At 61.6% G+C, this 53864-nt stretch carries 64 protein-coding genes, 4 tRNA genes and 1 pseudogene (2 of these 69 running past the window's edge); 40 read left to right on the forward strand and 29 right to left on the reverse strand.

Annotated features, from left to right (window positions below; translation table 11 throughout):
• Together A0U93_RS10085 and fliP are read left to right on the forward strand one after the other, a co-directional pair.
• Positions 1–104 carry the 3' end of a flagellar biosynthetic protein FliO gene (locus tag A0U93_RS10085; protein ID WP_147150844.1) on the forward strand. 163 nt of this gene lie to the left of the window's left edge, so 104 of the gene's 267 nt are visible here — the last part of the coding sequence; its start codon lies beyond the left edge, outside the window; the stop codon is at positions 102–104.
• Positions 101–835 carry a flagellar type III secretion system pore protein FliP gene (gene fliP / locus A0U93_RS10090; protein ID WP_077807230.1) on the forward strand — a complete coding sequence of 245 codons (735 nt, stop codon included), beginning with the start codon at positions 101–103 and terminating at the stop codon, positions 833–835. Before A0U93_RS10085 ends, fliP begins: the two co-directional genes overlap by 4 nt.
• Here the strand turns inward: fliP and A0U93_RS10095 are convergent.
• A complete protein-coding gene (locus A0U93_RS10095) occupies positions 832–2205 on the reverse strand; it encodes a gamma-glutamyltransferase (protein ID WP_077807231.1) in 1374 nt (457 codons plus the stop codon). The two genes, fliP and A0U93_RS10095, sit on opposite strands and share 4 nt — an antisense overlap.
• A gap of 294 nt (positions 2206–2499) precedes the next feature.
• Between A0U93_RS10095 and A0U93_RS10100 the strand changes: the two genes are divergently transcribed.
• Positions 2500–3270 carry a DsbA family protein gene (locus tag A0U93_RS10100; protein ID WP_077808457.1) on the forward strand — a complete coding sequence of 257 codons (771 nt, stop codon included), beginning with the start codon at positions 2500–2502 and terminating at the stop codon, positions 3268–3270.
• Positions 3271–3294: 24 nt separating this feature from the next.
• Here A0U93_RS10100 and A0U93_RS10105 read toward each other — a convergent pair whose 3' ends face one another.
• The 4 genes from A0U93_RS10105 to A0U93_RS10120 form a co-directional block, all read right to left on the reverse strand.
• Positions 3295–4815: a glycosyltransferase family 2 protein gene (locus A0U93_RS10105; protein ID WP_077807232.1), complete on the reverse strand. Its 1521-nt coding sequence runs from the start codon at positions 4813–4815 to the stop codon at positions 3295–3297.
• A gap of 139 nt (positions 4816–4954) precedes the next feature.
• Positions 4955–5740 carry a class I SAM-dependent methyltransferase gene (locus A0U93_RS10110; protein ID WP_147150873.1) on the reverse strand — a complete coding sequence of 262 codons (786 nt, stop codon included), beginning with the start codon at positions 5738–5740 and terminating at the stop codon, positions 4955–4957.
• Between the two features lie 46 nt (positions 5741–5786).
• Complete coding sequence (locus A0U93_RS10115; protein WP_169852743.1) at positions 5787–6215, reverse strand: DUF4174 domain-containing protein; 429 nt, start codon at positions 6213–6215, stop codon at positions 5787–5789.
• A 97-nt stretch (positions 6216–6312) separates the two neighbouring features.
• Positions 6313–7575: an MFS transporter gene (locus tag A0U93_RS10120; RefSeq protein WP_077807234.1), complete on the reverse strand. Its 1263-nt coding sequence runs from the start codon at positions 7573–7575 to the stop codon at positions 6313–6315.
• A 236-nt stretch (positions 7576–7811) separates the two neighbouring features.
• Here A0U93_RS10120 and A0U93_RS10125 point away from each other — a divergent pair, with 236 nt between their 5' ends.
• The 3 genes from A0U93_RS10125 (at position 7812) to A0U93_RS10140 (ending at position 13145) form a co-directional block, all read left to right on the forward strand.
• Positions 7812–8738 carry an EAL domain-containing protein gene (locus tag A0U93_RS10125; protein ID WP_245825186.1) on the forward strand — a complete coding sequence of 309 codons (927 nt, stop codon included), beginning with the start codon at positions 7812–7814 and terminating at the stop codon, positions 8736–8738.
• A 286-nt stretch (positions 8739–9024) separates the two neighbouring features.
• Positions 9025–10245: a 5-aminolevulinate synthase gene (gene hemA, locus A0U93_RS10135; RefSeq protein WP_077807237.1), complete on the forward strand. Its 1221-nt coding sequence runs from the start codon at positions 9025–9027 to the stop codon at positions 10243–10245.
• 224 nt (positions 10246–10469) lie between these two features.
• A complete protein-coding gene (locus tag A0U93_RS10140; RefSeq protein WP_077807238.1) occupies positions 10470–13145 on the forward strand; it encodes a mechanosensitive ion channel domain-containing protein in 2676 nt (891 codons plus the stop codon).
• A 31-nt stretch (positions 13146–13176) separates the two neighbouring features.
• Here the strand turns inward: A0U93_RS10140 and A0U93_RS10145 are convergent, their stop codons facing one another.
• From A0U93_RS10145 to A0U93_RS10155, 3 genes are read right to left on the reverse strand one after another with little or no spacing between them, the layout of a single operon-like run.
• Positions 13177–13356 carry a Trm112 family protein gene (locus tag A0U93_RS10145; RefSeq protein WP_077807239.1) on the reverse strand — a complete coding sequence of 60 codons (180 nt, stop codon included), beginning with the start codon at positions 13354–13356 and terminating at the stop codon, positions 13177–13179.
• 1 nt (position 13357) lies between these two features.
• Positions 13358–14065 carry an LON peptidase substrate-binding domain-containing protein gene (locus A0U93_RS10150; protein WP_077807240.1) on the reverse strand — a complete coding sequence of 236 codons (708 nt, stop codon included), beginning with the start codon at positions 14063–14065 and terminating at the stop codon, positions 13358–13360.
• On the reverse strand, positions 14062–15039 hold the full coding sequence (locus tag A0U93_RS10155) for a tetratricopeptide repeat protein (protein ID WP_077807241.1): 978 nt from the start codon (positions 15037–15039) through the stop codon (positions 14062–14064). Before A0U93_RS10155 ends, A0U93_RS10150 begins: the two co-directional genes overlap by 4 nt.
• Positions 15040–15229: 190 nt before the next feature.
• On the opposite strand from A0U93_RS10155, the gene A0U93_RS10160 reads away from it, so the two are divergent.
• Positions 15230–15304 (forward strand) — tRNA-Gly (locus tag A0U93_RS10160).
• A 355-nt stretch (positions 15305–15659) separates the two neighbouring features.
• On the opposite strand, the pseudogene A0U93_RS10165 reads toward A0U93_RS10160, so the two are convergent.
• Positions 15660–16187 (reverse strand): annotated as a pseudogene (locus tag A0U93_RS10165) (transposase).
• 228 nt (positions 16188–16415) lie between these two features.
• On the opposite strand from A0U93_RS10165, the gene A0U93_RS10170 reads away from it, so the two are divergent.
• From A0U93_RS10170 to A0U93_RS10185, 4 genes are read left to right on the forward strand one after another with little or no spacing between them, the layout of a single operon-like run.
• Positions 16416–18602 carry a TonB-dependent siderophore receptor gene (locus tag A0U93_RS10170; protein ID WP_077807242.1) on the forward strand — a complete coding sequence of 729 codons (2187 nt, stop codon included), beginning with the start codon at positions 16416–16418 and terminating at the stop codon, positions 18600–18602.
• Positions 18586–18888 (forward strand): hypothetical protein, encoded by a 303-nt coding sequence (locus tag A0U93_RS10175; RefSeq protein WP_077807243.1) that lies wholly within the window; start codon positions 18586–18588, stop codon positions 18886–18888. Before A0U93_RS10170 ends, A0U93_RS10175 begins: the two co-directional genes overlap by 17 nt.
• A complete protein-coding gene (locus A0U93_RS10180) occupies positions 18885–20348 on the forward strand; it encodes a PepSY-associated TM helix domain-containing protein (RefSeq protein ID WP_077807244.1) in 1464 nt (487 codons plus the stop codon). The genes A0U93_RS10175 and A0U93_RS10180 overlap by 4 nt, the downstream gene beginning before the upstream one ends.
• Positions 20345–20695, forward strand: coding sequence for a hypothetical protein (locus A0U93_RS10185; RefSeq protein ID WP_077807245.1), 351 nt, complete (start codon positions 20345–20347; stop codon positions 20693–20695). The genes A0U93_RS10180 and A0U93_RS10185 overlap by 4 nt, the downstream gene beginning before the upstream one ends.
• A 599-nt stretch (positions 20696–21294) precedes the next feature.
• Here A0U93_RS10185 and A0U93_RS10190 read toward each other — a convergent pair.
• Positions 21295–21933, reverse strand: coding sequence for a TetR/AcrR family transcriptional regulator (locus tag A0U93_RS10190; RefSeq protein WP_077808459.1), 639 nt, complete (start codon positions 21931–21933; stop codon positions 21295–21297).
• A gap of 58 nt (positions 21934–21991) precedes the next feature.
• Between A0U93_RS10190 and A0U93_RS10195 the strand changes: the two genes are divergently transcribed.
• Positions 21992–23497, forward strand: a complete 1506-nt coding sequence (locus A0U93_RS10195) for an FAD-dependent monooxygenase (RefSeq protein WP_077808460.1) — start codon at positions 21992–21994, stop codon at positions 23495–23497.
• On the opposite strand, the gene A0U93_RS10200 is transcribed toward A0U93_RS10195, so the two are convergent.
• Positions 23494–25146 carry an alginate export family protein gene (locus A0U93_RS10200; RefSeq protein ID WP_077807246.1) on the reverse strand — a complete coding sequence of 551 codons (1653 nt, stop codon included), beginning with the start codon at positions 25144–25146 and terminating at the stop codon, positions 23494–23496. The genes A0U93_RS10195 and A0U93_RS10200 overlap by 4 nt on opposite strands.
• A gap of 93 nt (positions 25147–25239) precedes the next feature.
• On the reverse strand, positions 25240–25839 hold the full coding sequence (locus tag A0U93_RS10205; protein ID WP_077807247.1) for a hypothetical protein: 600 nt from the start codon (positions 25837–25839) through the stop codon (positions 25240–25242).
• A 207-nt stretch (positions 25840–26046) separates the two neighbouring features.
• On the opposite strand from A0U93_RS10205, the gene ispH reads away from it, so the two are divergent.
• From ispH to rnhA, 3 genes are read left to right on the forward strand one after another with little or no spacing between them, the layout of a single operon-like run.
• Positions 26047–27057: a 4-hydroxy-3-methylbut-2-enyl diphosphate reductase gene (ispH, locus tag A0U93_RS10210; protein ID WP_077807248.1), complete on the forward strand. Its 1011-nt coding sequence runs from the start codon at positions 26047–26049 to the stop codon at positions 27055–27057.
• A 33-nt stretch (positions 27058–27090) separates the two neighbouring features.
• A complete protein-coding gene (locus tag A0U93_RS10215; protein ID WP_077807249.1) occupies positions 27091–28053 on the forward strand; it encodes a homoserine kinase in 963 nt (320 codons plus the stop codon).
• On the forward strand, positions 28046–28498 hold the full coding sequence (gene rnhA / locus A0U93_RS10220; RefSeq protein WP_077807250.1) for a ribonuclease HI: 453 nt from the start codon (positions 28046–28048) through the stop codon (positions 28496–28498). Before A0U93_RS10215 ends, rnhA begins: the two co-directional genes overlap by 8 nt.
• A gap of 2 nt (positions 28499–28500) precedes the next feature.
• On the opposite strand, the gene A0U93_RS10225 is transcribed toward rnhA, so the two are convergent.
• Entirely contained in the window at positions 28501–29535 is a 1035-nt protein-coding gene (locus tag A0U93_RS10225; protein WP_077807251.1) for an ABC transporter substrate-binding protein, read from the reverse strand.
• A 74-nt stretch (positions 29536–29609) separates the two neighbouring features.
• On the opposite strand from A0U93_RS10225, the gene A0U93_RS10230 reads away from it, so the two are divergent.
• Positions 29610–29685, forward strand: a tRNA-Asn gene (locus A0U93_RS10230).
• A gap of 22 nt (positions 29686–29707) precedes the next feature.
• Here A0U93_RS10230 and A0U93_RS10235 read toward each other — a convergent pair.
• On the reverse strand, positions 29708–30961 hold the full coding sequence (locus A0U93_RS10235; protein WP_077808461.1) for an MFS transporter: 1254 nt from the start codon (positions 30959–30961) through the stop codon (positions 29708–29710).
• An 84-nt stretch (positions 30962–31045) separates the two neighbouring features.
• Here A0U93_RS10235 and A0U93_RS10240 point away from each other — a divergent pair, with 84 nt between their 5' ends.
• The 4 genes from A0U93_RS10240 (at position 31046) to A0U93_RS10255 (ending at position 32139) form a co-directional block, all read left to right on the forward strand.
• Positions 31046–31396, forward strand: coding sequence for a tRNA-binding protein (locus tag A0U93_RS10240; protein WP_245824809.1), 351 nt, complete (start codon positions 31046–31048; stop codon positions 31394–31396).
• Entirely contained in the window at positions 31396–31878 is a 483-nt protein-coding gene (gene gpt / locus A0U93_RS10245; protein ID WP_077807252.1) for a xanthine phosphoribosyltransferase, read from the forward strand. Before A0U93_RS10240 ends, gpt begins: the two co-directional genes overlap by 1 nt.
• A 79-nt stretch (positions 31879–31957) precedes the next feature.
• Positions 31958–32034, forward strand: a tRNA-Pro gene (locus tag A0U93_RS10250).
• A 28-nt stretch (positions 32035–32062) separates the two neighbouring features.
• Positions 32063–32139: transfer RNA gene (locus tag A0U93_RS10255), tRNA-Arg, on the forward strand.
• Between the two features lie 82 nt (positions 32140–32221).
• On the opposite strand, the gene A0U93_RS10260 is transcribed toward A0U93_RS10255, so the two are convergent.
• From A0U93_RS10260 to A0U93_RS10315, 13 genes are all read right to left on the reverse strand, one after another.
• Entirely contained in the window at positions 32222–33262 is a 1041-nt protein-coding gene (locus A0U93_RS10260) for a site-specific integrase (RefSeq protein WP_169852744.1), read from the reverse strand.
• Positions 33263–33350: 88 nt separating this feature from the next.
• Positions 33351–33713, reverse strand: a complete 363-nt coding sequence (locus tag A0U93_RS16460) for a DNA-binding protein (protein WP_169852745.1) — start codon at positions 33711–33713, stop codon at positions 33351–33353.
• 36 nt (positions 33714–33749) lie between these two features.
• A complete protein-coding gene (locus A0U93_RS10265; RefSeq protein WP_211274004.1) occupies positions 33750–34223 on the reverse strand; it encodes a hypothetical protein in 474 nt (157 codons plus the stop codon).
• A gap of 244 nt (positions 34224–34467) precedes the next feature.
• Positions 34468–35025, reverse strand: coding sequence for a Lar family restriction alleviation protein (locus A0U93_RS16630; protein ID WP_174807237.1), 558 nt, complete (start codon positions 35023–35025; stop codon positions 34468–34470).
• A complete protein-coding gene (locus A0U93_RS17030) occupies positions 35022–35492 on the reverse strand; it encodes an XF1762 family protein (protein WP_077807255.1) in 471 nt (156 codons plus the stop codon). The genes A0U93_RS16630 and A0U93_RS17030 overlap by 4 nt, the downstream gene beginning before the upstream one ends.
• The gene (locus A0U93_RS10280) at positions 35489–36031 is read right to left on the reverse strand and encodes a hypothetical protein (RefSeq protein WP_147150841.1); all 543 of its coding nucleotides are present in this window, start codon (positions 36029–36031) and stop codon (positions 35489–35491) included. Before A0U93_RS10280 ends, A0U93_RS17030 begins: the two co-directional genes overlap by 4 nt.
• Entirely contained in the window at positions 36028–37521 is a 1494-nt protein-coding gene (locus A0U93_RS10285; protein ID WP_077807257.1) for a DNA cytosine methyltransferase, read from the reverse strand. Before A0U93_RS10285 ends, A0U93_RS10280 begins: the two co-directional genes overlap by 4 nt.
• Positions 37518–38273 (reverse strand): hypothetical protein, encoded by a 756-nt coding sequence (locus A0U93_RS16205; protein ID WP_147150839.1) that lies wholly within the window; start codon positions 38271–38273, stop codon positions 37518–37520. The genes A0U93_RS10285 and A0U93_RS16205 overlap by 4 nt, the downstream gene beginning before the upstream one ends.
• Positions 38270–38491, reverse strand: a complete 222-nt coding sequence (locus tag A0U93_RS16210) for a hypothetical protein (RefSeq protein WP_149026876.1) — start codon at positions 38489–38491, stop codon at positions 38270–38272. Before A0U93_RS16210 ends, A0U93_RS16205 begins: the two co-directional genes overlap by 4 nt.
• 190 nt (positions 38492–38681) lie before the next feature.
• Positions 38682–39083: a hypothetical protein gene (locus tag A0U93_RS10300; protein WP_077807260.1), complete on the reverse strand. Its 402-nt coding sequence runs from the start codon at positions 39081–39083 to the stop codon at positions 38682–38684.
• On the reverse strand, positions 39080–39379 hold the full coding sequence (locus tag A0U93_RS10305) for a hypothetical protein (RefSeq protein ID WP_077807261.1): 300 nt from the start codon (positions 39377–39379) through the stop codon (positions 39080–39082). Before A0U93_RS10305 ends, A0U93_RS10300 begins: the two co-directional genes overlap by 4 nt.
• Complete coding sequence (locus tag A0U93_RS10310) at positions 39379–39762, reverse strand: hypothetical protein (protein WP_077807262.1); 384 nt, start codon at positions 39760–39762, stop codon at positions 39379–39381. Before A0U93_RS10310 ends, A0U93_RS10305 begins: the two co-directional genes overlap by 1 nt.
• 223 nt (positions 39763–39985) lie before the next feature.
• Positions 39986–40318 carry a helix-turn-helix domain-containing protein gene (locus tag A0U93_RS10315; protein WP_147150837.1) on the reverse strand — a complete coding sequence of 111 codons (333 nt, stop codon included), beginning with the start codon at positions 40316–40318 and terminating at the stop codon, positions 39986–39988.
• Between the two features lie 77 nt (positions 40319–40395).
• Here A0U93_RS10315 and A0U93_RS17135 point away from each other — a divergent pair, with 77 nt between their 5' ends.
• Entirely contained in the window at positions 40396–40614 is a 219-nt protein-coding gene (locus tag A0U93_RS17135; RefSeq protein ID WP_077807264.1) for a transcriptional regulator, read from the forward strand.
• A gap of 2 nt (positions 40615–40616) precedes the next feature.
• Here the strand turns inward: A0U93_RS17135 and A0U93_RS10325 are convergent, their stop codons facing one another.
• Positions 40617–40913 carry a hypothetical protein gene (locus tag A0U93_RS10325; RefSeq protein WP_077807265.1) on the reverse strand — a complete coding sequence of 99 codons (297 nt, stop codon included), beginning with the start codon at positions 40911–40913 and terminating at the stop codon, positions 40617–40619.
• Positions 40914–41242: 329 nt separating this feature from the next.
• On the opposite strand from A0U93_RS10325, the gene A0U93_RS10335 reads away from it, so the two are divergent.
• The 12 genes from A0U93_RS10335 (at position 41243) to A0U93_RS10390 (ending at position 47691) form a co-directional block, all read left to right on the forward strand.
• Positions 41243–41644, forward strand: a complete 402-nt coding sequence (locus A0U93_RS10335; protein WP_077807267.1) for a hypothetical protein — start codon at positions 41243–41245, stop codon at positions 41642–41644.
• 2 nt (positions 41645–41646) lie between these two features.
• Positions 41647–41955, forward strand: coding sequence for a GcrA family cell cycle regulator (locus A0U93_RS10340; RefSeq protein ID WP_077807268.1), 309 nt, complete (start codon positions 41647–41649; stop codon positions 41953–41955).
• Positions 41933–42217 carry a hypothetical protein gene (locus tag A0U93_RS10345; RefSeq protein ID WP_245824811.1) on the forward strand — a complete coding sequence of 95 codons (285 nt, stop codon included), beginning with the start codon at positions 41933–41935 and terminating at the stop codon, positions 42215–42217. Before A0U93_RS10340 ends, A0U93_RS10345 begins: the two co-directional genes overlap by 23 nt.
• A complete protein-coding gene (locus A0U93_RS10350; protein WP_077807270.1) occupies positions 42202–42528 on the forward strand; it encodes a hypothetical protein in 327 nt (108 codons plus the stop codon). The genes A0U93_RS10345 and A0U93_RS10350 overlap by 16 nt, the downstream gene beginning before the upstream one ends.
• 41 nt (positions 42529–42569) lie before the next feature.
• Entirely contained in the window at positions 42570–43739 is a 1170-nt protein-coding gene (locus A0U93_RS10355) for a hypothetical protein (protein ID WP_245824813.1), read from the forward strand.
• Positions 43736–43885: a hypothetical protein gene (locus tag A0U93_RS16465; RefSeq protein WP_169852747.1), complete on the forward strand. Its 150-nt coding sequence runs from the start codon at positions 43736–43738 to the stop codon at positions 43883–43885. Before A0U93_RS10355 ends, A0U93_RS16465 begins: the two co-directional genes overlap by 4 nt.
• A gap of 45 nt (positions 43886–43930) precedes the next feature.
• The gene (locus A0U93_RS10360; protein ID WP_174807236.1) at positions 43931–44557 is read left to right on the forward strand and encodes a TRM11 family methyltransferase; all 627 of its coding nucleotides are present in this window, start codon (positions 43931–43933) and stop codon (positions 44555–44557) included.
• Positions 44558–44771: 214 nt separating this feature from the next.
• Positions 44772–45293, forward strand: coding sequence for a hypothetical protein (locus A0U93_RS10370; protein WP_077807273.1), 522 nt, complete (start codon positions 44772–44774; stop codon positions 45291–45293).
• A gap of 110 nt (positions 45294–45403) precedes the next feature.
• Complete coding sequence (locus A0U93_RS10375) at positions 45404–45811, forward strand: hypothetical protein (RefSeq protein WP_245824815.1); 408 nt, start codon at positions 45404–45406, stop codon at positions 45809–45811.
• Positions 45812–45993: 182 nt separating this feature from the next.
• Positions 45994–46845: a tyrosine-type recombinase/integrase gene (locus tag A0U93_RS10380; protein WP_077807274.1), complete on the forward strand. Its 852-nt coding sequence runs from the start codon at positions 45994–45996 to the stop codon at positions 46843–46845.
• Positions 46846–46891: 46 nt separating this feature from the next.
• Entirely contained in the window at positions 46892–47083 is a 192-nt protein-coding gene (locus A0U93_RS10385) for a hypothetical protein (RefSeq protein WP_077807275.1), read from the forward strand.
• On the forward strand, positions 47080–47691 hold the full coding sequence (locus A0U93_RS10390) for a DUF3164 family protein (protein WP_077807276.1): 612 nt from the start codon (positions 47080–47082) through the stop codon (positions 47689–47691). The genes A0U93_RS10385 and A0U93_RS10390 overlap by 4 nt, the downstream gene beginning before the upstream one ends.
• A gap of 15 nt (positions 47692–47706) precedes the next feature.
• Here the strand turns inward: A0U93_RS10390 and A0U93_RS10395 are convergent, their stop codons facing one another.
• Positions 47707–48345 carry an Abi-alpha family protein gene (locus A0U93_RS10395; protein ID WP_147150835.1) on the reverse strand — a complete coding sequence of 213 codons (639 nt, stop codon included), beginning with the start codon at positions 48343–48345 and terminating at the stop codon, positions 47707–47709.
• 197 nt (positions 48346–48542) lie between these two features.
• Between A0U93_RS10395 and A0U93_RS10400 the strand changes: the two genes are divergently transcribed.
• The 7 genes from A0U93_RS10400 to A0U93_RS10430 form a co-directional block, all read left to right on the forward strand.
• Positions 48543–49349, forward strand: coding sequence for a DNA adenine methylase (locus A0U93_RS10400; RefSeq protein WP_077807278.1), 807 nt, complete (start codon positions 48543–48545; stop codon positions 49347–49349).
• A gap of 1 nt (position 49350) precedes the next feature.
• The gene (locus A0U93_RS10405; protein WP_077807279.1) at positions 49351–49959 is read left to right on the forward strand and encodes a hypothetical protein; all 609 of its coding nucleotides are present in this window, start codon (positions 49351–49353) and stop codon (positions 49957–49959) included.
• Between the two features lie 14 nt (positions 49960–49973).
• Positions 49974–50627, forward strand: coding sequence for a hypothetical protein (locus tag A0U93_RS10410; protein WP_077807280.1), 654 nt, complete (start codon positions 49974–49976; stop codon positions 50625–50627).
• A 154-nt stretch (positions 50628–50781) separates the two neighbouring features.
• Positions 50782–51390, forward strand: coding sequence for a hypothetical protein (locus tag A0U93_RS10415; protein ID WP_077807281.1), 609 nt, complete (start codon positions 50782–50784; stop codon positions 51388–51390).
• A complete protein-coding gene (locus A0U93_RS10420; protein ID WP_077807282.1) occupies positions 51371–53377 on the forward strand; it encodes a phage terminase large subunit family protein in 2007 nt (668 codons plus the stop codon). Before A0U93_RS10415 ends, A0U93_RS10420 begins: the two co-directional genes overlap by 20 nt.
• Complete coding sequence (gpW, locus tag A0U93_RS10425; protein ID WP_077807283.1) at positions 53377–53649, forward strand: gpW family head-tail joining protein; 273 nt, start codon at positions 53377–53379, stop codon at positions 53647–53649. The genes A0U93_RS10420 and gpW overlap by 1 nt, the downstream gene beginning before the upstream one ends.
• Positions 53646–53864, forward strand: the 5' end (the start) of a protein-coding gene (locus A0U93_RS10430; protein WP_245824816.1) for a phage portal protein. It continues 1425 nt past the right edge of the window; 219 of the gene's 1644 nt are visible here — the first part of the coding sequence; it begins with the start codon at positions 53646–53648; its stop codon lies beyond the right edge, outside the window. The genes gpW and A0U93_RS10430 overlap by 4 nt, the downstream gene beginning before the upstream one ends.

The following is a 53864-nucleotide window of genomic DNA, read 5'->3' on the forward strand; positions in this document are numbered from 1 at the left end:
GGCTGATGTTGATCGACTGCGATGGCGCACGTGCGCTGGTGCTTATAGGTGGAACGCGCGACATCGTCCTGCCATGGCCCCCTGGCGAGAAGTCATCGCCATGAAACGCCTGATCGTTATTCTGGGCCTGGGGATGATGGTCTGGCCGCATTACGGCTGGGCGCAGTCGCTCAGCCTCGATTTCGGTCAGGGCGGTCCGGGGACGACAAGTCGCCTCGTGCAGCTGACGGCGCTCATCACGCTGCTGTCACTTGCGCCCAGCCTGCTGGTGATGGTCACGGCGTTCACGCGAATCGTCATCGTTCTGTCGTTGCTGCGGAGCGCGCTCGGCACACAAGGCACGCCGCCGAACACGGTTCTGATCGGCCTTTCGCTTTTTCTCACGTTGTTCGTCATGCAGCCTGTTCTCGACCGGTCATGGACGAAGGGGCTGTCGCCGATGATGACGGGACGCATGACGGAAATGGATGGACTGCGCGCCGCAGCCGAGCCGTTTCGGAGCTTCATGGCGGTGCATGCGCGCCGGGAGGATCTGTCGGCCTTCCTGAACATGGCGCATCTGCCGTCCCCGGCGCGAGCCGTCGAGACACCATGGCGCGTCCTGATTCCGGCGTTCATGGTCGGGGAGTTGCGACGGGGTTTCGAGATGGGCTTCCTGCTCTATCTGCCGTTTCTCGTCATCGATCTGGTGGTATCCAGTGTGTTGATGAGTCTGGGCATGATGATGTTACCGCCCAGTACGGTATCCCTGCCGTTCAAGCTGATCTTCTTCGTGCTTGTGGATGGCTGGCAGCTCGTGGCGGGCAGTCTGGTTCGTAGCTTCGGGATGGGCTAGCGGTCATCGCCCGTGGCGAGCCCGGTACCACGTGGATCAGTCTCGCCGATGCATGTGCCGCCGCGACAGACGGCGGCATTCAGGCGACCGCTGCCCTCATGGGGAAGGGCTGCGTCCTGCAACACGGCCTGCGTGCCGGCTCCCAGGGCATCGGCTGCATCGTTCTGGCCGGAACTTGCCAGCGCGCCGCGCAATGTGCCGCGGGATTGCACGATGGCCGCGCCCAGCAGCGGCTGCGGGCCATGCGCCGGGGAGGCGCCGATCACGACGCCCGTTCCCGGGGCCACGCGACCGGTGCCGAACAGATTGCCGTCCGTCAGTGCACAGGCGACGGCGCCGCCCTGACGATCCGTCACCACGAGCGACGTCGACGCTGGCAATGCACCCAACGCGCCGTTGCCGCGTGCGCCCGAATCCAGCGCGGCCTGCGCTGCGGCCACCAGATCCGTACTGTTGCCGCCAGCCGCATGCGCCGCGCGCCAGGCCGCGACGGCGCCCTGCGCCGAACCGCCGTTCCGCACCATGCTGGCGGCACCGTAACCACCATCGGCAGGCGGTGGCAGGAAATAGGCCGTATTGCGACCGGACGTGACCTGTAATGAAGGCACCTGTGCCGGCAGGGCCGTGCGCAGCGCGGCGACATCAAGGGCGCCTCCGGCGGCGGATGCGGATTCGGCATAGATTGCACCCAGGGCGCCATTATACAGATCGCCGACGCCGACATGGCTGATGCGTTCGAGGAAGTTGGCTAGCTGCGGCTGCGACAGGGCGTCGCCATCCTGCAACACGGCGTCTTCGGCGCGCGTAAACGTGTTGCGTGCGGTTTCGTCGGCCAGCAATGCGTTGTGGACGGCTGCCAGATCGGCGCCGAAGGCACGGCTGACGGTGATTCCGTTCCGCGCCAGAGCGATGGCCGGCTGCATCGTATCGGCGAACTCGACGCTACCGTAGCGTAGTTGCATGAGGAAAAGACCGCGGGGCGTCATGGGCACGGCTGCCGGCCGGGCGCCGGCCGGCGCGCTCGACGCAGCGTTTTGCGGCGCGGCAGGCAGGAACAGGAAGGACTGTGGTGCTTCACCGGGGCGCGCGGCGATGCATGCGCCGCCGCCACCCAGGGACGCGCGGGAAGGCAACGTGACGGAAAGGGCCAGGGCGGTGGCGGTTGCGGCGTCGGCTGCGTTGCCGCCATGCGCCAGCACGTCGCGCCCGGTCAGGGCCGCCTGTGGCTCATCCGCGACGACCGTGCCGACATAGCCGGTCAGAACCGTATCGGTATGTTTGCCGCCGCCGAGTACATCGAAACCGGGCGGAAGCACGGCGCATCCGGCCAGTGATCCCGCAGCCAGGCCTGCAAGCGTTCGGACGGCCATTCCGGCAGCGCGCCGATGAAGGCGGCGAGAGCGACTGGGGGCGTCCGTTCGACGTTGCACCACGTGCGGGTTCTCCAATGACCCCTTCGGGCCTCTCGATGTTCCGTGCCGGGACGCCTTCACGACGCCAGGACGGCGAATCCCGAAGCGAATCCGTCCCGAGTACGCATCTAACCGCGTTCCTGTTTGGCGGCAACCGGGCCTTCGCGACTTCGCATGGCTGGCGTGCACTTTGCGTCCGTCCGCTCGATCGCCTATGCACCACGTCATCCGCGACATCCCGGAGCATCGATCATGTCACGTCTCTTCACCGTTCGGCTTGCCGGCACCGTTCTCCTGACCGCACTCTGGGGAGGCAACCTCACAGCGGCCTCGGCGCAGACCAGCGGCAGCTTTTCGCCGGACCAGCGCCGCCAGATCGTGGAGATCATGCGGGATGCCCTCAAGAGCGACCCCACCATCCTGAGCGATGCGATCGTCGCCCTGCGCCAGGGCGCGGAACAGCAGGAGCAGTCCAAGGCGCTCGGTGCCGTGCGCGCGGACAAGGCAGCCTTGCAGACCGCGCCGGCCTATGCCGTGCGCGGCAACACGAATGGCGATCTCACGGTTGTGGAGTTTCTCGATCCACGATGCGGCTATTGCCGTAGCCTCGTTCCGGTGGTGGACAAGCTGCTGGCCGATGATCCCAAGCTGCGTCTGGTCGAGAAGGTCGTTCCGGTGCTGAGCGAAAAGAGCATGCTGGACACGCAGGCGATCTTCGCCGCCGCCCGGCAGGGCGGATATGACAAGATGAAGCGTGCATTGATGCAGGATACGGCAACGCCCAGCGTCGAGCGTATTCGCCAGCTGGCCAGCGCCAACGGACTGGATGCCGACAGGCTGGCGAAGGACATGCACGATCCCGATGTCTCGACGCAGATCAACACGAATCTGGCGCAGGCTCGTGCCATCGGTCTCGATGGCACACCGACATTCGTGTTCGGCACGGATTCCATCGCGCCGGGCGCCATGAGCCTGCAGGACATGCAGGGCAAGATCGCCGCGGCCCGTCGGGCGCGCGGCTGAAGTAAAGCCTTTCCCGCCGCGCGACTACAGGAACGCGAACAGCAACGCGGGAACCAGTGCCTGCACGCGATGCCGGGCGACAGGCGACAGCATGGCCAGCGCGCGCTGCCGGTCGTCGAATGACGGCAGGCTGGCGTGGGCGCCGAGCCAGACACAAAGCTCGGCTTCACTCAGTCCGGCCGGATCGCGTGGCGTCGGCAGATCGATCAGCGACGGCACAGCATCCGGCCCGATGGTGGGCACCAGCGTGAAATGTTCCCAACCGGAACAGACAAGACGGTCGGCGGCCATGTCGCCGGCACCGGCGGGCGGGGCAGCGACGAAGCGGGGCGGCGTGATCGTCATCAGGCCGACATGCTCGTCTGCGGCATTGACGATACGCAGTAACGGGTTGCCGGGTGCGACGCTGTCTCCGGAAAGCCGGACAGGACCTTCGTCGGCCGCGAAGAGCGTGACGAATTGTGGTGTCGAGCCCTGGATCACCCCATAGACCGGCGGCAGATCAGAGGCGTCGCCGTGGCCGGTGGTGACCGTCCGGTCGGGGCTCAGACGCAGGGTCGGGCCGGTCGCGGCCCGGATGCCGACGACACGCACGCCGTCGGGCCATGGCTTGCGCGTGACCTCGGCGGCGTCCCGCGCGTCGTCGCGGTCGGGGAGAGGATCGATGCGCGGGACAGGCGCGTCGTTTGCCGGCGGGCGGCCCATGGCCGCAAGGCGCATGCAGGCGATGTCGAGGCAACGCATGAGGATCGTCTCGAAAAACGGTCGCGCGCGCTCCAGCCCGCGCGTCGCACCATCATCGGCATGATCGTTGTGATCGCGTTCAACACGTTGCTGGGCCCATCGGGCCGGTGTGACCGGCATATCCGCCAGCCGGTCGATCGTGTGTTGCACGCTGCGGCAGCCGTATCGCAGGATACGCCCGTGCCGCCAGTCGGCGGGCATTTCCCGACCGTCCCAGGCGGGGACATCGCCGCTGGCGCTCCGGTAGCGCTCGTCGGGTATGTCAAGACGATGCGCATCGATGGTGCCGGTGGGTAGGGCCGCCGGGCGCACGAAACTTTTGCCGAGACGGTTCTCGCGCACTTCCATGTCGCCACGCCGTGTGAAGGCGGCGGGTGCCATGTCCCGGGGGCGCAAGGCATGGCCGTTGCCGCCGAACAGGCAGCCGCTGAACGCGATCGCCTCGCCATCGGCGAAACAGGGCTGACCGAAGAACGCCCCTGCTGACTCATGCTCGCCGAGATCGAGATATTCATCGGCATCCAGGAAACCGATCCAGTCGACGTCGTTCCGCAGATGATCGACGGCGGCGCGCCAGGCGGCCTGTCGGCGAAGATGGGCATTGGGCAGCGTCATGTCGCTGCGTTGGGCATCGACAGGTCCGACCTGCGCGGCGGCCTGAATGACGTCCCATGTACCGTCCGTCGAATGGTCGTCGAAGACGATCAGTCGGTCGATGCCCAAACCGAGATGCCACGCCACCCAGCCGGCAATATCCGAATATTCGTTACGGACGAAAAGGACGCAGGCAGTCAGGGGCATGACGCAGTGGTTTCCGGCAAGTTTCGATCCGATGGGGCATCATGGAAAACAGACGACCGCCGGGAGAATAGACGCGCCGCCCGGGATGTTCCAGAAGTGCGGCCGGCGACAGCAATCGCCGGCGCAGCGGGATGTCACGTTACGGCTTGCGGAACTTCAGCACGAAATTATCGCCTTCGCCGATCGCCTGATAGCGGGCGCGGTCCTGCTGACCCAGCGCAAGCGTCGGCGGCAGGGTCCAGACACCTTTCGGCCAATGCGTCGTATCCTTCGGATTGGCGTCGATTTCGGATGTTCCCACCAGCTTGAAACCGGCTTTCTCGATCAGGGTGATCGCGTAGTCCTGCCGGACGTAGCCGTCCCTGGCCTGCGGGTCCTGCGGCTGGTCCGGGCGGGCACGGTGATCCTCGACGCCGAAGATGCCGCCGGGTTTGAGCGCCTTGTAGGCGGCGGCAATCATTTCAGGCGCGTCGCCCTGTTTCATCCAGTTGTGCAGATTGCGGAATGTCAGCACCACGTCCGCGCTGTTCGGCGGCGCGATGTCGTCATGCCCCTGAGCCAGCACCGATTTGCGGATGCGGCCGAAATGATCGGGGTCGGCGTTGAATTTGGCCTGCTCATTGGGGCTGAACGTTGCGAATGCGCTCTCGACATGGGTGCCGTCTGGTGCGCCCATCGCAGCGATATACTGGCCATGATCGTGGAGATAGGGCGCGAGGATTTCCGTCCAGTAGCCACTGCCCGGCCAGATCTCGACCACGGTCGAATGAGGTGTGATGCCGAAGAAGCGCAGTTCCGTTTCCGGATGACGGGCGGTATCGCGCTGCGTGAAGGCCGGGGTGCGCCACGATGCGCTGACGGCCTGATGCAGCGCATCATCGGCCAGGGCCAGACCGGGCGAGGCCAGTCCGAGAAGAACCAGCATCGAGGAAGCGAGTGTTCTTTGCATGGGATCGGAGAACTCCAGGGGGTCAGTGTTCGCCGGCGCGGCGCATCGGCATGGCATCGATGATGCCATAGATTTCGTCGAGTGGCGTCGGCTTGCTGCTGCGCCATTTCGTGCCGCCATCCTTGCCGATCACCCGCAGGGCAAACGGCGTGTCACGGGAGACACCATATTCGTTCCGCACCATGGCGGGGCTGATCTGATGCGGCGTCCCGCGCCAGAACTGCGCGGCGCGCTCGCCGATGATGGCGATGACGACCATGTCCCGGTCGGCCAGTCCATCCGGATCGGCCTGCACGAGACGTGCCTGCTCCTTCAGGGCGGCATTCTCCTCACTGGCAAATACGAGGAGGAGGCGATCGTGCCACTGATAATCATGTAACGTGCCGCTGGCACAGCCGCGCGTAACGACGAACAGGATTGCGATGATCGCGACCAGCACCAGACGTTGCATTCCCGAACCTCCTGCCTGGCGAAGAGAATGGGGCATAACGTCTGAACGTTGCGTTAAAGTTCCTTGAACGACGGGGAATTTTTCAGGACGGCGTCGTTCAGGCCGGGTCGGTCTCCATGTGTTCGCCCGGCAGTTCGTCGGGTTCGGCAAGGGCGATGCCGCCGACGACGACGCTGGAAGCGAGCACGAAGCCTTCCGCCGAGATCGGCAGGCTCGGCCCACGGCCGAAGATCGGGATGAGTTGCCCTGCCAGTCCCTGGCCGATCGAACCGATAGCGTAGCCCAGCCCCATGCCGAAACTGCGCGTCTCGGAAGGAAAGCGCTTGGCCAGATAATGCGGCACGAGCGCGAAGATGCCGGAGGCCGCCATGCCCATGACCAGCGCGGATGCCAGCATGACGCCGTAGAGCGTTGCGCTGAGGAAGGGGTAGATTGTGACGATGACCACGGCCAGCGTGCCCAGCATGACGGGCAAATCGCCGAAGCGTCCGGCCATCCAGCCGCAGGCGAGTTTGCCGAGCAGCGAACCGATGCAGAACAATCCGATCGGCCAGAAGACCATGGCGGGGGAGAGATGATGCACGCTGCGCAGGATTGTCGGGTAGAAGCTGTAGATGGCGGCTTTCTGGAATTCGAGGAAGGACATCAGGGCGATGGCCTGAATGGCCGCGAGATCCAGCCGGAAGCGTGCGCGCGGCGGTCGACCTCTTTCGGCCCGCAAGGCCTGGTTTTTGCGCCAGACGGGACTTTCCTGCACGCCCCACCGGACGAAGATGGCCAACAGGGCGGGGGCCAGCCCGATGAAGAACAGCAGCCGCCATGAATAATGCGGCAGCACGACGGCCTGCACGGCGGCGGCGGCAAGGAAGCCCATTTCGTAACCCGCCATCATCAACGCGGAGGCCATGGGGCGGCTTCGTGCCGGCACGGTCTCCATCAGCAGTGCCGCCGAGGCGGTCCATTCGCCACCGAAGCCGATGCCGAACATGAACTGGATGACCATCATCGCCGTCAGGCTCCAGGCCAAGCCGGACAGGCCTGAGAAGATGCCGAACCACAGGACGCCGATCATGAAGGCCAGCCGCCGGCCGTAGCGGTCCGCCAGCCACCCCCAGCCGGTATTGCCGAGCGCGCGACCGAGACTCTGTATGAAGATGACGGTGCCCATGGCACCAAGCGTGCAGCCGAAGCTTTTGGCGATGTCCGGCAGGGTCAGAAGCAGGGCGGTCTGGTCGAAGGCGTCGAGAAACCAGCCCATGAAAGCCGCCAGCGTGATGCGCCAGTAGGGGCGCAGGGCGGTAAGGTCGCTGGCAGACGCGTCGGAACGCGGCGAGGCCGTTTGGCGGGAGTTGTCCGTCATGGTCTCGTCCTTGAGATTTTGGGGAGGTGTTTGAAGAAAGGCGCCTCCGAAGCAGGGCGCGCGCGAAAGCGAACTCAATCAATCGCCTTTCTGCCCGAGAGTTTCGTTTCCCGTCGAGGGTTTTTCTGCGGGAGCAGCCATTGAGGCGTCAAAGTTACGCCGCGTTAGCAAGTTGTTAGCTCATGTCGGGGCATTGTCCGGTCGGCGTCGTCTGAAGGAGATCCGCGTTGGCCGACATGCATCATGCCTCTTCCGATATGTCGGTGCCGGACAGTTCCGAATGGTTGCGGGAAGCCGTTGCGCAGGACGATCCGGAGATTCTGCGGGATTCGTTCGCCACCACGCTGCGCCGCCGCCGTGCACGTCAGCGCCCGAAAGCGCCCGTGTTGCAGTGGGTTCCCCGTTGGCGCTTGCAGGCGGCCCGACCGCCCGTGCTTGTCGGCGGCGAAGCGACGGGTGCCGCCGCATGTCCGACGCTCGTTTCGCAGGCGTCGGCAGGAGCCCGCCGCAGGAGAGCCAGCCGGAACCCTTGGGAACGCGATGCGGAAATCCTGCATCAGGCGTGCCGGGAGGCAGCGGTCTGGGCCGAACCATGGCGCCTGATGGTGACGCCGGGTCATGTGTCTTGGCCCGATGCGGAATTTCTGGAGCGGTTGAATGATGTCGTCGCGACCACCGGCATGGCGCTGGACCGGCTCGATATTGCCGTGCAGGAGGAGACGCTGGCGCGGGACGACCCGCATCTGGTTTACAGTCTGGCGATCCTGCGCGATCGGGGCGTCGGTATCTGGCTGACCCGTTTTGGGCATGAGGTGTCGAGCCTGACCCTCCTGCGCGATTGCGCGGGTAGCGGGTTGCTGAATGGCGTGCGTCTGGATGCGCGGCTGCTGACCCAGGCACCGGCTTATGTGCCGGCTGACGGGGCTGTCGATGCCACAGCCGCGCTGGACAGGACGACGACCGGTTTTTTCGAGGGCGTCCTGTCGGCGGTCCAGGCGCTTGGGTTGAGTGTGCAGTTGACGGACGTCGACGACGAGGCGGCGCTGCGCTTCGCCATGCGCGTTGGGTGCGCCGAGGTATCGGGAACACATTGTGCGTTTCCCGGCAGCGGGGCGATGGCCCCAACGCCCCTGAGGGCGGACCTGCCGCCCCTTGCCGGTTAGCCTCATTCGATCAGAATGCTGTTTTCGAACAATGGGATCTCGGCCTCGAACCTCAAGGACGATATGGGCCTTGGCGTTGCGACAGGAAAGGAAATGATGAATCGGCATCACTCCCGAAGATTCGCGCCGCGCATGCGGTGGTCGCACGATTTGATATCGGTCCGGCCCTTGCTTAAGATAGACCGTTATCGGTTTCGCTGAATGAAATCAGCGTGACCGGAGTTTAACTTGTAATCGACGCGCAAGGCGCTGTTGTGCGGGATATCAGAGCGAGGGACCATTATTCATGACCGGCGCAGCCACGACATATGACGATTATTTCCAGCGTGCGCTGGATGGCCTGAAGGCAGACGGCAGCTATCGGCATTTCGCCGAACTGGAGCGTCAGGCCGGGCGTTTTCCCAAGGCCTATCATCATGGCATGGGCCGCGAGGTCACGGTCTGGTGTTCCAACGACTATCTGGGCATGGGGCAGCACCCGTCGGTCCTGTCCGCCATGCATGCCAGTCTGGATCATAGCGGCGCGGGCGCGGGCGGCACGCGCAACATCTCCGGCACCAATCACGAACATGTCGAACTTGAACGCGAACTGGCCGACCTGCACGGCAAGGAAGCGGCCCTGCTGTTCAATTCCGGCTATCTGTCGAACTGGGCGACGCTCGGCACCATCGCCGCGCGCATGAAGGACTGTGTCGTTCTTTCAGACGCCGCCAATCATGCTTCCATGATCGAGGGCATTCGCCATTCGCGGGCGGAGAAGCAGATTTTCCGGCACAATGACGTTGCGGATCTGGAAGCGCGGTTGAAGGCGCTGCCGCGTGATGTGCCGAAGATCATCGCCTTCGAGTCCGTCTACTCCATGGACGGCGATATCGCCCCGATCGAGGAAATCTGCGATCTGGCCGATCGTTACGGCGCGATGACCTACCTGGATGAGGTTCATGCCGTCGGTCTTTACGGCCATCAGGGCGGCGGCGTTGCGGAGCAGCGTGGGCTCTCGCATCGTCTGTCGGTCATCGAGGGAACCCTCGGCAAGGGGTTTGGTGTTGTCGGCGGTTATATCGCGGGGTCGGCGGCGCTGTGCGATTTCGTGCGGTCGTTCGCATCCGGCTTCATTTTCTCCACGGCATTGCCGCCGATGATCGCAGCGGGAGCGCTGGCCAGCATCCGCCATCTTCGTGGCAGCCAGGATGAGCGCGAGCGGCATCAGGCACGCGTGGCCTATCTGCGCGCCGCCCTGGATCGTGCCGGAATTCCGCATATGGACAATCCGTCGCATATCGTGCCGGTCATGGTCGGTGACGCCACGCGATGCCGGGCGCTGTCCGATCTGCTTCTGTCGCGGTTCGGGCATTATATCCAGCCGATCAACTATCCCACCGTCGCGCGCGGCACCGAGCGGCTGCGCATCACGCCGGGCCCGCTGCACAGCACGGCGGATATCGATGATCTGGTCGCGGCACTTGCCGCGCTCTGGCAAGAGCAGGGGATGGCCGCCGCTGCCTGATCCGGTGCCGCGGTCGCTGATTTTGTCCGCGACCGCCACCGCGTTCACATGAGCGGCGACCGGACGTCCCCACGGACCGGCCCGTTTTCAGGCCACCCCGATGACAGGAGGGGTGGCCTTTTTCACGTCATGACGCCTGTTTTTCGTCCAGCCGCCCTCGTTTTTTCATATCTCGTCTGGCAAGGGATACCCCCCGCCTTCTCCACGTCCTGAAAGGAAACAGCATGCAGGCCGACGCCGGCACGCCGATACGATCGCGTTCGCATCCGTCACGATTCATCGTCGCCCGACTCCTTGGCCTTGTGGCGATTGCCGCCATGGTATCGTTCCAGGTCGGCCCGGCCGCGGCGGAAACCCCGGCAAAAGCCGATGCAACGGCCGCCGCGCCGCGCCTGTCCAACGCACAGGCCCAGCAACTTCTGGGCGTTCTGAAGGACGACACCAGGCGGCAGCAGTTCATCACAACGCTGCAGAATCTGACGGTGGCGCAGGAAGCCGCACCGGCCGGCGCCGCCAAGGCTCCGACGGCGGACCCCAAATCGCTGCGCCCCGACGGGCTGGGCGCCGATCTTGTCGGTGGACTGACCTCCTTCGGTCATTCGGCCGGCCATCAGACGCAGGCGTTGTTTCGCACGGTCGTGGATTTCCGCGAAATCGCGCCCTGGACGCGGCAGATCGAACGTGATCCGCAGGCACAGGCCCGCATCCTTCAGCTTCTGATCCGCGCGGCTATCCTGATCGTCGTGAGTGGCGCGCTGTTCGTGCTGGTGCGTCTGGCACTCCGCAAGCCACGCCGCAAGCTGGAAGAAGCCGCGCGTATTCGCAGCCTGCATGAACTGGTCGATGAACGGCACGATCGGCAGGCGGCGGAAGCGGCTGCCAATCGCGATGCAGCCGCCGAGAGTTCGGCTGAAACCGCGTCGCCCGCCACCGGCGCTGCGCCGCAGGAAAGCCCGGCCCTGCCGCCCGGCACCGACAGCCAGGCGGAAGACGCGCCGGAGAAGGCATCGCGTCGTGTTCCAGTCGGTGACGAGATTGCCGACGATCCGGAGATATCGGAACCGGAAAAGATCGCCCGCAATCAGGCGGAAATCGAGGAAGACCGCGCCGCGCGTGTTCGCCATCAGGGCGCCCTGGCGCGCCTGATGCTGTCGATCCGCCGGCTGCCCTACACTTTTGGCGCGTTTCTGCTCGATCTCATGCCTGTTGCAATGGTGCCTTTGACGGCGCTTGTCGTGGCTGCGGCCGATCCGGGCGCCACGCCGGCGACCGAGACGGCCCTGCGGGATATCGCGTTGGTGGCGATGATCGGCGGTAGCGCCGTCGCGGTGGCGCGCGCGCTTCTGGCCCCGTCGCATCCCTGGCTTCGCCTGTTGATGATTTCCAACTGGGCGGCGGAATACCTGTTCCGATGGACGCGTCTGCTGGTCATCATCGGCGCGACGGGGGCCGCGATCATCGGCCTGCTCGGCGATTGTGCCCTGCCGGATGCCATCACCACGGCGCTGGCGAAAGTTCTCGCGTTGATCCTGCACGTATCGGTTGCTGTGATGATCCTGCGCAGCCGTGCGCATGTCATGGCGCTGTGCCAGCGTGCAACACGCATCGGTTATGCGTCCCACGCGCTTTTGCTGGTCGGGCGCGTCTGGTGGATCGCGGCGTTGTTCTTCGATCTCAGCCTCTGGCTGGTGTGGGCGGCGGAAATCCGCCACGGGTATGCGGCGATCTGGGAAATCTTCCTGCGTAGCGTCGCCGCGCTGGTGATTGTCCGGATTTTGAGCATCGCCACGTATGGCCTGCTGGAGCGCGCCTTCCGGCTCGCGCCGGACTGGGCGGCTCTGACGGACGACACAAAGGGACGCCTGAGCGCCTACTATCCGATCGCGCGGCGTATCCTCGGCGTGCTCACCGTGCTGGTGACCGTGCTGGCGCTGGCGGTTGCCTGGGGTGTGCCCGTGCGGGCGCTGTTCGGTCCCGGCGGGATCGGCAGCCGGGTGGCCTCCTCGACCTTCACGATCCTGGTAGCGCTGACGCTGGCCGCCGTTGTGTGGGAGATCGCGAACCTCGCGATGGAGCGGCATATGAAGCGCGTTGTCGATCTGGAGGACGGCAAGGTCCGGGTCGCACGTATTCGTACGCTTCAACCGATGATGCGGATCATCCTGATGGTCGTGCTGTCTGTCGTCATCGGCCTGACGGTTCTCAGCCAGCTCGGCATCAATACCGGACCGCTGCTGGCGGGGGCATCGATCTTCGGTGTGGCGCTGGGCTTCGGTTCGCAAAAGCTGGTTCAGGATTTCATCAACGGCATCTTCCTGCTGCTGGAAAATGCGCTGACGGTTGGCGATGCCGTAACCCTGAATGGCACTTACGGCATCGTGGAGCGGCTTTCGCTGCGCACGGTGCATGTGCGGGCCAATGACGGGTCGATGAACATCTTCCCGTTCAGTTCACTGGGCCAGATCACCAACTACAATCGCGACTTCGCCCGTGCGATCATCGTGGCCGAAGTCGGCTATGATGTGGATACGGACGACGTGGTGAAGGCGATCAACGACATTACTGCGGAGATGCGCGCCGATCCGGATTTCAAGGATCTGATCATCGACGATTTCCAGATGTGGGGCGTGGACTCGCTCAACGATTCGTCGGTGACGGTGCGCGGCACGCTGCCGACGACGACGGCGGGTCGCTGGCCGGTGCAGCGCCAGTTCTATCGTCGCATGAAGAAATGCTTCGATGCGCGCGGCATCACCATTCCTTTCCCGACGCGAACGCTGGAAATCGACGGACTGGAAAAGCTGGTGAACTACAGGGTGCCGTCAGGCATGGACGCTGCGCCGCCGCCGAAAGAGGCGGCGGAAGTGCAAACCGGCGCGGCCAGCAAACAGGGCGAGTAGCGCGCCCTGCCTGCATCGTCCGGCGTGCCGCTCAGTTGTCGAGCTGGCGCGCCTCTTCCGGCAGCATGACGGGAATGCCGTCACGCACCGGATAGGCAAGATGCGCGCGGGGGCTGATGAGTTCCTGCGCTTCGCGGTCGTATTGCAGCGGCCCTTTGGTGACGGGACAGACAAGCATCGAAAGCAGGCGGGGGTCGAGTTCGGTCGTCATATCATTCCTCATAGTCATCATCGTCATCGGGATCGACGTCTTCTTCCAGAAGGGTGAACAGCACTTCCGCTCGCGCGTCGATCGTGTCGGCTTCCAGCAAGGCCTGTTTTTCGTCGGCGCTGAAAGGCACGAGCATCGGCAGGACGACGAGAAGCGTGTCGTCCTCCATCTGCTCGATGACGGTCCAGCTCGTGCGGAGTTGATGCGCGGCGAAATAGCGCTTGAGCGATTCCATCAGGCGGTCGCGATCGATGGGCGCCGGTTCAAGTTCCGTCAGGTCGGCGGCGTAACCGGAGGCGTCGATGTTGGCGATGCGATAGCCGCGGGGCCCGTCCGACTCGCGCAGGATACGGAAACGCGCAACGCCGCTCAGCGTGATGGCGAAGGTGCCGTCCGCACGTTCGGTGAAAGCCGTGATACGACCGAGGCAGCCGACCTGATAGAGCGGCGGCGCGGGTTCGTCATCGGCTTCATCGCGCGGTTGCACCATGCCGATCAGGCGGTTGCCGGCCAGCGCGTCCTCGATCAGCGCGATGTAACGCGGCTCGAAGACGTTCAGCGGCAGCTTGCCCCAGGGCAGGAGCAGCGCGCCGGAGAGGGGGAAAAGCCCGACCTGCGCCGGAATGTCGGCCAGCGTGGCCTCGTGCAGGCGCGGCAGGCGGCGGGGGATATCGTCCCCGCCAAAGACGTCGCCGGAAGTTTCGCTCATGCGAAAAGCATGGCCGACAGCTTGCGGCGCGCCGGCAGGGTGGCCGGGTCGGCATTACCCCAGGCCTCGAAGAAGCGCAGCAGTTCGGTCTTGGCCGCGCCGTTGTTCCAGTCGCGGTCCGTCCTGATGATGTCGAGCAGCGCCTGCGCCGCTTCCGCACGCTGACCGGCACCGTTCAGCGCGCCGGCCAGCCTGAAGCGAAGCGTATGGTCGCCGGGGCTTGCGGCCAGTTCCGTCCGCAGCCCATCCAGTGCGGCAGCGGCGGCGCGGCCTTCCTGATGCAGGGCCAATGCTGCACGGGCCCCGCTGACTTCCGGGTGATCGGCCAGCTTGGCGGGAACCTGGCTCAGCGCCTCGGCGGCCCCCGCATCGTCGTCCAGCGCGATCAGCGCGCGGATCATGCCGCCCCAGCCATCCGGATTCTCCGGCTCGATCTCCAGAAGGGAGGCGAACAATCCGACCGCTTCCTCGGCACGGTTCTCCTGTAACGCGGTGCGCGCGGCGGCAAGGATGTCGGCGCTGGGCATGGCGCCGCCGGTCAATTTCAGCAGCGCCTCGATGAAGCGCTTCACTTCGCTCTCCGGTTGCGCGCCCTGGATCAGGTCGACGATCTGGCCCTTGTAAAACGCGGCCACCAGCGGGATCGACTGGATCGGCAGGCCGATCTGCGCCAGTTGCCCGGCGAGGGCCTGGTTGGCCTCGATATCCACCTTGACCAGCTTGACGCGTCCGCCAGCCGCCGTGACCACCTTTTCCAGAACAGGCGTGAACTGGCGGCAGGGACCACACCACGGTGCCCAGAAGTCCACCAGGACTGGCAGGTCGCGGCTGGCATCCAGCACTTCCGGCATGAAGCTGCGCTGGTCGGCATCCACGATCATCACACTGCCGGCCTGGGGTGGCGCAGGTGTGTCGCTGATGAAGGAGGAGCCGGGTTGCTGACTGCCGCGCGGCTGTCCGATGAGATGATCCATAAAAAAGCAGTCCTCGTTCGACGTCGATGCAGCCGATGGCCGCTGAATTGCTGTCTAAGATCGGCGCGCGGACGCGATGACGCAAGGTGAATGCGCTGCGTTCCCGATCTTCGTGAAAAAAATCCGCTTTTTCCGCTTCGAGGCTCTTGCGTCCGGAAGCCGACTCCCGTATTCACCCCTCCAACGGAGTGCGGGCGTAGCTCAGGGGTAGAGCACAACCTTGCCAAGGTTGGGGTCGTGGGTTCGAATCCCATCGCCCGCTCCAGATTCTCTCAAGAAAATTGGGCGGTTAGAGCGGTTCTTCGGGGCCGTTTTTTGCTTCCCCGCCCTCGTCAGGCTGACCGGGGAAGCAGGGGGGAAGCAAACGGCGGCGTATTCGCGGCCGCTTCCGGATACTGGCGGCATGGACCGTCTCCCTTATTCAGCGTGTCATGAGCGGAGTGTTTCCGCTGCCATGACGGCTCTTGCAATCGATCGCAATCCGACAGCCGACGCGACACGTTTCACCGAATGCGACGCCCGCAACAGAGTTCTGTCCCTTTCAACTCGGGGGTGGTTTTGCTGAGGCTGTGTCCCGTAGCGTGGTGTAGGAGCACCGATCCTCGACGGGTCCGAGGTTATCAGGCGGCCACGGGGGGCATGCGGATTATGGGATTATGGCTTATGGCGGCCAGTCCTTCCAGCGTCATGTAGCGTCGGCAGACGGCCCACTCGTCGTTCTGTTCGAGCATCAAGGCGCCGACCAGCCGGCTGACCTGGCTTTTGGAGACGCCGCCGGCCCCCATGGCGCGGACGAGGTCATCGACCGATCGCGTGGAAATCCCCTGCACATAGGCTTCCTGGATCACGGCCAGCAACGCCTTTTCCGCTGTCCGGCGCGGCTCGAGGAAGGTCGGGAAATAGCTGCCCTTGCGCAGCTTCGGTATCGCGAGTTCGACCGTCCCTGCCCGCGTGTCCCAGTTCCGGGCGCGATAGCCATTACGCTACGCCGATCGGGATGCCGAACGCACGCCCAATGGCGCACCGGTCCGGGCCTCGACCTCCATTTCCATCATCCGGTCGGCAGCGAACGCCAGCATCTCGCGCACGAAATCACCGTCAGACGCTTGCTCCACAAGCTCCAGCAGCGCCATCTTGTCGTCGGTCATCGTCAGGTCCTTCAGGTTCGTTGTCACATCCGAACCCTACCAAAGACCGGCGATGGCCGCCTCAGCAGCCAAAACTCGCTCCTACACCACGCTACGGGACACAGCCAGGTTCTAATCGCATACGATGGGGAAGCAATAATTACATAACGTAATCTCACTTGCAAATGACTCTCAATAACGATACGAGCCCTGAGCCAACAACGGCATGAGACAACGTTGAGGACGGGTATGCATCGCAGCCGGGTTATTTGTTTGATCCCTTTTTCGCTTATCTTCGGTGGAGAGGCTTTTGCCGCCGATCAGCAGGAAAAGGCCGGGCAGCCGCATCAACGAGGGACATCCGCTGCCAGGCAGAGCCCGGCTCAGGCCGCCACGGTCGAAAGACTGGAAGTGCGTGGGCGGAGACCAGCGACCATTGCGTCCTCGGCTACAAAAAACGATACGCCTCTCATCGAAACCGCCCAGTCGGTTACGGTTGTCACCCGTAACGAAATGGATATTCGAGGGGTACTGAACCTTAATCAGGCTGTACGGTATACGGCTGGTATCACACCAGATCTCCGTGGTGGGGAGGGCTCGCGTTATGATCAGTTCCTGCTGCGCGGATTTATGGTTCCGACCTTCCTCGATGGGCTGAAGCTTCAGGATAGTCCGACCGGATATGCGGTGGCGCAGACCGATACGTCCCGGCTCGATCGGGTAGAGATTCTCAAGGGGCCGGCTTCGGCTCTCTACGGTCAATCCAGCCCCGGCGGCCTCGTTGCGTTATCCAGCAAATTGCCGACGGACCGGCAGTCCTATGGCGGTGTCAACGCGACCGGTGGCATGTTCGATCTCTATCGCGTCGATGCGGATGTCGGGGGGTGGGCGACGAAAGACGGGCTGGTTCGCTATCGCGTCTATGGAACCGTCAATGGTCAGCATACCCAGTTGAGCCGCACGGGAAGCCGACGTTTCAGCATCAGCCCCGCCTTCACATTTGGCGGTGATGGGCCGACGACGTTGACGCTGCTGGGTAATTATCAATACGACCCGGAGAACGGGAGTTACGGCGGTGTTCCTCTGGTTGGTTCATTGAAGCCGGCACCGTTCGGTTATCTGCCGCGGAATTTCTATGATGGCGATGTGCCATATGAGAAGTTCAATCGGCGCCAGGGGGCGATCACCTATATTTTCAATCATCGTTTCAATAACGATTGGGTTTTCACGACGCGAGGACGTTACGATGATGTCAAGACGCAGTATCGAAGCGTCTATAACAGCGGCTATTATATCGATGATGAAACGCTGGCGCGATCAGCGTTCGGCACCAACGAGCATACGCATAACCTGACGTTCGACAGCCAGTTCAAAGGGCATGTCCGAACGGGGCCTTTGCGCCACACGATGATGTTCGGTTTCGATTACATGCAGCAGCGTGCGACAGAATTGGGGTTCTACGGCAGTGCGCCAAGCCTGAACGTCTTCCACCCGGATTATGACATGAACATTCCGGCTGCGAGTCCCTATGTGGACTATCTGACGAACTCCCATCAGATCGGCGTTTACGGGCAGGATGAAATCCGCTGGAAGGGACTGATCCTGACGGGAAGTTTGCGTAACGACTGGTATCGCTCGCATCAGATCGAGCATCTTTCCGGATCGGATACCCGGGAAAACCCAAGCCAGATCACGTGGCGCGCTTCGGGTCTGTATCATTTCGATTTCGGCCTTTCGCCTTATATCAGCTACTCGACCTCCTTTCAGCCCCAATCCGGCATCGTCTCCAACGATGGCGGCGCGACGCTTCGCCAGGCTGACCCGTCGATCGGCAAGCAGCTTGAAGGTGGTGTGAAATATCAGATTCCGGGCACGCCGATCCTGTTGACGGCGGCGGGATTTCATATCGAACAGACCAATGTTCTCGTATCCGGCGTCAATACTGGCTACAGCACTGAAAGTGGCCTGGTCCACTCGGACGGCTTCGAATTCGAGGCGCATGTGGAGGCCTACAAGAACCTGATGATCACCGCGGCGGTGAGCACGCAGAAGGTACGCGACGATTCTACCGGAAAGCCGTTGATCCAGTCGGGCCGGGGGAATGCATCGCTCTTCGCTTTCTACACTGTACCGAAGGGTCGCATGAAGGGCTTCGGCTTCGGGGGTGGCATGCGGTACACCTCGAAATCCTATGGTGGCGAGGCCGATTACGGCAGCGTATGGGTGCCGCAATATGCCGTGTTCGATGCTTCCGTGCGCTATGACCTGACGAACCTGTCTCATACGCTGCGTGGGTGGACGGTCGGCGCAAGCGTGCGCAATCTGTTCGACAGGAACTTCATCGCCAACTGTCTGAGCTATGCATCCTATGGCCAGGAGTTCTGCTACTACGGTGAACGCCGCAATGCGCAGGCCAATATTGGCTATAGCTGGTAAAATCCTCACGGTCGGCCGGGACCATCGCGACCTTATCCTTCGATTGTTGGTCGCGCTTCCCGGTGGTTATTCGCTTGCCGGCCTTGGGGGCGTCTGCCTGAGCCTCTGGTTGCCGCTTTCGCGGGCGGATGACGCCATGGCTGGCATTCTCTTCGGGCTCGTCATCTGGCCGGTCGTGTTTATCGTTTCATTCGGACTGTCCAGCGTGCGGCGCTTGCTGGCAGGGCTTGCCGGAGGTCTGCTGGTGCTCGCTCTCTTGACGATCGAAAGCGGGTGGCGACCATGAAGGAGACATTTCGGGCGTCGATGGCGTGGCTGCATACAGCCCTTGGATTGACCACCGGCTGGGTGCTTTATGCCATTGCGTTGTCCGGCGCGCTGAGTGTTTTTCGACAAGCCATCAATTTATGGGCTCGTCCGGAACTGGGGGCGGCATCCGTGGATGCCGTTCAGGCCGATAGCCTTGCCATCGCGTGGCTTAATCGGCATGCGGCATCGTCGGGCGCGTGGTATCTGGGAAGCGCAACGGCGGACGCGCCTTTCGCGAGCGCCATCTGGTCCGATCCACATGGCAGGTTTCTGCAACGTGTTTTCGATCCGTCAAGCAGCAGTCCGGAAGGTATTCGCGACACGCTGGGCGGCGAATTTTTCTATCGCTTCCATTTCGAGCTTCAGTTGCCCTATCCATGGGGGCGGTTGATTGCGGCGGTCGCGGCACTGGCGATGGTTGCGGGACTGATCACGGGAATCGTCATCCACCGACGGATGTTTGCCGATTTCTTTACGTTCCGGATGCGGCGTGGACAGCGAAGTTGGCTCGATGCCCATAATCTTCTTGGCGTCGCGGCGCTGCCGTTTCATCTGATGATCTCCTTTACAGGCGCCGTCATGCTGGGGTCGTTGCTCCTGCCCTGGAGTACGCAGGCGATCTATCGGCATGACATCGCAAGCTCGTTCACCGATCTGAACCCTGCGTTGTATTCACGGCCGGTTCTGGGTCAGCCGGGGCGGCTTGCACCCATGGCGCCATTGCTGCGGGAGTCGGAACGACGCTTTGAGGGTGCCGGGATTGCGCAGATCTACGTGACCAATCCGGCTGATCGTGCCTCCGTGGTGGCCGTCATCGCCGGTAACGATGGTGTGGTCAGCACGGCAGTGCGAACCCTGATTTTCGATGGCCCGACAGGTCGGCTGATCAGCGAACACGTGGAGAAAAGACCGGTCATTGGCGCTTATGCCCTCCTCTATGGCTTACACGTGGCGCGTTTTGCGCCGTGCCTTGCGCGATGGCTTTATTTCCTGTCCGGTTTGATGTTGGCGGGCGTGATCGGCAGCGGCATGCATCTCTGGGTGATCAAGCGGCTGCGGCGACAATCGCACCTCGGGCATCGAATTGCCGGACGGCTGAATACGGGCGTGCTGGCCGGGGCACCTTTGGGCTTTGCCACGTTTTTTCTGGCCAATCGAATTCTGCCATCCATGATGGCCGGCCGTGCCCGGTATGAGGTCCAGTCGGTTTTCATCGTCTGGGCGATGGCCATTGTTTTCGCATTCCTGCGCCGCCCGGCACGTGCGTGGCCGGAATTGTGGGGCTGCAATGCGTTGGCCTGCATGACCATCGCCCTGCTGGGTGCGCCCTGGCATAAGCCGGTCGCCATTGGCGTCAGTCTGACGGCTCTCGTGCTGGCGGGCGCTTTCGGTTATGCGGCCGGACGATCCGCAGCGCGGAAGGTGTTCGCAATATGATCGGCGTGGGCGTTCTCTGCGGGCAGGGGGGCATGCTGCTGCTTGCCGCAGGTTCGATACGTGGTGGCAGCGTTATCTCCCGTCGCGTGCCATCGGTATTCTTCCGGCGGATGCTGCAATCGGGCGGCGTTGGATTGATGGGGTTGAGCCTTTGGCTTCAGTTGCACAATGCCGCAACGCCTGCCATCTCCCTGCTTGTCTGGATTGGTATCGTCAGTATCGAAATTCTGACGACGGCCTTGGTTCAGACCGGCCTTGACCGTCGCAGGGAATCTCCTCTTGGGGCGCGTGCCTTAAAGCGGGGAGGACAGGAGCGTCTGGGCCTGTTGCATGAGCGGCAACCATAGATCCGGCCGGATGGTATCGACCACGCGAGTGGGATCGGCGAATGAGGCGATCGTACCATGGGCGACATTCCGGGCGACACGCTGGATCGTTGGGCTATCCTGCGTGGGATGAGGATGGACGACCAATGCCTGCGCGCTGCCAAGCGCGGCGAGACGATGTGACAGGGCAGCGATCTCGGCGGGGTGCAACGGTGTCTCGCCGCCAGCTATTTCGTCATGAGCTATCTGGCCTTCAGCGCGCCCGCCTTCGTCGCGGGTTTTGCCGTTCGCGCATGCGGTCTGCGGTCTGCGGTCTGCGGACGACGACCGACGCTTATGTTGCGCTTCTTCTGATGCTGACAGCACTCACGCTGCGCGGTCTGAGCCGGGACAGAGTGATGACCGACGCTTGTTCTGCTCCGTTGCGTTGATCCGGACAGTTGTGGCGTTACAGGGGGCTGGCTTATAGGGCTTTCGGATAGAAAAAGATGCCCTGGCGTAGTTTGCCTTTTCGGGTTGCCAAGGTTGGGGTCGTGGGTTCGAATCCCATCGCCCGCTCCAGAAAATCAATAAGAATCAGTCTTCAACAGACCTGATGGCCAAACGGCTTTTACGCCGTTTCAGGCATAGGGTGTGTTGATCATGGCGGCCATAATGCCGCGGGTTCCCTTGTCGATCAGGTCGAGGAACACGGCTTTCGCTGCCGAGGCATCTTCTCGCTGCCGGAATATCCGATGGGCTTGAACGAACGCCACGCTCCAGGTCGACAGCAGTAGATTCGCGGCCAACAATGTGTCTGCGTCGGTCGGTTCGCGTTGGCTGCATTCGGCGAGCGACGCAGCCACCACTTGTGCGAATTCATCGCGGATTGCCCGCGCCCGCGCCATGAGCGTTTCGCTCGCTTCCACCGTCTCCACGAATTTTCGGCTTCCGGCAAAAAAACGAAGATAGGGTTGGGGACCCTCGACCAGTTCGTGGGCGAACCGTCTCAGCGTCTCGATCGGCGATGTGCCGTCCACGGACTCCCGCAAGGCGGCGCGCAGCATCGCGCGTCCTTCCTCATCGCGGTCGAAGAACATGTCTTCCTTGCGCGGAAAGTGGTTGAACACCGTCATGCGGCCGACGTCGGCTGCCTCTGCGATCTCGTCTACCGTGACATGATCGAAGCCATTCTCGAGAAAGAGCCGCGTGGCGGCATCGGATATAGCCTGTCGCGTGGCCAGGCGCCTGCGCGTGTGGCGATCGGGAATCGTTGACATGAAAAACATTCTAGCACAGGAAAGAACATACTGAGTATATAATAGGACGAAGTCTATGATGGCGGTCGATATTGTGGTCGTGGGTGCCGGGCCGGTCGGGCTGCTGACGGCGATCGAACTGACCCTGGGCGGCGCAAGCGTTCTTGTGCTGGAGCGGCTGGTGACGCCGAGCCGGAATATCAAGGCCCTAGGGATCGGGCCTCTGGCCGTCGAGGCTTTGCAGCGGCGTGGCATGGCAGCAGCCATAGATGCCGAGGAGGAGCGCAATGCCAGCGCGATCAACCGCTTCCTGCGGCAGGACAGAGGCGAATCGCGGATGGCGAAATTCAGCGGTCACTTCGCGTTCCTGCCTATCCGGCGAGAGGTGCAAAGGGAGCCGCAGCGGCGGATGCGTGCCGTCGATCAGCAGGGTCTGGAAGCCATCCTGTCGGATCGGGCGCGTGCACTGGGCATTGAGGTCCGACGTGGATGCGCGGTGACTGGCTACGAGGATCGTGCGGATAGCGTGGCAGTGACATGGACATCGTCAGCCGGCGCGTGCGCGATCCGCTGTGCCTATCTTGTCGGCTGCGATGGCGGACGCAGCACCGTACGCAAGCTGGCGGGTTTTGGTTTTCCCGGCACGCCCCCGACATTGACGATGTATCAGGCCATCGTCGATCTCGACACACCGTCGGCATTGCCGAGCGGCTGGCACCGAACATCGGAGGGCGTGTTCGCCCATGGTCCATTCCCGCGTCGGCTGTTCATGCTGGATTTCAGCGGCCCACCCCAGGACCGTCAGGCGCCGGTGACGCGTGAAGAGATCGAGGCGGTGCTGCGGCGGATCAGCGGAACAGACATTCGCGTTCGTGCGATGGAGGTCGGAAATCGGTGGGCGGACAACACGCGTCTTGCCGAGACATATCGCAAGGGTCGTGTGTTGCTGGCGGGCGATGCGGCGCATGTGCATGCGCCATTTGGCGGGCAGGGATTGAGTCTCGGCCTCGTGGATGCGGCCAATCTCGGCTGGAAGCTTGCTGCGGTCGTGCGCGGTGATCGGCCGGAGAGCCTGCTCGATACCTATACGGCCGAGCGCCGACCGGTTGCCGAGGCCGTCCTGGCCAACACACTGGCCCAGGTTGCGATCATGCGTCCCGATCCGCAATCGGGCGCCATGCGTGATATCATGGCCAAGCTTATGCAGATTGACGACATCGGCAGTCTGATGGGTGAGATGATGAACGGTCTGGCAACGCGGTACGACCTGAATACAGCGCAAGGCGAGGTTGGAAGACTGATCGGCGACAGGCCAGTGCGTGAGGCTGGCCCTGGCGGCACGCTTTACGACATCATGCGGGAAGGCCGCGCCGTTCTTCTGGATGCATCGCGTGAGGGCATGGCATCCCGGCTGGCTGCCCCTTGGGAGCGGAGGGTGATTCGCCTCCCGGATCAGGCCGGTCCGTCGATGTTGATCCGGCCTGACGGCTGCGTAGCCTGGGCAGCATCGGATGACGGTACGGGCGGTCTGGTCGATGCGTTGCATCGTTGGTTCGGAGCGCCCGGGATGCGCGTGTCCGACTAGAAGCGGAACACGAAATTGGACTGATAATAACTGCCGCTTTTCGCGCCCGCCGCCTTCATGGAGTCGGAGGCGATGAAGCGTGCGCCATATTGCGTCCAGGTCAGATGCCGGTTGAGCTGGAGCGTGAGCGAGGCCTGCGGGATGATGCCGATCAGCCCGCCGCCGATATTGCGGAAGGAATAGACTTTGGACGAGCTGTAGACATCGTCATTCGTGCTGTCGCGCCACATGAAGGGTGCCTTGAACTGAAGGCTCAGCCAGTCCAGCGGCGTGGTGCGCAGGACGGGGGAGAGGCTAATGAGGTTGCTGGGCGCGATATAGGTCGTGGTGTCGAGATAGTTGGTCTGTGGGTTGAACGGCGCGATATAGGTGCCGACCGTTCCGTTGGCGGAGCGCGTATCGCCACCGGAATAAAGATCGGTCTGGACGCCGAGGAAGGGGTGCCAGCGCGATTTCGGATTGCGATACCCGACGATGGAATTGACCGCGTAGGCGTCCACAGAACGTGTGGCCCCTGATTTGCTGTTCTCGAATGTGCCGCTCTGATACAGTCCGCCGATCGAGAACTCGAAGGACGGCGAACTGCCGTACCAGCGAAAACCGCCATCCTGGCGTGCCGTACTGCCATTCAGCGTGGATTTGCCAGCGGCGACCGCGGCCAGACTTCCTTCGAGGTGGAAGCCGATCGCGAAAAGATCGAGATAGGTGGCCAGTTTTTCATGGCCGAGCCGAATATCCGGCGGGGCCAGCGTGACATCGAGCCCGTGCAGGCGTGTGCCCCAATCCTCGTTGTCGTGAAACATCTTGTTCTGGTTGATGTTGGTGCCGACGAAATCGTAGAGGTCCACGCGAACGCGTGGCCAGATCGCGTAACCGCGGATGCCGTTCCAGGCCAATGGCACGTTGGGCGTCTCGCGATTATAGAGGATGTAGGAAGGCGCATCGAGGAACTGCTGCCGGCCGAACATCAGCCCGGATTTCGCGCCCAGCAGCGTGGCTGTTCCTTCGACGAAGCCCTGTTGCAGATCGAGGCGCTTGCGATAGGTGGTACCGTAGCCATAACCGGCCCAGCCGCCGGCATCCGCGTTGACCAGTTGTCCGAAAAAGCGCAGATGCGACCCCAGATGCAGATCCGCACCATAGAGGTTGCGAACGCCGAAACGGCCGGAACCGGGACTGCCCTGCGTGCCGAGGCTCGGGTGCTCCTCAAACCAGTTGCGCAGTCGCGTCTCGCCTGAAAACGTGAGCCAGATCGTTTTGCTGTCGTTCAGGGCGATGAATTTAAGCGGGTCGAACGGATCGTTGCGCAACGATCTGTCGCGCAGATAGCGCCAGTCTTCCGCCCAGGGCGCGACGCCATATCGGCCAACCGGGCCGAAACCGGCGGATTCACCATTGCCGCGCGTGAAAACGCCCCAGTCGCCCTGGGTGCCATGCGGCGGGCGGTTCTGCTTGGCGGTCACGCGTCGTGGCTGGCCCACCACACCGGCATGGGGGAAATTCTGGATTTCCGGCCGCGGGGGTGCCTGAACGGTCAACGATTCCGTGCTGACAACCGGCGGCAGGGAGGTCTGCGCGCCGGCTGTCGCCGTGCCGAGGGCAAGCGACGTGGCGGCGAACAAGGCAGAATGCGCAGGCATGATGGACATGGGCTCCAAAATTCCATGTCATCATAGAAACGGAACATTATCTCCGCTACATCGTATTTTTCAAATTTGTCGAAATTATTATGTGCTTTTTTGTTACTGCTCCGAATGTGCGGAGAATGCGGCCGGTGTCAGATGCGTGCGGTTGTAATCGAGTTGCGCATGGGTCAGCTGAAAGCCGATCTCCATGGCGTAATTCGTCTCCTGAATGTTGTCGGACGCCGGAACGTCGATAATGCGCACGGGCGTGCGGACCGTCGTCGTGCTGACGTTCGGTTCGAACTGGATCGGCGTCTCGAAGACCTTCTTGTCGACGATGTGGCCGTCATGCAGCACCGCCACGAAATACGGCAGCGTCACCGTGTCGCCCTTGGCCGCCGGCCCGCGCGCCACGTTCATCGCGACGCTCAACCGCGTGCGGACGATCTTCTTGTGGTTGTCCGTCGGGCCAGCCTCGCAGGCACCGGTCAGGCCGGTCATGCTGGCATGGCTGACCAGGCTGCCGACATCCAGTCCGCGCCCGTTATAATCGTAGCTGTCGGCGGCCTCGCCCAGAATCTCGACATGGGGGCAGGCCGGGGCGAAGGCGCTCTGCTCGTCCTGATCGCAGGCGGCGAGCGGCAGGAAGCCAAGGGCTGCCGCGGCAAAAGCGGCGAACCGCGCCGGGTGGGCGCGGGAAGAAATGGCGCTTGTCATGGGCTTGTGCTCTCGAACCTTCCAATCCGTGACGCCGGTTTTCTGCCGGCACGTTGCGATATGGCCCGATCCATCCGATAATGAATGGTCATAACGGGGCTTGCATGCTGGCGGCGGTTTGCGTAACGCCCCTTTTGTGCAGGACGTTCGCGCGCCGCCGGTTGCGGTCTGTCCGCTATACTGCCTGCCGTCTGATTGGGGAACACCATGTCCGACACGCTGACCACCGCTCCCGAGAGCCGCCACGATTCGCCGATTGCCGACGAGGGTCGTACGCTGCGCGTATTGCTGGCCGGGCCGCGCGGCTTCTGTGCAGGCGTGGATCGCGCGATCCGCGTCGTCGAGGAAGCGATTCGCCGTTTCGGCGCGCCGGTCTATGTCCGTCACGAAATCGTCCATAACCGCACGGTGGTGGAAGACCTGGAAGCGAAGGGCGCGATCTTCGTCGAGGAACTCGATGAAGTGCCGGAGGACGGCCATGTCGTCTTCTCCGCGCATGGCGTGCCGAAATCGGTTCCCGCCGAGGCGCAGCGTCGCAATCTCCTTTATCTGGACGCCACGTGCCCGCTCGTTTCCAAGGTGCATCGCGAGGCCGAGCGTCACTTCGCGGAAGGCGGTCCGGATGCCCGGCACATCCTGATGATCGGCCATGCCGGCCACCCGGAGGTCGTCGGCACGATGGGTCAGCTGCCGCCGGGCGCCGTCACGCTCATCAACGATGCCGAGGAAGCGCGCACGGTGCAGCCGGAAGACCCGATGCGCCTGGCGTTCATCACCCAGACCACGCTATCGGTCGATGATACGGCCGAGATCGTGGATATCCTGCGCAGCCGTTTCCCGCATATCGAGGGGCCGAAGCGCGAGGATATCTGCTACGCCACCACGAATCGGCAGGAAGCCGTCAAGGCGATTGCGCCCGAGAGCGACCTGGTCATCGTCATCGGATCGCCGAATTCCTCGAATTCGCAGCGTCTGCGTGAGGTTGCCGAGCGTTCCGGCGCGAAGCGCGCGCTGCTGGTGCCGAAGCTCGCGGCGCTGGACTGGAGCGTGCTGGACGGTGTCGAGACCATCGGCATCACGGCGGGCGCATCGGCGCCGGAAGCGCTGGTGCAGGAAATGGTGAAGGCGCTTTCCGAGCGCTACACGCTAAAAATCGAAGAACGGATCGTCAAGGAAGAGAGCGTCATCTTCCGGCTGCCCAGCCCGCTCGGCGCCTGATCCATGCCGCTGCCGCGCGCCGCCTGACCCTGCATGGCGGTTTATACGACGGTTTCATCGGCGGCACTGGCATCCTTCCTGGCCGATTACGATATCGGTCAGGCCGTGGATTGCCAGGGCATCGCCGAAGGCATCGAGAACTCCAACTTTCTCCTGACCACCGATACCGGAAGCTTCATCCTGACGCTTTATGAGCGGCGGATGAAGGCTGAGGAACTTCCGTGGTTTCTCGGCCTGATGCGCCATCTGTCAGCTCGTGGTCTGGCCTGCCCGACACCCGTGGCCGGGCGCGACGGCGAAACGCTACGGCATTTGGCGGAGCGGCCTGCCGCCGTCACGACGTTCCTGCCCGGTCGCCCCACGCCGGTGATCGATGCATCGGCCTGTCATGCGCTTGGCGTGGCACTGGCGCAATTTCATGCATGGGGTCGCGACTACGTGGTGGAGCGGCGCAATGCCCTCGGGCCGGAAGCCTGGCAGCCGCTTCTCGATTCGTGTCACGGATCGGGAGACGATCTGCAGCCGGAGCTGACATCGCGTGTCTCAACGGCCATTGCCGAGGTGACGCGTGAGTGGCCGGCTGCGGATTCATTGCCGCGCGGGCAGATCCATGCGGATCTGTTTCCGGACAATGTCTTTTTCCGGGACGGCGCGCTCTCGGGCATCATCGATTTCTATTTCGCCTGCACCGATCATCTGGCCTACGATCTGGCGATCTGCATCAACGCATGGTGTTTCCCCGACGAGGCGCGGCTGGACATGAATCTGGCCCGGGCGTTGTTGGCGGGATACGAATCCGTTCGCGCGCTGGAGCCGGTCGAGCGGTTTCATATGACGCGTCTCTGCCAGGGCGCGGCGTTACGATTCCTGCTGACGCGGCTTTACGACTGGGTCAACACGCCCAGGGATGCTTTGGTGACGCGCAAGGATCCGCTCGCCTACTGGTCGCGCCTGCAGGCGTGGCAGGCACCTGGCGCAGGATTTTTTCATGAGTGACGAAAAACCGCATGTCGAAATCTGGACGGATGGCGGCTGCAAGCCCAATCCGGGGCCGGGCGGTTGGGCGGTGCTGATGCGTTCGAACGGGCATGAGCGGGAAATATCCGGCGGCGACAGGGCGACGACGAACAACCGGATGGAACTGACGGCGGCGGCCGAGGCGCTGGAAGCACTGAAGCGGCCCTGCCGGGTCGATCTGCATACCGACAGCGAATATCTCCGCAATGGCGTGACGCGCTGGCACACCGGCTGGGTGCGACGGAACTGGCGTAATGCCGCCGGCGATCCTGTGGCGAACATGGAGATCTGGCGGCGTATCCTCGACGCCGAGAAGCGGCACGATGTGTCCTGGCATTGGGTGCGTGGCCATTCCGGGCATGTCGAGAACGAGCGCGTGGACAAGCTGGCGACCGCCGCGCGCGAGGCCATCGAGCGCGGCTGACCTCACCCCGCGTCAGGCGTCGGCTCGGGGGGCGGAACGCACAGTTCATGGGCCAGTGCCATCGAGCGGCGTTCGTTCGGTATCTGGCCGATCAATTTGAGTTCGTCCGTATATTCCGCCACCTGCACCATCAGATCATGTCCCAGCACGATATGCGGGGCGATCTCCCGGTCCAGCATGGCGCGCGGATCGGGGATCGGGTCGGGCATCTCCGCCAGTTGGCGGGCGATTTCGTTCTTCTGCTGCGGCCAGTTATGGGCTGCCGCGCGCAACGCCAGGATCAACGCGGGCGCCAGTCCGGGGTCGGCTTCCAGCCGTGTCGAGGCAATGCCGAGACACTGGTCGACCCGCTCGCGTTCGGCTCCGGTCATGCTGTCGAGCATGTCCCAGCTCTGACCCTTCGTTTCCCGCATGATCCGCCAGCCGAGCGGATCGTGAACGACCAGTGCATCCACACGACCGGCGAGGAACGCGTCGTCGAGCTCGTTCGGGGGAATCTGGACCCAGTTCACGCCCTGATCGGGATTCATGCTCCGGCGACGCAGACGGATGCCGAGAAACCGCCGGTCCGCGCCATCGAGGCGATAGACCCCGATGTTGCGGCCCGCGAGATCGCTGACACGATGGATCGGCAGATGGCGATTGACGAGCAGGCGGTAGCTTCCGCCGCGCAGGCCGCAGAGAAGACGCGCGGGAAGCTGGCCGGATGGCGCGTCGCGCAGGCGGGGAATCCAGGCCAGCAGCGGTGCCACGGCGGCATCCGCCCGGCCTTGCGTGACGGCGTCGATCGCGGCATCGCCATTGGCCGCATTGATGATGGTGACATCCAGCCCGAACTGGCCGAATTCGCCATCCTGCGCCAGCATCAGCAACGGATCGGTGTCCGAATCGGGCCAGGCGATGCGCAGGCTGCGCGTCTTGCCGTCGGTCTCCAGATGGTGACGGGGGCGGTGCAGCAGATGCTGCGTTTCCAGAGCGGCTGCCGCGGCGATCGCAGCGCCGCCGATCCAGAATTTGCGGCGTGTCGTCAGAGGCATGAAGAAGAATTCTCCAAAATTTCGAAAAGGGGGTTTACCCCTGCAATCCGCTTCGCTAGAACCTGCCTCGCCGGTCCCGAATAGCTCAGTTGGTAGAGCAAGCGACTGTTAATCGCTGGGTCGTAGGTTCGAGTCCTACTTCGGGAGCCAAGCGCTTTCTCCTTCAAAAATTTCATTCTTCCGGCTTGATGTGATCGAGGCGATCCAGCGTCCAGAGACGTGGGAACAGCCGTATCCATAATCCGGCGACCACGATCGTACCGATACCGCCGAGCACGACGGCGCTTTCCGGTCCGATCGCGCTGGCCAGCATGCCGCTTTCGAATTCGCCCAGTTGGTTGCTGGAGCCGATGAACAGCATGTTCACGGCGGAAACGCGGCCACGCATGCCGTCCGGCGTCGCCAGTTGCGCGAGCGCCCCGCGCACCACCACGCTGATGACGTCCGCCGCACCGAGAACGGCCAGCGCGATGACCGACAGCGTGAGGTCGTGCGACAGACCGAAAACGATTGTGGCGATGCCGAAGATAATCACCGCAAGGAACATGATCGGCCCGCAGCGACCCTGTAACGGATAGCGCGCCAGGATCAGCGATGCGGCCAGCGCGCCCAGGGCAGGGGCGGAACGCAGCATGCCGAGGCCGATCGGGCCGAGATGCAGCACATCGCTGGCATAGACCGGCAGCATCGCCGTGGCGCCGCCGAGCAGCACGGCGAAGAGATCGAGCGAGATGGCGCCGAGGAGATCCTGCCGCCGACGCAGGAACGCGATGCCGCCGAACACCGACTCGAGGCTCATCGGCGAGCGGTTGCCGGCATAGGGGGGCAGGCGCAGCATCGTCGTCGCAACCAGCGAGGCGGCGAAACCGATGGCGCAGATCAGGTAGCACAGACCCGCACCCAGCCCGTAAAGCAGGCCGCCCAGCGAGGGGCCGATGATGGAGGCCGTCTGAAACAGGGAGGAGGACAGCGCCGCGGCGCGCGGAAACTGCGCCGGCGTGGCAATGGCTGGCAGGAAGGTCTGTTGCGCGGGAGCTTCGAACGACCGCAGCGCGCCGAAGGCCGCGACCAGAACGTAGATCGCCCATGGCGCAAGATGGCCGGTCAGCGCGGCGACGGCCATCAGGATGGCGCCGAGCACCTCGATCGTCTGACAGATCTGCACGATCCGGCGACGGTCGTGCCGATCCGCGACATGCCCGGCGATGAAGACGAGCCCCAGCATGGGCAGGAACTGAACAAGCCCGACAAAACCGAGCGCCGCCACGCTATGGGTCAGCGCATAGATCTGCCACCCGACCGCGACGGCCAGCACCTGTGCCGAGAGAGCGGAAAGCGCGCGCCCCACCAGAACGGGGCGGAGACCGCGTAGGCCATGCAGGGAATCGGGCGAGGGAATAAAGTCGGACGTGTCGAGTTTGGCCATGGTGGCGCGGACTATAGGGGCACGCCGCGTGCGGCGGAATGGCATGCGATTGCAAAATGACACGCGCGCAGGCAGCATTCGGGAATGAATGTCTCAATACAGGATCGGATCGACTCGCTCGCGGCATGGGAAGCGCGGCCGGGCGCGCTGGATATTCGCGTGGGCACGGTCGTTCAGGCGGAACAGGAGGCGGGAGCGGTTCGTCTGTGGATCAATTTCGGCCCTGAATTCGGCCAGCGTCGCTCCAGTCTGCGTCTTTCGTCACGATATGATCTGCAAGGACTGGTTGGCAGCCAGGTCTGTGCTGTGGTTAATCCGCGTCCGCACGGTGCCGCGTTCGACGAGGTGCTGACGCTTGGCATGACCGATTATGTCGGCGAGATCGTATTGATACGCCCCGACCAGCGCGTGGCGGATGGAGGAAAGTTGTTCTGATGGCCACGAATTACGCCACGGTGACATGGGACCAGTTGCATCGCGATGCGCGCACGCTCGCATCCGCCCTGATGCCGCGCGGTCCGTTCAAGGGAATCGTCGCCGTCACGCGCGGCGGCCTGATTCCGGCCGCGATCATCGCGCGCGAACTGGATTGCCGTCTGGTCGAGTCCATCTCGGTCGTCAGCTATTCCGGCGAGAGCAACGAGGACCAGAGCGTGCCGGTCGTCGTCAAGCCCGCCACGGCGGCCGGGGACGGCGAGGGCTTCCTGATCATCGACGATCTCGTCGATTCCGGCGAGACGGCGAAGGTGGTGCGCGATGTGCTGCCGAAAGCGCATTTCGCCTGCCTGTATGCCAAGCCCTCCGGCCGGCCGCATACCGATCAGTATGTGATGGAAGTGTCGCAGGATACATGGGTGTTGTTCCCGTGGGATACGGCGCCGCTGTTCGTGCCGCCGCTGGCGCGTCAGGGCAACTGATCCCCAGGGCGGAAAAATTGAAAAAATTCGCGCGGGAGCCATTTCGCTTCGGAGTCCGATGAGATAGGTTCCGCGCGTTCGGGGCGTGGCGCAGCCTGGTAGCGCGCTTGTTTTGGGTACAAGAGGCCCCCGGTTCGAGTCCGGGCGCCCCGACCACTTCTCCCGCTTATCCGCGGCTGGGTAAGCGCCCTTAGCTCAGTTGGATAGAGCAACAGCCTTCTAAGCTGTGGGTCGCTGGTTCGAATCCAGCAGGGCGCGCCAGATTTCCGTTATTTCCTGCGTCAAAAAGTTGGCAGGGTTTGCAGATGGTTTGCAGTGCACTGTTGGTAGGTTGCCAAACCGTTCACATCAGTCGGCCACGTGTGGCGGCGATTGAGACAACTTTGCTCGTCGTCCTCTCCTGATGTTTCTCCCATGCTTCCATGCCGGCTACCGCCACTTCGGTGCGTCTGGGCAGATAAGTGTCAATGATGCGCTGACAGTAATCGATGCCATGCCCGGAGATCGCGGCGATTTGCGGAGTCGTCGCTCCTGCCTCGGCAAGGCGAACAATACCTGTGCGCCGAAGGTCACGCCGCTGCCGATGCTGTGCGCTGAGTTCCTGTCGGACCTCTTCCTTGCTTTTCCCGCATTTGAACAGTTCGCGTGCGTGCGCCAGGCCGAGGCGGCCCATGACCTGATCCCACGCCCGGGCAAAGTTGCGATTCGCCCAGACCTTCCCTGTCGGGCTCGGGACCAGCAGTTGCAGCGGAGCTGGTCCTATTCGAGCTGTGATGACACCGGCCTGTTCAAGGTCCTCGCGCGTAAGCTCAGCGAGCCGTCTTTGAATATGCGGCACAAGCCTCGTGTGCACAGGGACATCCAGCAGCGCGCCGGTTTTCGCCTGGCGCAATGCGATGAACATGCGACCGTCACGTTGCGAGATCCGTGCGGCGTCCATCGCAAGGACGTCACTTGGTCTTTGGACCGTGTAGAGCAGAAGCAGGTAGGCGAGCTGAAGGGTAGGGCGCGCGCGCTCCAGAAACGCGTCCTCCATGCGATAGCTCCATATCTCAGTGCGACTTGCGATGTGCAAGCGCCCAAATCTTTCGGCAACATTGTCGGACACGAGGCCACTGTCCTTCGCGCGGCCAAGCAGGATTTGCAGCAGAGAGAGCACCTGGTTCGCTTTTCGCGGCGTAACGCTCAGGCGTTCGCGAATCGCCAACACGTCCTGCCGAGTGATGGCGCGTGCTGGAATATCTCCCCAGTCTTCCCGCATCCGATCGAGATAGCCGCGGTAAAGGATCTGCGTCGTCTTTCGCAGCGACCGATAAGATTCGGATTTAAGATAGTCGACGATCAGCGCGGCGATGCTGCCGGTTTGAACGCCGGCAGCCTGCAAAGGCGAAATGGACAGTTGCGCAAGGCTTTCGAGCGCGATTGCGCGGTCGTGCCCAAGGAAGCGCTTCGTTTTCCGGTCATAGAAATATTCAATGGTGGTTCCGTCGCTGCGACGTTTCCGCACCACGTTGAGGCCGGTTCTGCGAGAGGGTGGCATTCATTTTCTCCGCTAGAGAGGGTTTGCCGGATTCCGCAGAAACGGGGGCGCCGGTTGCAGCCGGCGTCCCCACCCCGAGAGCAGAATCACGGTCCGCATAGGCATCGAGCAGACTCCGGTCCCAGGTCAATCGTCCGCCCTTTCCGCCGCGTAGGCGCGGGGGTGGCCACCACCCTTGGCTGACTTCGAGATCAAACGTGCCTTCGCCGACGCCGACGTAGAGCGCCGCAAGGCTTTTGCTCAGATATCTGGGCCAAAACGGTAGGTTTGCTTCCCGCTTTGCTCTTTCACTCATGCGCGACGTCCTCCGGTGGCCTGCACTCGCGGTCAGTCATGGCGCGCATCCTTTACTGGTCTTTCCGTTATTCTGGCCGTCAGGGGATACGCCGCAGAACTCTTTCCAATGCCGCCACCCGTTAGGGCAGGCGAAACCCCACTCACGGATGCGTGGCCCGGTGACGAAGATCGTCCAGACCGGGATATCGAAGGCTCCCCTGTCGTTGCGCACGCCACTCTCAAGCAATTCTACGCGGTGTAGCGCAGCGGCACGACCAAAACGCAGTCGCCACGGTTTGCGCCAGAATACACCTGCGGGTGTATGCTCAAGGTATCCTGGACCGGAGATGATCAGGCTGCACCACCACCACGGATGATCATGCAAAGCCCGGTCATCATCGGACCGGCAGAAGTGATGCAGATAGATGTTGAACCATCGGTTGCGAGGGATCAGCCACCATCTCCGAAGATAAGGCCTGTCCTGGTCGTCTCCGATGACGAAATCAGGAGCGCGGCGAAAGCGATCCAAGATCATCCTTCCCCTCCCTGCGTCGGTGCGGATGCGAGGGCGGACGTTTGGATCATGATCGGCGGATGAGCCGCTCCCATTATCCAAACCTCAACACTTCCTCCGCGATTAAGCATTTCGAGTTCTGCAGGCGTTGGCTCCCAACGACTGACGAAACAGCCGTCGATGCGCTTGATATGAAGGTCGCGAACGTCCGGGGCATTTCCACGCATAATTCTGTCAGCACCTTCGATGCGTAGCGGGATCATTCACCATCTCCCTGCGTCGATGCGGATGCGAGGGCGGCGCGAATAAGGTCCGGCGTCCGTGACGCAGAGTCGTTTGTCTCAGGGTCAGGCATTCGAATAAAGCCGAACTCGATACCGTTCGTTATGAACTGGTCAGCCGCACGCAACGCCTTCACCAGCCGCGCGATCTTCTCCGCGCTGTCGTCGGGCGGTGCAGGGCGCGTGTAGAGGGGGACAGAGAAGGGCGCGCGTTCCTTTTTTCGCATTTCACCGAATACATTTGGTCGGTCAGGGTGTGAGCGAAACCATTCAATGGTTCTTGCTGTCGTCCACGCAAAAGCCTCCACACCCCGCGCGGCTTCCGCTTCGGATCGGGCGCGGGCATTCCAGTTGCTGACAAAGTTCTCCTTGAAGCCAAACTCAACGTTTCCGCTGGCTAGGCACCTCGTGCAGCAAATGCACGAGCCTCCTGCGTTCTCGCCCTCGGCGATATCAACACGCTCGGCTTCACCGCCACAAAACGGACACGGCAGAAGTCCTTCCCGCGTCCGGGTCGGCGTTTGGTTGTTGGTCATGGGTAGGTCACCGTTACTAGCGCCGGCCAGTCCCCAATGCCCCATTTCTCTTTTATTCCGAGTGGGTGTTTATCTTCTCGTATGCGCGAAGGAACCGACCAACTTCGGCCCGGTGTGGTTCCTAAAAGACTCCATCCAGACGCACGAAGAGAAGCGCCTCCCTCTTCCGGGAAGATGAAGGTGCAGGCTCGCACGTAACCAATAGAGCGCGCTGCTCGCCAAGATGCGCCGTAAAGGAACGAACACGCATTGCGCGTCCCATCCGTGCATAGGCGCGTAACCTCAACCGTTAAGCCGTCATCGTCCCGTCGAGCCGAGGGGCGACCGACAACGCAAACGCCAACTACTTTACCTTCCGCATCGCGAGCGCCGATGCCAAATAGCCACCCGACCGGGCGCTTATGGTGCCGATGGATAGCGTCAATCATGGCGAACGCCTGCGCCTGCTTGACCGGGAAAGCGATCATACTCCCGATCCCTTCATCTGGCGGATGGCGGCGGCGCACTTCGACGTGACAATCACGAAACCCGCGCTCCACTTGCCGTCATCAAGTCGATCACAAACCCGCGCCGCATCTTCCAGCGCCTTCCGCCGTTCATCCGCGCGAATGGTCGCTTCGTCTAAAGCGGGCGCTTGCGGGGCCGTTAATGGGCGCACGAAGTGGAGAATCATTTCGGCGTCTTCCGTGTCGAAGGCGCTCGCGAGCGTCCAGCCGCCATCAGCGACCCAAGCCGGTAGTTCCACCTTGGCCACGTCCTCACGCGACAACGACTCTCCACGCTCCCAGTCCCACTCTTCGGATAGAGAACGGCTTTCGATGCCGAGATAGGTCAGCACGGACGCTATGTGGCTTGGTTCCCAATCCTCATCGAACATCCGCTCGAACCGTGCACATGGCGGCCCATCCGGGAGCCCAACGTCCTGAATATGCCATTCATATGAACCAACCGACGGTTGAGCGCTCAGCTGCTCAGTCGGGGCCTCGTCTCGTTGCTGGTCGTTCATGGCACGTCTCCCGCCAGCCATGACGGCATGCGTTTCGGCACGGAATTGCCGACCAGGCGCATGCCTTCCGTTTTCGTCAGGGGTCTAATCTCGCCGCCGATGTTGACCCACGTCGGCAGGCGCAACTCATGGGCTGCCGCAGCTTCGCGCACGTCCAGCATCCGCATGGTGATGTCGGTAATCGCATAGCTTGCGCTCCCGATTTCCACACCGACGACGCCGAAGCGGGCCAGAGTCGTCAGCGCGTGCAATGGCTCGCGCGCATCCTGGTGCTGTGATCCCTGGCCATAGTATTTGGTCAGGAAAGCGCCAACGCATGCGATATGGCGGCCGCCTGACGTAACGGTCGGAAGAGGATCCTCGATATCGGCCGACTGGCTGGTGCCGCGCAGGTGAGCGAGCGTTGCGGCCGTCAGCTGCTGCTGCGTGCCACGCGATGTCAGCGTCGAGAGAGGGTCATTGAGATCCGTGCCGACGACGCCTTGGTCGACCGTGAAGTTGTGCTGCGCCATCCACGCGGAGACGACCGACAGTTCGCCACGGTGCGCGCCCGTGATCGTCGGCAACGGCTCTGTCGTATCATAAGCCCGAGGTGCCCCCGTGTGTGTAATCGGCATGATGAACGGACGCGGGTTTTCGAGAATGTAGCGCCGCAATCCATGCGCGATCCGCCGCTCGGTATTCGGGCGAAGCGGACGCGGCCGGTTGAAAATGCTGCGCATCGGGATCGACCAGTCGATGATCGTGTGAGCGCCGACCCATGGTCGCAGACGCTCGCTTTTGGCGCGATCGCGGGGCGCGTGCGTGCGTTGCGGCCAGGCGATCGGCAGGGCGTCGTAACGGACAACGGCAAACCATCGGCGCCGCGTCGTCGGAACACCGAAATCCGCGCAGCACAGGTCGCGATCTTCATATTCACCGCCCAGCTGGCGAAGATGGCGGACAAATGCCCGAAAGCTCTTGCCCGTCCGGCGTTTGTCGCGGACCAACTGCTGGAGATGGCGCGGCACCCGCTCGCCACGCGCCGCAACAGTGCCGTCGAGCTTGACGACACGTCCGGTCGTGCGGTCGCGCTTGGCGATCAGCGGCCCCCAGCCACGGATCTCGCGCACGTTCTCCATCATGACGATACGTGGACGCACCTTTCCGACCCAGCGGCATACCTGCCACGGCAGAGAGCGCACGCGCGCACTGCGCGGCGCACCACCTTTCGCGACAGAGTGATCGCGGCAATCCGGGCTGGCCCAAAGGACGTTGACGGCCCGCCCGCCTGTCGCTTCCAGAGGATCGACGTCGAAGATGTCGCCTGTGACGTGGCGTGTGTGCGGGTGGTTTGCAGCATGCGCCGCGATCGCCACTGGGTCGTGGTTGCACGCGACATGAACCGGGCAGCCAGCGTCTTCCAGGCCTTCGCATGCACCACCGAGCCCTGCGAACAGGACCACGGTGATTTCGGCGTCGAGCGCCCATTGTGTGGAGACGTGCTTCATGCTGCATTCTCCTGCCGCGCGGCGTCAATATTTCGCTGCTCGACCGTGAACGTCAGCGCCCAGACCCACGGGTTTTCGGTCCATGCATCTGGCCCGTGGATTTCGGCCCATATGGTTCGAAACCAACTATTGGGCGATCCCCAATAGTTCCCCGCATATTGCGCGCCTTGCACCTCGACGGCTCGACCGGATCGTAAACGGATGCATCCCTCGCTCTGTGCATCTTCCTCGCTGATGTCCTGCAACCGCTGCGCGCGAATGTAGCTGACGGTGAGCGTCAACCGGCTGGCGGCGCGGGGCATTAAGATCGACGGCTTCCATGGCGGACTGTCGCGCGTTTCCTCACGATCGGGGTCGAACCAGCGGCCTACGTTGTCCGTCGCGCGATAGAAGATTTTTCTATCTCCGACGGGCATGTCATTGTCGTCATAGTCAAATCCGGGATACCACGTCTCTCGGACCCAGAGACGATCGCCAGGAACGCATGGCGCTCTGCCAACGCTTGGGCCGCATCGGTCATCTTGCGACCACCAGCACCAATCTCGCGTCATGCCACGAGGATTCTGAGGCGTGCAGCGCGCACCGCAGTATGAATCAATATAGGGGTGTGGATGCCTCTGAACATTGTCTGGGTGGACACCGCCAGCATACGCGGCGGGCTGAACCTTCATCACCCGACGTGTCTGCGTCTTCCGACCTTCCAAAAGCGCGCGGATCATCGGACCGCTGAAGAGTATCGGTTTGTCGGTCATGCGTAGACGCTCCCCTTTTCGGTGAGGTCGATGTGGACGCGGCCGTTGGGCCCGGGGGCGACGTCAGCCAGGCGCGAAGAACGATGGCAGATGACCACGCATTCCTTGCTGCGCACGGCATGCTGGCGGGCAATCTTCTCCGCGCCTCGATAGTCGTCGGAGCGTTCGACCAGCTGGCCTGTCTGTCTGTAGACGGCGAACATACGGCGCTTCTTCATCGGCGTGGTCTTCCGCCCAGACCGGTGTTGCCCGCGGCCAACACAGAGGGTCCGCTGGGCGTTACCGCCCCGATTGCCGCTTTCCACGTCGCGTCCGAGATGCGCATGCCAGCCAAAAGACCGATCGTGAAAATCACGATCGCGGATATGATGACCCAGAAGCATTCTCCCGAGTCCCAGAAGCCTTCCATCACTTCTGCTCTCCCGGCCGGGCGGCGAACGCGAGATGGCGCAGTGCAAGGACCTGGCGCTGGATCCAGAGCTCAAGCGGCGATGCAGGCGGCACATCAATCGTCTCGATCTGCGCTGCCACAGATGGTGTCGGCGGAATCAGGCGCAGAGGCACTTTTGGACGGGTGCGGTCGAGCATATCGACGAGCTCGTCCTCCAGCTGCAGGGCGGAGTTGCGATAGGCATTGTAGGAGCCGACATTCGGCTTCTGCAGGGCCTCCTCGGCTCGTTGTCGGCAGAAGCGGGCGCGCATTTGCAGGTCAAGAAGTTGCGCCTGCTGTTCTGGCGTGCGGTTAGAGATCATCTCACGGAATGCCTGGTCGGTCAGTCCAGCCAGGCGCGGGTGAATTCCATAGGTCATGACAGGGCATCTCCGGACGCGCTGCGCTGCGCGACGTTGTCGACGACGAGAATGGGTGAGGCGATCTGCCGGCATGGCGCGCGGGACCGGACACGGTCAGCGAGGGCACGGGTCTCCGCGACATCGGCTTGAGAAAAGCCCGCGCAGACGGCCATATCGGCCAGTTCGTCCAGCCAATCCGCGAACATGAGGGCGTTCCACGGCAGCAGGATCGACTGGGCGATGAGGCTTTCAGCCTTCGCGACAATCTGCGGCGGTGTGCGGAAGACGGATTGGGGCGCTGCACCGGAAGGCATTACTTGGCCTCCCGAGCGGTGCCGCGCGGAGGGAAAATCTGGGCGGCCAGCACGGTCGATGCATGACTGGACACTCCCGACGCGCATTGGCGAAGGATCCAGCTTTCAACGATGAGAGCGGCTGTGTGCTGCGCCGTGGCGTTCAGGACGTTGGCTTCGTGCTCGACGGCATTGCCGGAGCAGACCTTGAACATGGCGTCGCGCAGGGCCTTGGAGGCTGCGACGCGGGCACGGCTGGCTGTGCGGATGATGGAACGGGTGTCACCTTGGTGACGGTGGAGCTCGCTGAACTGCTGGATGCAGCGCGAGGTTATCTGGCGATCAAGCGAAGGGCGGCTGCATATCTGCGCGCCGAAGGCCTCGACCGAAAGGCGTATGGACATTGTTGTCTCCATCGCGGGGTGGCGATGGAAACAACATCGTATAGCTTAGCTATACCGTCAAGAGAAAAGTGCAGCCTTGCTATACAGGTGCGATAGCGCTCAGCGTGATACAGGTCATCAGAATAAAACGAAATGTGTTTGACGGCTCGCGTTAGTTCATGCTTTGTTCGCAAATGAGAGTGAAGAAAGGCTCTGTCTATGTGGTTAGAAAGCGTTCGTCTGTTTAGGCATCCGAGTGAGCCGATTCCGAAGAATGCTTCTGTCCCGATAGAATTTCGGCCTCAAGCTGCGATGCCAAATGGTGCGGAAGCCCAGACCAATCACCAAGAAACACATAGTCAAAAGTAACGTTTCTTGCGCGTGATAGGCGATATAATGCGTAAGGTTGAATTGGATGATTGCCTGACATCCAGTGGTTCAGGACGCCCTTGCTGACGCCCATAATGGCTGCTGCTTCAGTGAACGCCATGCCGAGCAGTTCGATCGCTCGGCGAAGGCGGTGTCCACAGGTGACCTGATAATCTGACAGGGAAAGTATCTCGACTTGCATGGTCATGATGGTATCGCCACGCTGCATTTGATGCGGTGAAGGAAACCGCTTGCTTTGTGGTATAGTAACGCTATACCGACGGTATGGCTGACTCGTCTGATCTTCGCTCGGGGCTTGATGATGCGATCCGCATTTGCGGGTCGAAAGCTGAGCTTGCGCGGCGACTAGGCATAACGCGCGGCGCCGTTCATCAGTGGGATGTGTGCCCATTAGAGCGCGCCATTGATATTGAGCGTGTGACCGGCGTCTCGAGACTGCGGCTTCGCCCCGATTTTTTTGCAAAATCGGGAGAGGCCGCTTGATGTTATCCCTTCGTCTTCAGCCATTCCAACAAGTCGCCGATGACTTCGCCAGTGCCAGGAACGTGCAACGACTGAACGCTGTCGATCGCGAAGCTGCGCGCCATCTTCCGCTCGTGGCAGTATGCCTTGATCGTGTCGATGCGAATCGTGCCGTCGGGCAGTTGAACACCTTTCAGTTCGTTCAGCGTGATGACACGCTTCGTTTCGCCCTTCTTTCCCCCGTAGTGCAGCACAAGATCGGTCTTGATGTCCGATACCGTGACGGGCGGCAGACTTGGCTCTCCGATTTCGATTTTCATAGTTCTGTATCATCCATGCTTGGTTGTGGTGACCGCATGGTGATCCGTCGCGGCCGGTTGGGCAACCGACCGGCCGTGGAAGGCGGTTCGCGATGAGCGACCATCGCCTTTTGGATGCTGCAACAGGTTGCCTGCAATCCGCCCTGGCCATCGGGCCGGAAGCTTTCGTCATGGCATCGGTCCCGGGCGTCGCGATGCCGGCGACAACACAGCTCCTTGTGAAAATTTGTCCGGATGCAAGCACGGGAGGCGTGCGTCTGACCGTCTCCATGTTGCCGGTCCGTGACGGAACTGATCCGCGATCATGCGGTGAAAATGGATAGGCGGTTATGACACTGGAACTACGTTTGAGCGCTTTGGAACTCGCAACACGTGTGCCGTGCCTCTCTGGAGTTGAGGAGATTGTCGACGCTGCGGAAAAGATCCTGCTTTGGCTGAAGAAGGATGAGCCTTCTACCCAAGGCCAAAAATGCTGCGCGGATGAAGAGCCGAAAGTTTTTGTTCCGAGTTGTTCGTCAGGGCGTGAGCAGCGCCTCAGTGTCCTGAAACACTCAATTCCGGAAATGCGGAAAGACCTATCGACGATGCAGGATGTGTATGCGCTTGCTTGCCCCGCAGGCGCATCAGACGACGAGCTGCGCAGGCTTCGCAATAAGATTGCAGAGTTTGAAAAGTTGATTGATGTGGCGGAACGCGCTGTCGCATCTCTCGAAAAAAAGTTCGTCGGCTGACCATGACGTGCCGATGGCCCTTTGGTGATCCACGCAAACCGGGTTTCCGGTTCTGCTGTGCGCCCGTGGCTGGCGGTGCGTCCTATTGTGCCGAGCATCGTCTCCTGGCCTTTACAGGTCCTGCTGTGACTGCGCGTCAGATGCGGGACGATCTACGTTTTGCGCGACTGGGCACCATGCGTGTCCGGACGTGTTCCGGGCCGGAGTTGGAAGCTCCGGCCCGTCGTCGTGAGGCTCATTTCCAATCGCCATCACCCCGCTTCGATCATGGGATGATGGAGGATTCGGATGCGGGAGTCTCGCGTGAATAGCGGCAACTTCTTTCCACTTTCGCGCCTTGACGGCTGCGCTGAAATTGTGTCGCGCGTCCTGCGTCGCCGATTCGGCTCTGAGCGTCATGGTGCCAAGCTGATCGCGCGGGCGGCTGATGTCAGCCCGCGGACAGCGCGAAACTGGATGGCGGGTTCCTGCGTGCCACGCGGTGACGAACTGATGCGCCTGATGAGCGAGTGCGACGAGCTCGCCGAAGCCATTTTCCAGAAAGTGCGGGAGGGCCGATGCCCAGAGGAATAACTGCCGAGATCGGCCGCTGGCTTGGATTCGGTTATGACAAGGGTCCGCCGCGTATCTGGACGCTCGGGTGGGTCGTCATCAGCGTTCATGATGGTGTGGTGCTGCGGATTGGCAGCTACGCACTGGCGCTGCGTCGGGCGAATGACTCGATTGATGCGAAGGACGCTGAGATTGCCCGGCTGGAGCAGGCGCTCGCGGGTCGGCTGGACGAGATCGAAGCGATGCGGACATCGTCGCACGGCGGGTTTTCGGCCATTTGCAAAGTTGTGGTTGAAAACCTCGACCGGTTGGAAGGGAGCAACGACAGATGACGTCGCTCCCAGCGAGCTTTGATCGATCAAGTATCACACCCATGGCGTTCTTGCGCGCGATGCCGGCTGAGCAGCGCGGTGTCTTTCATAGCGTCCTGGATGCTCTGAAGAGTGCCCGTGATGCCGTCTTCCGTGCGGGGGCCCAGCCCCTTAGCGACGGGCAGATTGCGATGCTGGCGTGCGAGACGGAAGACGTGCTGGCGCGGACGGTCCCTGAACTTGTCCGTACGGGCTTTCTCGGCCGCGACGATGACGGGGCGCTTTATAGCCCGCACCTGGTCGATCGTGCATTGCGCCGAGAGGAGAGGGCACGGATCCGTGCTGAACGTGAGGCGCGTGCCGCTGAATTTGTGACGCGGCAGGAAGCAGGCGAATTTCCGTCCGATGCAGACGTCCGTGCGCTGACGGCGCCAGCCAATGGAAGGTTTGGTGGTCGCCCTCGCAAAGGTGAGACGGCCGAGCAGGCGCATGCTCGTCGCGCAGCGGCATTCGAAGAGAAACGTCGCCAGCATGAAATGCGGCTTCTTTCGAAGATCGATGGTGGGCCAGTTCCGGAAAATGCGGAAACCAAAAACCAAAAACCTTTTTCAGAAACGGTTTTGGTTTCCGGGGTTTCGGTTTCTGAAAAGGTTTCCGGGTTTCCCGTAGATCTAGAATCAGAAGAAAAGAATATCCCTTCTAATTCTGATTCTACGAAAACTCCGGAAACCGAAACTGGCCCGGTTACGGCACCAGTTTCGCCCGAAGCCGTGAGTCAGCTGGCCGCGCGGATCATGAACGTATCGAAGCTGCCGGAGAACCAGCTCGGGTTTGCCAAATCAATGGGTGGCAAATGGCTTCGGGAGGGCATCCCGGCGGATGTGATCGTCCAGGCCATTGCCGATCATCTCGCCGCCATGGCGAAGAACGGCGACGTTCCGCAAAAAATGGGCGTTTTCCGTGGCAAGCCGGAAGATGCATGGGCTGATGCGCGGGCGGCCGGGGCGGTTATCGACACAGCACGGCATGATCGTGCGGAGTGGGAAATTGAAGGTGACGCCGCTTACGAGAAGGCGACGCGTGAAATGAGCCGGATGCTGCAGAGCGACCGTGACTACGGGAAATTCACCCGTGCGTGGCCAGATCGCGCGCGCGAGTTGGGCCTCCCAGCTTGTGAGATGACGCGCGATGCTTACCGGAATGCGTATCGCCCGCGGGACGTGGCAGCATGAGGTACGTCGCGATCACCGCCATTGTCATTGCAGTTCTGGCATGCGTGACCGTCCTTGCGCTGAACGGGCAACAGCCGTTCGCCAAGGATTTGGGCGGTTACGCTTTGGGTCTGCTTTTCCTCATGATCATTCTGGGGTGGCTGTAGGATGTCCGCTCCAGATACGCGACGTCTGCTAGGGGCACAATATTCATGAGAGCCTCGGGCTACGCGCGTCACGAAGATGGTTGGTACGTCGAGCCACCTTGGGCGGTCGATGCATTGATCGAGGTCGAAAGGCCATTCTCGGGGCTTGTCGTTGATCCCTGCTGCGGCGCGGGTAATGTCGTCAAGCGGCTGGAGCTTGCCGGTTACCTCGCGAAAGGTGGCGATTTACGGATGCGGTGGGACCGCGCTGTGATCGGAACGTTTTCCACCACACTTGAGTGCTATCAGCCGGACAGTGTTGTCAGCAATCCGCCGTATCATCTGGCGCAAGAGGTGATCGATTGCGCGCTAAAGTACTCGAGCGACCGTGTGTGCATGCTACTACGGCTAGGATTTCTTGAGAGTGTGAAGCGGCGAGGATGGTTCCAGGCGACCCCGCTCGCCCGGGTTTGGGTTTCGAGCCGGCGGATGTCGATGCCGCCCGGCGGTTCAGATGTGAAGGCGGATGGAGGCGCGATCCCGTACGCCTGGTATGTGTGGGAACATGGCTATTCTGGCGCGCCGACCCTCGGATTTCTCCCGGATGCCGGTATGGGGCAGCAATCTCATTCTCTTCCGCGATCCTCGACCGACCGATCTATCGATGCTCTGTCCAGGAGCGTGAGGCGATGACGATTCGAAGTATAGCGCAAGCCCAAATTCTGGGCTTTTTTTCTATCCGGTCGCAGTTATCTCGCACACGGAAAGAGATCGCTGTGTTAAAAGAACAGATCGCTAACAAAGACCTGGAAATATCGACATTACAGGTCCGCCTCAAACGTGTGCTCGATGGGCGGGACATAGATGGGCGTTTTGTTCGACGAGGCATCTCACGATCGGAGAAGTAATGGCGTCTTCTGCCAGCGCCGCGAAGATCGACGCGGAAGAACAATGCGCCCCGTTTGAGGGCGCATCTGAGAAAACACTTATTTTCGTCGACCTGACACGCAAGGACGGTCAGGACGCCAGAATTGTCGCCCGGCGCGGTGCAGGGCTTTACGGATTACTCAAAAATCAGACGATTACCGAGGCTCATGTCGCTGCCGCAGAATGTTGGGCCAAGGATTACGAGACGGGCGTCATGGGCGCTTCGGATCCTGATCGGGCGCGGCATAGCAAGCGCGGCGACATTCATGACATGATGATCGCGCGTAGTGCCGCGATGGGCCGATGCCAGGCGGTAAAGAAAAACCTTGGCGCCCTGGCCGAGCAATATCTGATCTGGTTGACGATCGATGGTCTTTCGATGAGCGCTCTTGCGGCGAAAGCCGGGAAGGATCGGAAGCTCGTCACGGGCGCTGTCGAATTTCTTCTGGAGCAGTTGGTGGAATTTTTTGACGGGCAGCCAGGCACATTCTGGCGCGCTTGACTTGGGCCAAGTGACGAGCGTAGACGTATAGGCTCTCGATAGGCGTGTGACTGGAAACGGTCCACGCCTTTTTTATTGGCGCAAGGCGTCCCCCCGAAAAGCGAATCCAGATGAAAAACGTCGCGGCAGCGCGTGTGGGCGATATCGTCCTGCGCGGCAATCGTCATGTACTGATTGTCGCCGTTGCGGACGGTCTCGCGCGCGTCGTGCCGCTCATTCGGGGTCGCACGGAAATTCATCGATCAGACGTGCGTCTGCCCGAAGCAGCTTGCCTCTCGTTGAGCACACACAATGTCGTGCTGCGGTGTTGCGACGCTCATTGGCGGACGAATGTGTTTGCCCCTCGCGTCGGGCAGGCAGACGCAGCGCTTTTGAGCGACGTCACGCTTTCGTTGCAGCGGGAGGCGCAGACGCGTGAGATCGAGAAGCTGCCAGCCGGCATTGTGCGATCGGTGCTCGGACGAGGTCCGAGGATCGGTGACTGCGGTCGGAAAGTAGGCGGCGCGCCATCCGATTGATGAGCACGAAATGCGGCAGAATAATCCGGAGTTATCTGGCACCGATGGAAGAGCGATGTGGCAGATAACCCGATATACGGCCCGAAAGGCCGACAGATAATTACTGTTATCTGCCGGATTTAGTCCACTCGAAAGGCGCATGAAATGACGACATTTCAATGTGTTAGTGGAGATATGGACGAATGGCGAAGCGCGTAGCCTCAAAATCGTCCAATATCTCCGACGACGAAAGGCTGATGCAGCTCTGGCTTCATGGCGTGTCTCAAAACACGGTGAAGGCCTATCGGCGAGACATGGAAGCGTTCCGTTCATGGGTGGTAAAGCCGCTCGTCGAAGTGACGCTGGACGACCTGCAGAACTGGTACACCTCTCTCGATGGTGCGGATGCGACCCGGCGCCGGAAGCTTGCTTCCGTGAAGTCGGGGCTCGCATTCGGTACGCGCGTTCGCCTGCTCCCGGTTGATGTTGGTGCGGCGCTTCGGCTCGAGAGGGAGCGCGACACGCTGAACGAGCGCATCCTCCTCGAGGAAGATGTGCTGCGGATGATCGACCGCGAGCAAAGTCCACGGAAGAGGGCATGCCTTCGTGTCCTCTATCTTCTGGGGCTTCGTATCTCCGAGATGTGCGCGCTGACCTGGCGGAATATGACTCGCCGGCAACAGGGAGGCATTGCCTCAGTTTTCGGGAAAGGCGGGAAAACCCGCAGCGTGCCGGTCCCGGCCAAGCTGTGGAAAGAGCTCATGGCGCTGAGAGTAGACAACCGGCCCGATACGCCAGTTGTCCCCGGCCATGATGGCGGCAAGCTGAGCTTGAGCGCGGCACATCGCCTCGTGAAGCGGGCCGCCGGGCGTGCCGGATTGCCAGACAGCGTTTCGGCGCACTGGCTCCGGCACGCCAATGCATCCCATGCGCTGGACAACGGCGCACCGGCTCACGTCGTGCAGGCCACCCTTGGCCACGCTTCGCTCGCCACCACGACGCGATACAGCCACGTCCGCGAGGGCGACGGGACCGGAAATTATCTGAAGGGCTGAACGTCGTCGCGGTTGGCGATGCGCCCTCATGAAACTGAGAGGCGCAATGGCTCGAGCCAAAACTTACCGCCCCGCTGATTTCGTGCCGACACAGGCCAATGTGTGGGCGCGGGCTGCGGACGGATATGATCGTATTGCCCGGACGGACCGTTTGCCGGGTAAACGCATCTGGGCGCAGGAAGAAGCGCAGCGCTGCCGGCGAATGGCGGCTCGTGAAGCGAAGGATATCGTCGCGTGAGCCATAATCCTGACGACTACATGACTGACTCCGCCGGTCGTCTCGTGCCTCGAAAGAACGTGCGCGCCGAGGACCTGCTTCAGGACGAGCTCGTGCGCAAGTTACACGAGCAGGCTGCGCAGCATCGTGAGGCGTTACGCTCCTTCCGGGAGACCTGCTTTGCCGATATTGCCAGTCTGCTCGATCTGCTGTCCGAGCAGTACGACGCGAAGAAGGGTGGTGCGAAAGGCAATCTTACGCTGTCCAGCTATGATGGCCGTCTTCGTGTCTCGATTTGCATCGGCGATGCAATCAGCTTCGGGCCAGAACTCCAGGTTGCGAAAGAGCTTATCGATAGCTGTCTAACGCGGTGGAGCGAGGGCGCGAACGACAATATCCGGGCGATTGTCATGGACGCGTTCGATGTTGGGAAAGAGGGACATCTCAGCGCAACGAAGATTCTGGCGTTGCGGCGGCTCTCGATCGACGATGATGAATGGAACCGCGCTATGCATGCGATCACCGCGTCCGTTAAGGTGGACGCGACGCGCAGCTATGTGCGGTTCCATGAGCGTGTAGGGCAGCGCGAGCCGTTCGTTCAGGTGCCTCTGGATATGGCCCGGGCTTAGAAGTGCCTAGTTCGATTAATTTGAATGCGCTGTTGTGTATAACTGCGCCCCGTAGGCAGTGGAGGCTAAACGTTCTATGCCAATGCTGTTGCTTGGTTTAGTGAAGATGTTGAGTGAAGTAAGATGCGATAGTGAAATCTCGATTTCATTGCGATAGATATTTGCTCCGCTTTCATGGCTTGCACTTTCGACAAACTTTATTATCCCATCGATATTGCAGTATTTGTTAGGCCCGACTGGCGAGGTGACACCATAGAGATACCGGAAGACAAGCAGATCGATTGGCTCAAACGAACGAAGAGTTTTTATGAATTCTCTGCGGAAGCCTCGGAGATGACCCGTTGCAGTCTTGGCCAATAGACAAGCCCAAATTTCTTGGAATTCCTTACGGTCATCGTCCATCGTTGCTTCGAGGATTGGCCTAGTGTTGGTCTCCGATATCTCGTCAGATGGGATCGTTGGTTGATCTCCAATCTTAGCCCGGGCCAGCGCCATCACTGCTTCACTGTTTGTTTCTCTCCGCTGCCTAGCCCGGCGGAGGGGGTCGCTGATCAAATAGTTGACAAGCTCCTTTGAGGCATCAGTCACTCCAGGTAACGCAAGCTGCGCCTGCCTCATGTCATTGAACATTTGTAGAATAAGATCTGCCGCCACGGCCATCACCTTCAGAACTGAGCCAAACCTGCATTGAAGCTTTGACACAGGATGTAACAGCGCGTTCTGACGCACAAGAGGTGATGGGTATGCAGGCAGGGGCTGAGCTGCTGACACAGCTCAAGCCGCGCAGCTCACACTGCGCACGGGAACCCCCGCCCTGACTCCCGAGGGAGCAGGGACATATTGGGCACCAAATGGTTAACAACTGGTTAACGCCTGCCGATCCGGCAGCGCCTGTCGCTCCCTATTTGGGCGGCAAACGTAATCTCGCACGAATCATCGTGCAGAAAATCTCCGCTATCGAGCACACGACTTATGTCGAGCCGTTTGTGGGAATGGGCGGTGTTTTCCTTCGCCGCCCATTCCGGGCAAAAGCCGAGGTCATCAACGACATCTCACGTGATGTCTCCAATCTGTTCCGCATATTGCAGCGGCACTATGTTGCCCTGATGGACCTCTTGCGGTTCCAGATCACAAGCCGATCGGAATTCGAACGTCTCGTCGCAGCGAAGGCTGAAACGTTAACAGATTTGGAGCGCGCAGCTCGCTTTCTTTACCTGCAACGACTGGCATTTGGCGGCAAAATTAGCGGACGCAATTTTGGCGTGGATGTCGCCCGGCCTGCACGTTTTGATGTCGCGAGGCTTGGACCATTGCTCGATGAGGTTCACCAGCGGTTATCGGGCGTCGTTGTCGAGTGTCTGCCGTTCGAGCGTGTCATCAGTGTCTACGATCGGCCGGGGACGCTCTTCTATCTCGATCCACCGTATTTCGGCTGCGAGAAAGACTACGGCCCGAACGTCTTCCATCGAGACGATTTCGAGCGACTTTCGGGGCTATTAGCTCAGATCAAAGGTCGCTTCCTGCTGTCGTTAAACGACCGGCCCGAGGTGCGGGCCATCTTTTCGCGTTTCACGATCGAGCCCGTTACCACGTCTTACGGTGTGGGGAAGGGCTCAACTGCGGCGCGTGAGCTCCTTATCTCTGGCCCGGAAAATTAACATGTATCACCACGTTCATATTGGCGGCGGTTTTGTTCTGCTTTCCGTTCTCAGTCTCTGCCTGCTCATTCTTGCTATCACGGCGCCCATCATGATTGGCGCCAGATCAAAGCGTAACTCTGCCGAGCGCATGCGTCGCCTTTCGGCGGAGATCGAGGAAAGCCGTGCACGGCGCGTAGAGCGCCGAGTGCGCTACGCCGAGGACTGTGCGGGTGGTGCGCAACTGACAGCTCATCGCGTCAATGTTTCCGGGCGACCTGGACAAACGGCCGCTTCCTCGCCGCGCGGCTTCGCTTCGCGTGCTGATGATATGGGAATGATGCGGCAAGCATCTCCGGTTGCACCTTCATCGCCTGTTGTCGTTCAGAGTGGTTCTTCGGCGACTGGTCTCGTTGAAGGTCTGGTTATCGGCGATCTATTGGGAAGCATGGGGCATGACCGAAGCGAAATCGTAACTGAACATACGATCGAAAGCGTTTCGCCATCGTGGGATCCAATACCGACAGGCGACAGCGGAGGGGGCTTCTTCAGTTTCGATAGTTCGCCCAGTTACGATTGTGGAGGCGGGAGTAGTTTCGACAGTGGTGGCTCATTCGATTGTAGCTTCTGACGGCTGCTGGTTTCATGCTGTCGATAAAGCTCGATACTTCTGCGATCAGAAAACAGATTTCTGATCTGCAGAAGCAGATTCCGTTTGCCACTTCATTGGCGCTGAACGATCTGGCCTTCCAAGCGATGCGGGCCGAGAATGATGCAATGTCGCGGATCTTCGATAATCCGCGGCCTTTCACGCAAAATTCGTCGCGTGTTCGAAAAGCCTCAAAGCGCAATCTGATTGCGATCGTTTCTCTCAAAGACGCTCAGGCGAAGTACTTGACGCCATATGAGAGTGGCGGACAGCATGAAACGCCAGGCAAGGGACTGCTCATTCCCGCTGATATCCGGTTGGATCAGTTCGGACAGTTGCCGAATGGACTCATCAAGCGGTTGGCGGAACGCAAGGATGTGTTCGTTGGCACTGTGCATGGCATTTCTGGCTTCTGGCTTCGTACTCCGAAGCTCAACGCGAACGGAAAGCCCAAGGGTGGTCGCCGTGGTGTCTTGAACGCCACAAGGCATCAGAATACTGGGCTGACGTTGCTTCTGCGTTTCGGTGATAACAAGCCGGTGACGAAGCGCATGCACTATCGAGATCGTGTCGCTGAGGTTGTGGCCAAGAATGGTCCTCGCGCCCTCGAATTGGCGATGAGAAAGGCGATTGCGACGGCGTTTCGCTGAAAAGTGCCGGATTTCTCGGGATTTTGCGAACCTGCGCGAAATCCACGAATGTGGAGCGTGAATACCCCCCCGGTCTTTGGGTCCTTCCTACCCCCCTGCCGTAACGCGGGGATTGCGCCAGCCCCAGTGTTCCCTAGCTACGAGTTGAAAAAAGATGTCCGCACCTGCCGCGACCGGCGTTTCGATCCGTGAATTCGCGCGGCTCGCCGGTTGCGATGATAAGCAGGTGCGTCGGGCCATTGAAAAGGGCAGAATCCAGCGCTTTTCTGATGGTTCTATCGATCCCGCGCAGGTCGATGGAGATTGGCGTCGAGCGACGCGAAGGGGCGCGGACAACCGTGCGGACAATTTGGTGAAACGCAGTGCGGACAAACCGAAAGTGTCCGCACCGGCGAAACGACGCAAAGTGTCCGCACCCGCGAAGGACGAAACTCCGGCGGAAGCGGCAGAGCGGATCGTTAAGGAAGCTGGCGGCGACCTCTTGCCGCTGAACGCAGCAATCTGTTTGAAGGAAAACTTCGCCGCGCGCCTCAAGCAACTCGAGTACGACCAGAAGGCTGGCAAGGTTGTCGATGTAGCATTGATCGCGAAGAAGGTCGGGGAAGAATATGCCCGGGTCCGGACACGGCTCCTTGCCATCCCAGCGGAGCAGGCTCCGACGCTCCACCGCTTCAAAACGGTGACGGAACTGCAGGACCGACTTTTGAACCTCATAATCCGCGCTCTGGAAGAACTGACAGCCGATGGAGATGCTGCTTCCTGAGACAGAATATGTCGCAGGATACGCGGAGTTCTGTCGTCAGCTTGTGAACGCTCGCAAGTTGAACCTCAAACCACCGCCGAAGCTGACGATCAGTCAGTGGGCCGCAGAATATGCCGTCTTGTCAAAGGAGACGAGCGCCCAGACGGGCAAGTTTGAAGCGTTTGCCTATCAGCCCGGTATTATGGACGCGATGTCAGACCCGGCGGTCGAACAGGTTTCGGTGATGAAGTCGGCCCGCGTCGGCTACACGAAAATTCTCGATCACGGAATCGGCTACTACCTCCATCAGGATCCGTCACCCATCCTCGTCGTGCAACCCCGCGTCGAAGATGCCGAGGACTACTCAAAGACTGAAATCGAGCCGATGTTGCGCGATACCCCGGTACTGTCGGAGATCGCGGGCAACCCGAAAGCAAAATCAACAGATCAGACGATCCTGAAGAAGACGATGCGCAACGGTGCATCGCTGACTCTGGTTGGTGCGAACAGTCCCGGCGGCTTTCGCCGTATTACCGTCCGCATTGTCATGTTCGACGAAGTGGACGGCTACCCTGTAGGCGGGGCGGGCACGGAAGGCGATCAGATCGCCTTGGGCGCCAAGCGATCGGAGACCTTCTGGAACCGTAAGGTCATTGCGGGGTCCACACCGACCGTCAAAGGGCTCAGCCGTATCGAGGCCCGATACGAAGAAGGCGACATGCGTCGCTTCTACGTGCCGTGTCCGCATTGCGGCGAGAAGCAGGTCCTGGAATGGGGCGGTAAGGAAACGCCGCATGGGATCAAATGGGACAAGGATGCCGCTGGGAATAATGTCCCAGAGACTGCGCACTACGTCTGCCGTCACAATGGCTGCATCATCGAAGAGGCCGATAAGCCCGAGATGGTCGAGGCAGGCGAGTGGATCGCGGAGAAGCCGTTCAAGGGTCACGCCTCGTTTCATATTTGGGCGGGGTATTCCCTGTTTCCTAATGCAGCATGGGGAAAGCTTGCGGCTGAATGGCTGCGGGTCAAGGACAAGCCGCTTGAGCGCCAGACGTTTGTTAATCTCGTCCTGGGGCTCCCTTACGAGGACCGCGGCGAAGGAGCTCTCAACGAGATCACCCTCGCCGCCCGGACCGAAGTATGGGCCGGTGAGGTTCCGGAAGGTGTTGCCATACTTACGGCCGGCGGCGACACGCAGGACGACCGCATCGAGCTTGAGATTGTCGGCTGGGGAAAAAACGAAGAACGTTGGTCGATCGCGCACCTGGTTTTTGAAGGTGATCCAGACGGGCCCGAGGTATGGGAACAGGTCGATTCTGCTTTGAAGCGGCAATGGTTCCGGGCGGACGGCCAGCCGTTCACAGTCAGTGCGGCATGCCTCGATTCTGGTGGTCATCATACCCAGAAGGTCTACGAGTTCTGTAAAGCGCGCCTCGGCCGCAAAATCTGGGCTATCAAGGGCGAGTCCGCTCGTGGTGGGGCGCGGTCTCCCGTATGGCCGAGCAAGCGCATCACTGCGCGCAACAAGTCCAAGTTTCGGCCAGTGATCATCGGCGTCAATGCAGCCAAGGACGTTATCCGCTCCCGGCTGCATCTGAAACCTGCCGACAACGGTGAGCCCCAACCTGGCTACATGCACTTTCCGTCGGATCGCGACGTAAACTATTTTGCTCAGCTCGTCGCAGAACGTTCCGTCCGGAAAAGCGAGAGGGGAAAAGTTTTTCGTGTCTGGGAAAAGCTTCCAGGACGGAACAATGAGGCTTTGGACCTTGCAGTCTACAGCTATGCGGCGCTCTGCGGCCTCTACCACATGGGCCTGAAGCTTAATGCGAAGGCGGACCAGATAGCGTCAGAGAGGCCAGATCCAGAGCAGGTCCGGCACGCGACTGCGCTGTCGATAGAAGGGAGCGGGCCGAACGACGATGTCGGTGCGAAGAATGGCCAGTCCTTGGTCGAAACCTCGACGCCAGCATCGCAGAAGCGCCGGTCTCGCTGGAGTTTTTAATGCCGAAGTCCATTTTCCCGGTGCCGCGTGGCACCTACGCCGGAATGACCGAACAGCAGGTTACTGATGCGCGCAATACCGCGCAGCAGCAACTGATCGGTCTCCTGTCTGGCACCAGACCGCAGAGCGCCGGATACACGCAGGGCGAGGGCGGTCGAAACGTCACGTTTGCCGGGGCATCCGAGGCCCAGCTCCGAAACATGCTTCGTGAATTGAATGCCCTGCTGGGCGTTGGGACGTCACGCCGCGCGATAAGGCCATATTTCCGATGAAGCAGGGCTTTTTCACTCGTATGCGCCAAGCCTTCTCGGGCAAGGCGCAAGCAAACGGTCATGTGCCGGCGACGCTGCCACCAAACTGGATGGGGGGCATGGGCGGCCCGTTCGCCTACGACGCAGCGAATATGTTCGGTGCGGAAACGGCGGACTGGAATCCGTGGCTTCGTTCCCCGGATGCGGAGATTAACATTGATCGCGACCGTATGGCA

It is taken from the genome of Neoasaia chiangmaiensis (assembly GCF_002005465.1).
Taxonomy (GTDB): domain Bacteria; phylum Pseudomonadota; class Alphaproteobacteria; order Acetobacterales; family Acetobacteraceae; genus Neoasaia; species Neoasaia chiangmaiensis.

Excerpts from the sequence above, each read along its gene's own strand:
- fliP (WP_077807230.1), top strand. The coding sequence starts at position 101 with ATGAAACGCCTGATCGTTATTCTGGGCCTGGGGATGATGGTCTGGCCG.
- A0U93_RS10095 (WP_077807231.1), bottom strand. The coding sequence starts at position 2,205 with ATGGCCGTCCGAACGCTTGCAGGCCTGGCTGCGGGATCACTGGCCGGA.
- A0U93_RS10100 (WP_077808457.1), top strand. The coding sequence starts at position 2,500 with ATGTCACGTCTCTTCACCGTTCGGCTTGCCGGCACCGTTCTCCTGACC.
- A0U93_RS10105 (WP_077807232.1), bottom strand. The coding sequence starts at position 4,815 with ATGCCCCTGACTGCCTGCGTCCTTTTCGTCCGTAACGAATATTCGGAT.
- A0U93_RS10110 (WP_147150873.1), bottom strand. The coding sequence starts at position 5,740 with ATGCTGGTTCTTCTCGGACTGGCCTCGCCCGGTCTGGCCCTGGCCGAT.
- A0U93_RS10115 (WP_169852743.1), bottom strand. The coding sequence starts at position 6,215 with ATGCAACGTCTGGTGCTGGTCGCGATCATCGCAATCCTGTTCGTCGTT.
- A0U93_RS10120 (WP_077807234.1), bottom strand. The coding sequence starts at position 7,575 with ATGACGGACAACTCCCGCCAAACGGCCTCGCCGCGTTCCGACGCGTCT.
- A0U93_RS10125 (WP_245825186.1), top strand. The coding sequence starts at position 7,812 with ATGCATCATGCCTCTTCCGATATGTCGGTGCCGGACAGTTCCGAATGG.
- hemA (WP_077807237.1), top strand. The coding sequence starts at position 9,025 with ATGACCGGCGCAGCCACGACATATGACGATTATTTCCAGCGTGCGCTG.
- A0U93_RS10140 (WP_077807238.1), top strand. The coding sequence starts at position 10,470 with ATGCAGGCCGACGCCGGCACGCCGATACGATCGCGTTCGCATCCGTCA.
- A0U93_RS10145 (WP_077807239.1), bottom strand. The coding sequence starts at position 13,356 with ATGACGACCGAACTCGACCCCCGCCTGCTTTCGATGCTTGTCTGTCCC.
- A0U93_RS10150 (WP_077807240.1), bottom strand. The coding sequence starts at position 14,065 with ATGAGCGAAACTTCCGGCGACGTCTTTGGCGGGGACGATATCCCCCGC.
- A0U93_RS10155 (WP_077807241.1), bottom strand. The coding sequence starts at position 15,039 with ATGGATCATCTCATCGGACAGCCGCGCGGCAGTCAGCAACCCGGCTCC.
- A0U93_RS10170 (WP_077807242.1), top strand. The coding sequence starts at position 16,416 with ATGCATCGCAGCCGGGTTATTTGTTTGATCCCTTTTTCGCTTATCTTC.
- A0U93_RS10180 (WP_077807244.1), top strand. The coding sequence starts at position 18,885 with ATGAAGGAGACATTTCGGGCGTCGATGGCGTGGCTGCATACAGCCCTT.
- A0U93_RS10185 (WP_077807245.1), top strand. The coding sequence starts at position 20,345 with ATGATCGGCGTGGGCGTTCTCTGCGGGCAGGGGGGCATGCTGCTGCTT.
- A0U93_RS10190 (WP_077808459.1), bottom strand. The coding sequence starts at position 21,933 with ATGTCAACGATTCCCGATCGCCACACGCGCAGGCGCCTGGCCACGCGA.
- A0U93_RS10195 (WP_077808460.1), top strand. The coding sequence starts at position 21,992 with ATGGCGGTCGATATTGTGGTCGTGGGTGCCGGGCCGGTCGGGCTGCTG.
- A0U93_RS10200 (WP_077807246.1), bottom strand. The coding sequence starts at position 25,146 with ATGTCCATCATGCCTGCGCATTCTGCCTTGTTCGCCGCCACGTCGCTT.
- A0U93_RS10205 (WP_077807247.1), bottom strand. The coding sequence starts at position 25,839 with ATGACAAGCGCCATTTCTTCCCGCGCCCACCCGGCGCGGTTCGCCGCT.
- ispH (WP_077807248.1), top strand. The coding sequence starts at position 26,047 with ATGTCCGACACGCTGACCACCGCTCCCGAGAGCCGCCACGATTCGCCG.
- A0U93_RS10215 (WP_077807249.1), top strand. The coding sequence starts at position 27,091 with ATGGCGGTTTATACGACGGTTTCATCGGCGGCACTGGCATCCTTCCTG.
- rnhA (WP_077807250.1), top strand. The coding sequence starts at position 28,046 with ATGAGTGACGAAAAACCGCATGTCGAAATCTGGACGGATGGCGGCTGC.
- A0U93_RS10225 (WP_077807251.1), bottom strand. The coding sequence starts at position 29,535 with ATGCCTCTGACGACACGCCGCAAATTCTGGATCGGCGGCGCTGCGATC.
- A0U93_RS10235 (WP_077808461.1), bottom strand. The coding sequence starts at position 30,961 with ATGGCCAAACTCGACACGTCCGACTTTATTCCCTCGCCCGATTCCCTG.
- A0U93_RS10240 (WP_245824809.1), top strand. The coding sequence starts at position 31,046 with ATGAATGTCTCAATACAGGATCGGATCGACTCGCTCGCGGCATGGGAA.
- gpt (WP_077807252.1), top strand. The coding sequence starts at position 31,396 with ATGGCCACGAATTACGCCACGGTGACATGGGACCAGTTGCATCGCGAT.
- A0U93_RS16460 (WP_169852745.1), bottom strand. The coding sequence starts at position 33,713 with ATGAGTGAAAGAGCAAAGCGGGAAGCAAACCTACCGTTTTGGCCCAGA.
- A0U93_RS16630 (WP_174807237.1), bottom strand. The coding sequence starts at position 35,025 with ATGACCAACAACCAAACGCCGACCCGGACGCGGGAAGGACTTCTGCCG.
- A0U93_RS17030 (WP_077807255.1), bottom strand. The coding sequence starts at position 35,492 with ATGATCGCTTTCCCGGTCAAGCAGGCGCAGGCGTTCGCCATGATTGAC.
- A0U93_RS10280 (WP_147150841.1), bottom strand. The coding sequence starts at position 36,031 with ATGAACGACCAGCAACGAGACGAGGCCCCGACTGAGCAGCTGAGCGCT.
- A0U93_RS10285 (WP_077807257.1), bottom strand. The coding sequence starts at position 37,521 with ATGAAGCACGTCTCCACACAATGGGCGCTCGACGCCGAAATCACCGTG.
- A0U93_RS16205 (WP_147150839.1), bottom strand. The coding sequence starts at position 38,273 with ATGACCGACAAACCGATACTCTTCAGCGGTCCGATGATCCGCGCGCTT.
- A0U93_RS16210 (WP_149026876.1), bottom strand. The coding sequence starts at position 38,491 with ATGAAGAAGCGCCGTATGTTCGCCGTCTACAGACAGACAGGCCAGCTG.
- A0U93_RS10300 (WP_077807260.1), bottom strand. The coding sequence starts at position 39,083 with ATGACCTATGGAATTCACCCGCGCCTGGCTGGACTGACCGACCAGGCA.
- A0U93_RS10305 (WP_077807261.1), bottom strand. The coding sequence starts at position 39,379 with ATGCCTTCCGGTGCAGCGCCCCAATCCGTCTTCCGCACACCGCCGCAG.
- A0U93_RS10310 (WP_077807262.1), bottom strand. The coding sequence starts at position 39,762 with ATGTCCATACGCCTTTCGGTCGAGGCCTTCGGCGCGCAGATATGCAGC.
- A0U93_RS10315 (WP_147150837.1), bottom strand. The coding sequence starts at position 40,318 with ATGACCATGCAAGTCGAGATACTTTCCCTGTCAGATTATCAGGTCACC.
- A0U93_RS17135 (WP_077807264.1), top strand. The coding sequence starts at position 40,396 with ATGGCTGACTCGTCTGATCTTCGCTCGGGGCTTGATGATGCGATCCGC.
- A0U93_RS10325 (WP_077807265.1), bottom strand. The coding sequence starts at position 40,913 with ATGAAAATCGAAATCGGAGAGCCAAGTCTGCCGCCCGTCACGGTATCG.
- A0U93_RS10335 (WP_077807267.1), top strand. The coding sequence starts at position 41,243 with ATGACACTGGAACTACGTTTGAGCGCTTTGGAACTCGCAACACGTGTG.
- A0U93_RS10340 (WP_077807268.1), top strand. The coding sequence starts at position 41,647 with ATGACGTGCCGATGGCCCTTTGGTGATCCACGCAAACCGGGTTTCCGG.
- A0U93_RS10345 (WP_245824811.1), top strand. The coding sequence starts at position 41,933 with ATGCGGGAGTCTCGCGTGAATAGCGGCAACTTCTTTCCACTTTCGCGC.
- A0U93_RS10350 (WP_077807270.1), top strand. The coding sequence starts at position 42,202 with ATGCCCAGAGGAATAACTGCCGAGATCGGCCGCTGGCTTGGATTCGGT.
- A0U93_RS10355 (WP_245824813.1), top strand. The coding sequence starts at position 42,570 with ATGGCGTTCTTGCGCGCGATGCCGGCTGAGCAGCGCGGTGTCTTTCAT.
- A0U93_RS16465 (WP_169852747.1), top strand. The coding sequence starts at position 43,736 with ATGAGGTACGTCGCGATCACCGCCATTGTCATTGCAGTTCTGGCATGC.
- A0U93_RS10360 (WP_174807236.1), top strand. The coding sequence starts at position 43,931 with ATGAGAGCCTCGGGCTACGCGCGTCACGAAGATGGTTGGTACGTCGAG.
- A0U93_RS10370 (WP_077807273.1), top strand. The coding sequence starts at position 44,772 with ATGGCGTCTTCTGCCAGCGCCGCGAAGATCGACGCGGAAGAACAATGC.
- A0U93_RS10375 (WP_245824815.1), top strand. The coding sequence starts at position 45,404 with ATGAAAAACGTCGCGGCAGCGCGTGTGGGCGATATCGTCCTGCGCGGC.
- A0U93_RS10380 (WP_077807274.1), top strand. The coding sequence starts at position 45,994 with ATGGCGAAGCGCGTAGCCTCAAAATCGTCCAATATCTCCGACGACGAA.
- A0U93_RS10385 (WP_077807275.1), top strand. The coding sequence starts at position 46,892 with ATGGCTCGAGCCAAAACTTACCGCCCCGCTGATTTCGTGCCGACACAG.
- A0U93_RS10400 (WP_077807278.1), top strand. The coding sequence starts at position 48,543 with ATGGTTAACAACTGGTTAACGCCTGCCGATCCGGCAGCGCCTGTCGCT.
- A0U93_RS10405 (WP_077807279.1), top strand. The coding sequence starts at position 49,351 with ATGTATCACCACGTTCATATTGGCGGCGGTTTTGTTCTGCTTTCCGTT.
- A0U93_RS10410 (WP_077807280.1), top strand. The coding sequence starts at position 49,974 with ATGCTGTCGATAAAGCTCGATACTTCTGCGATCAGAAAACAGATTTCT.
- A0U93_RS10415 (WP_077807281.1), top strand. The coding sequence starts at position 50,782 with ATGTCCGCACCTGCCGCGACCGGCGTTTCGATCCGTGAATTCGCGCGG.
- A0U93_RS10420 (WP_077807282.1), top strand. The coding sequence starts at position 51,371 with ATGGAGATGCTGCTTCCTGAGACAGAATATGTCGCAGGATACGCGGAG.
- gpW (WP_077807283.1), top strand. The coding sequence starts at position 53,377 with ATGCCGAAGTCCATTTTCCCGGTGCCGCGTGGCACCTACGCCGGAATG.